The following is a 44581-nucleotide window of genomic DNA, read 5'->3' on the forward strand; positions in this document are numbered from 1 at the left end:
GCGCGATCCTCGCGCGGCGCTATCCGCAGGCCCGTATCGTCATCTCGGGCGGCTCCGGGGCGCTGATCGGCGAAGGCGAGGGAGACGCGGCGAGCGGCGAACGGCTGATGACGGCCCTTGGCGTGAGCGAAGACCGGCTGCTGCTGGAAAACCGCTCGCGCAACACCGACGAGAACGCCCGGTTCACCCGCGACCTCGTCAAGCCGGGGAGCGGTGAAACCTGGCTGCTCGTCACCTCGGCCTTCCACATGCCCCGCGCGATGGCCCTGTTCCGCAAGGCGGGTTTCGACGTCGTGGCCTGGCCGGTGGACTACCGGACGCCCGGACCGCGCGGCCTCGCCTTTGCCCGCCGTTCGCCCACCGATGCTCTGGACGAGACGACACTTGGGCTTCGTGAGTGGATCGGACTCGCCGCCTACTACATGACCGGCCGGATACCTCAGCTGTTCCCGTCGCCCTGATCTCCCGGCAGGGTGATGCGATAGACGCCCTTGAAATTGTCGGGATCGACCGGCTTTCCCTTGCGCAGGATCACAATGTCGCCGCCGCGCGCCATGGTCACGGCAACGTCCCGGATCGGTTTCATCAGCCGCCTCCACTGCTTCTCGTCCGGTCCGGCGAGCGCGCGCGCGGCCTCGGACGGGCAGATCGACTTGCCCCGACCTCGGTCCCCTGCAAGCGAGAGAATGGTGTCGCGCAACTGTTGCCTGGTCGTCGTTGTCATGTCCGCTCCTGGTATGGCGCTGGTCGCGCCGTCGGGCCCAGCGCCTAATGCATCGCGAGACGAATCGCCAGTCCCGCGGCGCAATCAGCGGGCAGGCCGGTCCGCAATTCGATCCCGGTGCCGCCGCGATCCCGCCACACGTGTTACAGATCTGTTAATTTCCGTGATCGAAGTTATGGCATTCGTTTCAACGCCTTAGATCGCTCTTTCCTGGGGCGGAAAACAGGACGGACATCTTTGCGCCTTTTTTGGCCTTGCATCGCGGGCCGCGGAGGCGTATCCGTCCGCTCCACGGATCGCGGATGCCACCTTGCAGGCAGCGATCATAGGGGTAACAGCAAGACAGGATCATCATGGACGAAACCGTTCAGAAAAGCTGCTGGGGCGTCACCGCCTGGGCAGTGGCAGCGTTTGCCGGCGTCATTCTGCTGGCTTGGCTGTTCAGTGGTGCGGAGACCGTTGCCGTCGTCGCGGCAAGCTGAAACTCAGACAAACGGAATTCACGGAAAATGCCGGTGCTGAATGCGCCGGCATTTTTCGTTTCAATGTCGCCAATGGCGCAGCCGATGGCGGTTCCGGCCCTGAAAATACCGGCGCGTCACGGCAGCATCGCGCCAATGCCGGAAAGGCGACACGTTTGAGGGATGCTGATGTTCCTGTCGGTTTTCGACCTGTTCAAGATCAGTCTCGGTCCGTCCAGTTCCCACACGATGGGGCCGATGAACGCTGCGGCCCGTTTCCTGGCGGATGTGCGTGACGGCGCCTGGCCGCGCCCGGCGGGTGTCACGGTCGAGCAACTGTCGGCCAGTCTCCACGGATCACTCGCCTTCACGGCCAAGGGCCATGCGACGGACCGCGCCGTCCTGCTGGGGCTGGACGGGCACATACCCGCGGAGATCGACCCCGACGAAGCCGACCGGGCCGTCGCGCGCATCGAGGCAGAACGCATGGTGCGGCCGGCCGGCCATCCGGCCTATCGCTTCGACCCGGCCCACGATCTCGTGATCGACCGCCAGACGGCGCTGCCCGGCCATGCGAACGGCATGGTGTTCAATGCGCATGACGGCGATGGCCGCGTCCTGCTTCGCCGGGTGTATTATTCGATCGGCGGCGGTTTCGTCGTGACGGAGGACGAACTGAACACCGTCCACAGCGGTCCCGGTCCCGAAGGCGGGCCAGGCACGCCGTTTCCGTTTTCCTCGTCGGCGGAAATGCTGGCCATGGCGCGGGAAAGCGGGCTTTCGATTTCCGCCATGAAACGGGCCAACGAAGAGGCGCGGATGGACCGCGGATCGCTCGACGCCGGTCTCGACCGGGTCTGGAAAGCCATGGATTCCTGCATCGAGCGCGGCCTTTCGGCGACCGGTACGCTGCCGGGCGGGCTGAATGTCCGCCGCCGGGCCGCCGCGATGCATGCGCGGCTGTCGGACGAAAGCCGGTCCAACCGCTACAGCCCGACGGCTTCGAATGACTGGCTTTCCGTCTACGCGATGGCGGTCAACGAGGAAAATGCCGCCGGCGGCAAGGTGGTGACCGCGCCGACCAACGGGGCAGCCGGTGTGGTGCCCGCGGTGCTGAAATACGCCATGCGTTTCCACGAAACCATGGATGCGGCGGCGCGGCGCGAATTCCTGCTGACCGCGGCGGCGATTGGCGGCCTGATCAAGCACAACGCTTCGATCTCGGGCGCCGAGGTGGGATGCCAGGGAGAGGTGGGCTCGGCCTCGGCCATGGCTGCAGCCGGGCTTGCCGCGGTCATGGGCGGTACGCCGGAGCAGGTTGAGAACGCGGCGGAAATCGCGCTTGAACACCATCTCGGCATGACCTGCGACCCGGTGGCCGGCCTCGTGCAGGTGCCCTGTATCGAGCGCAACGCGCTCGGCGCGGTCAAGGCGATGACGGCGGCATCGCTTGCCCTCCACGGTGACGGGCAACACTTCGTCTCGCTCGACGCCTGCATCCGCACCATGGCGGAGACTGGGCGTGACATGGACAGCCGGTACAAGGAAACCGCGCTCGGCGGTCTCGCCGTCAACGTCCCGGAGTGCTGACGCCCACCTGTGGAGAACATGTCAGCGAGTGCTTGAACGCGGGCAGGGGACCGATAGATAGTTGTCGCATGGCCCTGCATCTCATCAAGCTGTCGGTTGGAACGGAAAGCGTCGACGATCTCGACGGCTGGATCCGCCACCGCCTTGCCCAGGCAAAGGCCTCCGGCCTTGGCGAAAAATACTGGCATACGACGCGCATGGTACCCCGCCGGCTCGAGGAGATCCTCGACGGCGGATCGATCTACTGGGTGATCAAGGGCGTCGTCCAGTGCCGCCAGCGCATCCGGGATATCGAGACGTTCCAGTCGGAAGACGGCGTGCAGCGATGCCGGATCGTCCTTGACCCGGTCCTGGTGCGGACGCGGCCGGTACCGAAGCGGCCCTTCCAGGGCTGGCGCTACCTGAAGCCCGCGGATGCTCCCGCCGACCTGTCGGGCAATGACGACGGAACCCTGCCGGCCGAACTGGAAATGGAACTGTCGGAACTCGGCCTGCTCTAGGCGCAGCCGGCCGCGTCCGGCGCCCTGCAAACGGCGTGCATGAAACCATGCCCGTTTACCAAAGCTGCGCCTTTGCCGTCTTTCGCAGCGTCAACCCTTGCATTCGATACCCTTGCAGCGCAATCTTGAGCGGTGGGGTGTATGGGGCTGGGGAGCACGTATGATGTTGATGTCGGGGTCCGGTGAACCACCGGCGAGGCCATCACGGGAAACAGCCCATGTGATCGTCTGCGGGAATGAAAAGGGCGGGTCGGGGAAATCCACGACCGCGGTTCATCTCGCGATTGCGCTCCTGAAAATGGGGCACCGTGTCGCCACGGTCGATCTCGACGGGCGCCAGCTCTCCATGACCCGCTACCTGGAAAACCGCCGGCGGTGGGCGGCGGCCAGCGGCAACCAGCTGGAAATCCCGCAGCATTTCCACGTGCCGCCGGTGCGGCGCAATTCCGTGGGGGAAGCGGAGCGGTCCGAGTTCAAGGCGCTGATGGAAGGCCTGGCGGAGATCGAATACCGTCATGATTTCATCGTCATCGACACGCCCGGGTCCGACACCTATCTCAACCGGCTCGCCCACCGCATCTGCGATACGCTTGTCACGCCGCTCAATGACAGTCTCGTTGACTTCGACGTGCTGGCCCGCGTCGACGCGGTGTCGAACGAGGTCATCGAAATCTCGCAATATGCGGAGTCCGTTCGCGACGCACGGCGGGAACGGCGCAATGCCGACAATGCGATGCTGGACTGGGTGGTCGTTCGCAACCGCATGGCGTTCATCAATTCGCGCAACGAGACCAAGGTCGATGCGTGCCTGCGCAAGCTATCCGCGCAACTCGGCTTCCGGATCTCCGACGGCATTTCGGAGCGGGTCATTTTCCGCGAGTTCTTCCCCGTTGGCCTGACGGCCCTGGATGAACTGGAAGACCGGGTGCTGGGGACGCGGCCGACGCTGTCGCACCTGGCCGCGCGGCAGGAAATCCGCCGTCTCGTGCAGACGCTGCGTCTGCCGATCGGCGAGGACGGGCGGCGGCGGGCTGACGTGCGCCGGCAGTTCATGGAAAAGGCCGACGTTCCGATCGCCTTGCCGGATATCTTCGCCGACTAGGGGAATTCCGCTTTTCGCTTCATATTGCCCCAAGGCGCCATCCTGTTGGCGGAAGGTGATCCCGGACGCGCAAGCTGCCTTGGCAGCCCGCGTCAGCCTGCCTTGTAGGAATAGCGGACGGCGAGGCCGCCACGGGTGTCATGCACCGTGAGCCGGATGGCGACAGCCGGGCGGGACTGGCGCATGGCTCTGGCGCCGTGGCTGACGAGAAGCCCGACAAGATCGCGGGTGCGCAGGCGGCCGGCCTTGCGCTGGCTGGCAATGGCGTCGCGAGCGGTGCTCAGGACGCTTGCCGGACTTGCAACCGTTTCGGGCTTCTCGGGTGGCCGAGACACATGATCATGATGTGCCATTCGTCTTCTCCAGATTACGCGATACACAGCCCCGGAGACACAGGGGCGAAACTTGGCGGACAACCGGCAGGAGGCCGGGTGCCCGCGACTTTGGACGTTACTGCTCGGTGGCGTAGCAGTTGATGTTGCGGCGCTTGAGGGCCGAACAGGCCTTCCAGGCGGCGTCCTTGCCGGAAAACCCGCCGAAGCGCGCGCGGTAATAGAGCGTGCCGCCCTTCTCGAAGGTCGTGGTGAAACCCTCTGCGCTGGCCAGGACCGAACCGGACCGTCCCTTGACGCTCTGGAGGAATTCCACGGCTTCGTCACGCGAGGGCAGGGACGCGACCTGGACAACCCAGCCATCGCGTGCCGGGATGGCGGCGGTGCGAACCGGATCGACCAGCGGGGTCGAGGAGGCGGCGACGACTTTCCTGGTCGAAGCCACCGTGACAGGGTTTCGCGAAGGAACCGGGACGTCGGTCTTGGGCAGGGCCTGCGCCGCGGCAACGCGGATGTTGGCGCTGCGCGACTTCGCGACAAGCTGGCCGCGGTCGCGTGTCGAGGCCTTTGGCAGGTAGGCGGCGATCAGCTTGCGCATCTGGGCATTGCGGCTGGCACCGGTGCGCCCGCCCATCACGACAGCGACGATGGAGCGCTTTCCCTTGCGTACCGAGGTGACGAGGTTGAAGCCCGATGCCCGGGTGTAGCCGGTCTTGATGCCATCGACGCCGCGAACCTTGCCGAGCAGGCGGTTGTGGTTGCGATAACGGCGCTTGCCGTAGGTGAAGACGCGGGTCGAGAAATAATCGTAATACTGCGGAAAGTGCTCGCGCAGGGCGATGCCGAGGCGGGCCATGTCACGCGCGGTGACGACCTGGCGCGGGTTCGGCAGACCGTGCGGATTGCGGAACACCGAGCGGGACATGCCGAGCGACCGCGCCTTGGCGGTCATGATGCGCCCGAAACCTTCCTCCGAACCGCCGAAGTACTCGCCGAGCGCGGACGCGACATCATTGGCCGACTTGGTGACCAGCGCGAGGATCGCCGCCTCGACAGTGATCGTCTGTCCCGCGCGGAGACCGAGCTTCGACGGAGGCCTGCCGGCGGCATAGGCCGACACCGGAATGCGGGTCGACTTGGTGATCTTGCCGCTCTTGAGCGCCTCGAAGACGATGTACAGCGTCATCATCTTGGTCAGCGACGCGGGATAGCGCAGCGAATCGGCATTGGATTCGTAGAGGGTCTTGCCGGTGTTGGCGTCGATGACGATGCCGGCATACTTCGACCGGGCATGGCCGGGGGCGGCGCTGGCCAGAAGGCTGGCAGCGGCCAGGCCGGCTACGAGGGCAAGGGAGGATTTTCGGGCGAGGGAGGAAACGGATGCGAAGAAAGCACGCAAGATTGCACCTGACTGGTTTGTGGGTTCCCTGTCTGAGACGGCCTCGGCCGCCCGAACGACGTGACGCCATTCTGATCCGTCAGCGTTACCAATCCGTTTATGGTAAGCAGTCCGTGAACGGGTTTAGTCGATTTTTCTTTTATGTTGACTTAATCAATAATGGAAATGAATGGCGCCCTGCCTCCTTTGATTGCAGGAGACCGCTTGACATTTTGTGCAATGCACATCATTTTATATGCATCGCAACAACCGCATCCCACATAACGGAAGGCGTGCCCCATGATGAAGAATTTCGAGGACATGAACACCGCGTCGAAGGAAATGATGGACAACGGACTGAAGTCCTTTGCCTCCGTTTCCAAGGCTTTCCAGGCGATCGCCACGGAATCCGCCGAATTCGCCAAGAAGTCCATGGAAATGGGCTCGGGCTATTTCGAGAAGCTGTCCGGCGTTAAGTCGATGGACAAGGCGATCGAGCTGCAGACCGAGTACTCCAAGACCGCCTACGAGGCCTTCGTGGCCCAGGCCACCAAGATGGGCGATCTCTACGCCGACCTTGCGAAGGAAGCCTACAAGCCCTTCGAATCGGCCATGCCGAAGGCCAAGTAAGCGGCATCATCTACGTCCGACACCTGTTCAGACGGCCCCGTCGCGCGGAGCGGCGGGGCCGTTTGCTTTGCTGACGCGAAAATCGCTGGTGATTGTGACCGGCCCGACGCGCAAATGTTCACGGTGGGCCTGCCGGTGGCCCTTGCAAGGTGCCGGGCAGGCCTTACAATCCGGTTCGGGAAAACTACATGACAGTCATGTGGCAAGACAGAAAGAGCCGGGCCCGAAAGGTTATGATGAGGATATCGGAAAGGCACTCGGTCACGATGCAATCGGAAGACGGCGAGGGTGGCGGTCCGGGCAAGGGCACTTCCGTCATCACGCGCACCAAGCCGAAGACGAAGAAACCCAGTCTGTACCGCGTTTTGCTGCTCAACGACGATTACACGCCCATGGAGTTCGTCATCCACGTGCTGGAGCGATTTTTCTTCAAGGATCGCGAAAGCGCCACACGGATCATGCTCCATGTTCACAATCACGGTGTGGGCGAATGTGGCGTCTACACCTACGAGGTGGCGGAGACCAAGGTCAGTCAAGTGATGGACTTCGCCCGCCAGCACCAGCATCCATTGCAATGCGTAATGGAGAAAAAGTGAGGTTTTCATGCCGGCTTTCTCGCAAAGCCTCGAAAGAGCGCTGCACCAGGCACTGACATTTGCCAACGAGCGGCACCATGAATACGCGACGCTGGAACATCTGCTTCTCGCGCTGCTGGAAGATCAGGATGCCGCGGCGGTGATGCGGGCCTGCAATGTCGACCTCGACGAATTGCGGCGCACGATCACCCACTATCTGGATACCGAACTCGACAACCTGGTGACCGGATACGACGAGGATTCCAAGCCGACCGCAGGCTTCCAGCGCGTGATCCAGCGCGCGGTGATCCACGTCCAGTCGTCGGGCCGCGAGGAAGTCTCCGGCGCCAACGTGCTCGTCGCCATCTTCGCGGAGCGCGAGAGCCATGCCGCCTATTTCCTGCAGGAGCAGGAGATGACGCGCTACGACGCGGTCAACTACATCTCGCACGGCATTGCCAAGCGCCCCGGCGCGACACAGAGCCGTCCGCCGCGGGGTGCCGAGGAAGAGCAGAGCAATCCGGCGCCCGGCAACAGCGAAGAGGAAAGCAGCGCCAAGAAGAAGCAGCAGGATGCCCTGAGCGCCTATTGCGTCAACCTCAACGACAAGGCCCGCGCGGGCAAGATCGACCCGCTGATCGGCCGTGCCTCGGAAATCAACCGGACGATCCAGGTGCTGTGCCGGCGTTCCAAGAACAACCCGCTCTACGTCGGTGATCCGGGCGTCGGCAAGACGGCGATCGCCGAGGGCCTGGCCAAGCGGATCGTCGAGAACGAAGTGCCGGAAGTGCTCAAGGATTCGACGATCTTCTCGCTCGACATGGGAACGCTGCTGGCCGGCACGCGCTACCGCGGCGACTTCGAGGAGCGCCTGAAGCAGGTGGTCAAGGAACTGGAGAATTTCCCGGGCGCGATCCTGTTCATCGACGAGATCCATACGGTGATCGGCGCCGGTGCCACTTCCGGCGGGGCGATGGACGCATCGAACCTGCTCAAGCCGGCGCTGTCGTCCGGCGCGATCCGCTGCATCGGCTCGACGACCTACAAGGAATACCGCCAGTTCTTCGAGAAGGACCGGGCGCTGGTCCGCCGGTTCCAGAAGATCGACGTCAACGAGCCGACGCTGGAAGACGCCATCGAGATCATGCGCGGGTTGAAGCCCTATTTCGAGGAGTTCCACAAGGTCAAGTTCACCAATGACGCCATCAAGGCGGCGGTGGAACTGTCGGCGCGCTACATCTCCGACCGGAAGCTGCCGGACAAGGCGATCGACGTGATCGACGAGACCGGTGCCTCGCAGATGCTGCTGCCGGTGTCCAAGCGGCGCAAGCAGATCGGCGTCAAGGAGATCGAGGAAACCATCGCGACGATGGCGCGCATTCCGCCGAAATCGGTGTCCGCGGATGACGAGGCCGTGCTGGCGGGGCTTGAAAGCAAGCTCAAGACCACGGTCTACGGCCAGGACCTGGCAATCGAGGCGCTGGCCTCCTCCATCAAGCTGGCGCGCGCCGGCCTGCGGGAGCCCGACAAGCCGATCGGCTGCTACCTGTTCTCCGGCCCCACGGGCGTCGGCAAGACCGAGGTGGCCAAGCAGCTTGCCTCGTCGCTGGGCGTGGAACTGCTTCGCTTCGACATGTCGGAATACATGGAGCGGCACACGGTCTCGCGTCTCATCGGGGCGCCTCCCGGCTATGTCGGCTTCGACCAGGGCGGCCTGCTGACGGACGGTATCGACCAGCATCCGCATTGCGTGCTGCTGCTCGACGAGATCGAGAAGGCCCATCCGGACCTGTTCAACATCCTGTTGCAGGTGATGGACCACGGCAAGCTGACAGACCACAACGGCAAGAAGATCGATTTCCGCAACGTCATCCTGATCATGACGACCAATGCGGGTGCCTCCGACATGGCCAAGTCCGCCATCGGCTTTGGCTCGTCGAAGCGCGAAGGCGACGACATGGAGGCGATCAACAAGCTGTTCACGCCGGAATTCCGCAACCGTCTCGACGCGATCATCCCGTTCGGCTCGCTGCCGGTGCCGGTGATCCACAAGGTGGTGCAGAAGTTCGTGATGCAGCTCGAAGCCCAGTTGTCGGAGCGCGGCGTCACCTTCGACCTGACGCCGGAAGCCATCGAGTGGCTGGCTGACCGGGGCTACGACGAACGCATGGGGGCGCGGCCGCTCGGCCGGGTCATCCAGGAGCACATCAAGAAGCCGCTGGCGGAAGAGGTGCTGTTCGGCAAGCTCAAGAAGGGCGGCACGGTCCGCGTTTCGGTGGAAGAAAAGGACGAGGGCAAGACTGGCCTGAAGCTGGAATCGATCGCCGACGACGTGCCGGTCCGGCCGAAGAAGGAAGACCCGGAAGGCAAGCCGAAGGCGGCCAGGAAGCCGAAGGCCGCGAAGAAGCCGCGGACCAAGGCGGCCAAGCCCGACAGCGACGACAAGTCCGGGCCGGCCTCCAAGCCCGGCCGCCGCTCGGGCGTGCCTCAGGTGCCGCGCAAGAGCTGATCGCGCCATCGCGCCGAAACGAACGGGCCGCCACCGCGCGGCCCGTTTGCTTTTCCGGGCCCCATCGCGGACGGCGCAGCCGGATGGACAAGCCATTTTGATCCGGCGGGAAAGCTATTCTCCATCGCAAAGTCCGTGCGGCGGTGCTATGCGCGGATCATGACATCCTCCTATTCCCCGGAGACGCTGGAAACCGGCGACCCTTCGCAGCCCGGCCCGCGCTGGTTCCTGCGCGGCGTGCGCACCGCCATCTCGCTGCCGGGCCTGCTGTTGTGCGGCGCGTTCATCGGCTTCGCGGCGATTGCCCGCGACACGGGGCTGACCCTGGTCGAGGCGGTCTTCATGACAGCGATCATCTGGGCGCTGCCGGCGCAGATCGTGCTGCTGGGGGCCATGGCCTCCGGGGCCTCGCTGCCCGCCGCTGCCATCGCCGTCACGCTGACATCGGTCCGGCTGATGCCGATGGTGGTGAGCATCGTCCCGGAGATGCGAGCCAGGGGGACGCGGCCATGGGTGCTCTACCTGCTGTCGCATTTCGTGGCGGTGACATCCTGGGTGCTCGCGATGGACCGTTTCCGCCACGTCCCGCGCGACCGGCGGACGGCCTTCTACGGCGGCATCGGCGCGACGCTCGTGTCGGGCATGCTGCTGGTGCTGGCCGTTGTCTACGGCACGGCCGCCGTGCTGCCGCCGATGCTGGCCGCCGGCCTGGTCTTCCTCACGCCATCCTATTTCCTGTTCTCGCTGTGGAGTTCGGCGCGCGAGCGGGCGAGCCATGCGGCCATGCTGGCCGGGATGGTGCTCGGGCCGCTGCTGCATCCGCTGCTGCCGGGCTTCGATCTCCTGGCCGCCGGGATCATCGCCGGTCTTGGCGCCTTCGGCCTGCACCTGGCGTCGGAACGACGGGGGCAGGGCGGATGACGGTTCTTCATGGCGATGTGGCCTGGTGGTGGCCCTACGTGTTCATCGTGCTGGCGGGCTGGCTGCCGACCGACGTTTGGCGCTGGGCCGGCGTGGCGCTCGGCGGGCGGCTCGACGAAACGTCGCGCTGGATGGTGCTGGTGCGCTGCGTCGCAACCGCGCTCGTGGCCGCGGTCATCGGCAACCTGGTCGTCTATCCGCAAGGGCCGCTCGGCGATCTGCCGGTCGCCCTGCGGATCGGGGCCCTGGCGGCGGGGTTCGCCGCCTATCTCCTGGCCGGCAAGCGGATGATCGCCGGGATCCTGACCGCGGAAGCCGCGCTGTTTGCCGGAGTGCTTCTTTCCGGGGCTTAACGTCCCTCTAACCGCGCCGGGTTATGGTCCGCCTGACAAAGGTGTTGAGGTGGCCATGAAGGCAACAGATATCCAGACCATGATCAAGGTTGGCGTGATCGTGCTGATCGGCGCGGTGGATGCCGTCTGGATCAGCCTGAGCGATTTCACGATCCGCTTCGCCGATCTCGCCATGGCGGGCACTCTCATCGTCGCGCTCTTTGCTCTCAGCCAGTTCTACCGCCATGTCCGGCGGGACGAATCCTTCTACAAGGTGTGCGAGGAAACCGCGCTCCTGATCGCCTTCTCGCTGGTTGCCGCCGTGCTCAGCTACCTGGCGACATCGCTCGACAATCCGCTCATCGACCAGGACCTGCTGGCAATCGACGCCACGCTCGGTTTCGACTGGCTCGGCTATGTCGGCGTGGTGAACGCCCATCCCTGGCTCGGCATGCTTTCGTCGGCGGTCTATGTCACGACGCTGGCCCAGGTGACCGGGGTCGTGGTCTGGATGAGCATGACGGGACGCGTGGCCGACACGCAGCATTTCATGACGGCGGTCATGCTCGGTGCGTTGCTGTGCATCGGCATTTCCGCCATCCTACCCGCCGCTGGCGCCCTGGGCACGCTGCGGCCGTCTGCCGACTTCGTCATGGCCAACGCGCCAACGGTCGACCTTGCCTACAAGCAGACCTTCTTCGACCTGCGCAGCGGGGCCTTGCGCGTGATCGACCTTGCCGACCTGAAGGGGCTGATCGCGTTTCCCTCCTACCACGGTACGCTTTCGGCGCTGGTGGCCTTCGCCTTCCTGTCGCTGCGGCGCTTCGCGCTGCCCGCCATCGTTCTCAACGGCTGCGTGCTGCTGGCGACGCCCATCGACGGCGGGCACCACATGATCGACGTGATCGGCGGTGTCGCGACAGCGGCCTTTGCCTGGTACCTGGCGCGCCGCTACGCCGCGTGGACGGAGCGGCTTTGCCGCAACCGCATGCAGGACAGCGGCACCTTCGCGCAGCCGGCGCGCGCCCAGGCGTGACGCGACAATGACAACAACGCCGGCAGCGGCGGACGGGATGGACAGGGGATCGATCATGGACGGATATCAGGCGGTGGCCCGCGAAGGGCAACGGACATCATCCTTCGCGGTGGAACTCGTCGCCCAGATGTGGCGCGACCGTCTCGGCTATGCCATTGCCCTGACTGCCCTCTACGTCGCCTTTCTCGTCGGTCCGCTGGTCAATGCCAAGCCCGACGTCACGCTGGTTCTCAGTTTCCTCAGCGACATCGGAATCTATGCACTGCTGCTGCTGTCGCTTGCCGCGGGCGTCATGCTGCTGCGGCTCGGGCTGGTCCACCACAGCCAGTCGCCGGCGCGCGACCTGGCCGCCATGGTCGGGCGATTTGCCATCGCCAACGGCCGCGGGCCGGCACTGATCAGTGCGATCTTCGTCCAGATGGGGTTCTCGATCGCCTTCGCGGTGCTGAAGGCGGCCATTGCCCTGCTGCGGCCGTTCACCTTTGACCGCGCCTTCTCCGACATGGACCGGTTTCTCCATTTCGGCGTCCTGCCGCATGACTGGCTGCTGCCGCTATTCGGCAGCCCGACGGCCATCCTTGGTCTCAACGTGGCCTATCACGTCTGGTTCGGGCTGCTGCTTACCAGCTTCTTCGCCACCGGCATGATGACCGGGCGGCTGGCCGTGGTGCGCATGCAATACATGCTGGCCTTCCTGATGCTCTGGTTCTTCGGCGGCTTCGTGATCGCGACGCTGCTGTCGTCTGCCGGGCCCGCCTTTTTCGAGCGGATCGGTGCGGGGGCCGACTATGCCCCGCTGATGGCCCATCTGCAGGCGGTCAACGCGGTGGTGCCGGTCTGGGCACTGCACGGCCACGAGGCGCTGTGGGACGGTTTTGTCGGCCTGCGCGACGGGTTCGCCGGCATCTCGGCCATGCCGTCGATGCATATCGGCACGGCCACGCTGTTCGCACTCGCCGGAAACGCCGTGAACCGGCGGCTTGGTTATGTTCTCTGGGCCTATGCCGGCGTGATCATGGTCGGGTCGGTCGTGCTCGCCTGGCACTATGCCGTGGACGGCTATGCGGCCGCCCTGCTGGCCATCGGCTTGTGGAAGCTGGCCGGCCGGATCGCCCGGCGCATGGCCGACCGGGCGTCCTGAGACCCGGGCCCGGTCACATCCCGGACAGGGCCTGACGGATCTTTTCGGCGTTGGCGGCGAGCACGCCCTGGTCTTCCATGTCGCCGGTATGCGGCTTCAGCCTGACGCCGTCGAAGCGCGGAATCACGTGGACATGCAGGTGGAAAACCACCTGGCCGCCGGCCGGTTCGTTGAACTGCTGGATGGTGACGCCATCGGCGCCGAAGGCCGCGACGACGGCGCGGGCCAGCTTCTGCACCGTCCGGCCGACGGCGGCATAGCTGGCAGGATCGACGTCGAGGATGTTGCGCGCCGGCTGCTTCGGGATCACCAGGCAATGACCGTCGCCGCGCGGCATGATGTCCATGAAGGCGAAAGTCTCGTCGTCCTCGTAGAGCTTGTGCGAGGGGATCTCGCCGCGCAGGATCTTCGCGAAGACGTTGTCATTGTCATAGGCAGCGGACATGGAACCCTCTCGTCATGTGTCTTCCTGCCGACCGTCTTCGGCCATGGCCCGGTGCAAGTCAATGTGCAAGTCGGCCGGCCGGGCGACGGCTGCCGCGTCAGTCGGTTTCGCCGTGACCGGACTTGCGGAACGGGCCGTGCCGGGTGAGCATTTCGCCGAAGCTTTCCACGTCATCGCGCTCGCGCTCGAGGTAGTCGGCGATGGCGTTGCGCAGGCCGGGATGCTCGATCCAGTGGACGGAATGGGTGGTGACGGGGAGATAGCCCCGGGCCAGCTTGTGTTCGCCCTGCGCGCCGGCCTCGACGGTGGAAAGGCCGCGCGCAATGGCGAAATCGATAGCCTGATGGTAGCAGACCTCGAAATGCAGGTAGGGGTGATCCTCGATGCAGCCCCAGTGGCGGCCGTAGAGGGTGTCGGCGCCGATGAAATTGATCGCCCCGGCGATGTAGCGGCCCTCGCGCCTGGCCATGACCAGCAGGATGTCGTCGGCCATGCGTTCGCCGATCAGGGAGAAAAACTGCCGGTTCAGGTAGGGCCGGCCCCACTTGCGGCTCCCGGTATCCATGTAGAAGGCGTGGAAATCGTCCCAGACGCGTTCGGTCAGGTCACGCCCGGTCAGCCAGTCGATTTCAATGCCGTTTTCGAGCGCGGTACGCCGTTCCTTCCTCAGCGCCTTGCGCTTGCGCGAGGCGAGCGTATCGAGAAAATCCTCGTAGCCGGCGTAGCCGGGATTGGCGAAATGGAACTGCTGGTCGATCCGGTGCAGGAAACCGCGCGATTCCATCAGCATCGCCTCGTCTTCCGGCGCGAAGGTGACATGGGCCGACGAGACGCCGAGCTGGCCGGTGAACGCCTTCAACCCGTCCGCCAGGGCCAGCTGGACGGAAGGCCGGATCTCCCCGGGCGGGGCGAGCAGGCGCGGGCCGGTGGCCGGCGTGAAGGGCACCGACACCTGCAGCTTGGGATAATAGCGCCCGCCGGCGCGCTCGAAGGCGTCGGCCCAGCCGTGGTCGAAGACGTACTCACCCTGGCTGTGGGACTTGAGGTAGCAGGGTGCCGCGCCGATGAGGCGCCCGTCCGGGGTTTCGAGGCAAAGATGCTGCGGCAGCCACCCGGCGTCGCGGCCGACGCAGCCGGCCTCTTCCAGGGCGGAGAGAAAGGCATGGGACAGGAACGGGTTGTAGATGCCGTGACCGTCCCGGCCGGTGCCGGCAAGGCCTTGCCACTCGTTCCGGTCGAACGCGCTCATCCCCGCGGTCACGCGCAGGGTCACGTCTTGCTGGGAGGTCGGATCAGCCCCGGTCATGGCTCAAACATATCGCGGTCGGTGCGGGCGGCAAGCGCCTGGACATCAGGTCGCAGTGGCGCTGGCCGGCTGGAAGCCCTCGAAGGTCATCTGGTCGGCGAATTGCTCCGACCTCGCGACCTGCTCGGGAGTGCGGACGGTCCACGAGATGACCGGGCGGTTGAGCGCCCGGCGCATGACGCGGATGAACGGATTGTCGAGCTGGTCCACGTAAAAGGACGTGAAATCAATTTCATATGCGAGCATGCTAAAATGCTGCTCAAGCTGGTCGTGCCGGACCCCCATGGCCGTGAGGCCTGCGGGAATGCCCGGCGCCTCGCTCCGGAACCGGCGGATCAGCCAGTGATCGAACGACATGATGGCAGCGGGGCCGCCATAGCCGGCAAGCCGCGCGGCCACGGCGGAGACGAGGCCATCGTCGTGGCCTTCGACACCTTTCAATTCGATCACCAGGGGCACGCGGCCCGCCACGCGGGCCAGCATGGCATCGAGCGTCGGCACGTGGTCCGACGTGGTGCCGACCGTCATGGCCGTCATGGCGGCGGCGTCGGTTTCATGGACCAGGCCCTCGCGGCCTGCGAGGCGCTTGAGGTCGTGGTCATGGAAGACGACCGGAATGCCGTCGCGGGTCAGGTGGACATCGCATTCGATGGCGAAACCGCCGGCGACAGCCGCGTCGAAAGCGGGTTGCGTGTTTTCCCAGACATCGCGGTTGCCGTCATGAAGGCCGCGGTGGGCAATGGGCCGCGCGGTCAACCAGTCGCGAAACGCATCCATGGATCAGGCGACCTCGATGATGGCTTCGATCTCGACCGGGGCGTTCAGGGGCAGCGCGGCCATGCCGACGGCGGAGCGGGCGTGACGGCCGGAATCACCAAGTGCTGCGACCAGAAGGTCGGACGCGCCGTTGGCCACCAGGTGCTGCTCGGTGAATGCAGGGTCGGAGGCGACGAAAACGCTGATCTTCACGATCCTGGAAATCCGGTCGAGAGAACCGAGCGCCTGACGGGCCTGGGCGAGGATGTTGATCGCGCACCACCTGGCGGCTTCCGCCCCGGTCGCGGTGTCGAGGTCGCGGCCCAGCAGGCCGGTCGCCATCAGCTTGCCCTCCTTCAAGGGCAGTTGCCCGGCCGTGAACAGCAGGGAGCCGGATTGCATGAAGGGCACGTAGTTGGCGGCCGGCGCGGCCGGCGAGGGCAGATCGATGCCCATGGCGGCGAGGCGCTGTTCAGCGGTATCTCCCATGATCGGCTTTTCCTTTTTGTGAAGGACTGGAATAGTAGAAATGTTGCAGAGTCGCGCTGGCGGTCATGAAAACGCCAAAGCGCGGCAGCACACGTCGAAAGTCATGCCACGGCGCCGCGCCGGGGCGCAAGTGCAGGGATCATTCATGCGCGTTTCCTTGATCGCCACCCTCCTTCTCGCCGCCAGCCAGACGCCAGCCCTGAGCACGCCGCAACTGGCGCCGCACAGGGCCGTCTACGATCTCAGCCTGATCGATGCCTCCGACCGGTCCGGCATCTCGGGGGTCAGCGGGCGCATGGTCTACGAGTTCAACGGTTCGCCCTGTGACGGCTACACGGTCAGTTTCCGGTCCGTCACACAGTTCCAGACGTCGGAGAACAACAAGCTCATCGACCAGCAGGTGGCCACCTACGAAAACCCGAGGGAAGACCTGTTCACCTTCGTCACCAAGTCCTTCGTCGACGAGAAGCTCGACAAGGAGGTGAAAGGGACGGCGCATGGCAGCGCGGACGGGGTGGAAGTGGAACTGCAGAAGCCGGACGAGGGAACCGTGCGCCTGTCGCAGGCCCTGTTTCCGGCCGAGCACATGATCGACCTGCTGGAGCGGGCGCGAAAGGGCCAGCACTTCTACGAAACCTCCATCTTCGACGGGACGGAAGGGGCCGACAAGGTGCTGACGACGACGGTCGTGATCGGATCGCGCAAGGAGGCGTCGGGCGACGACGAGGAGCGCAAGGCGGCCGGTTCGCTCGCCGACCAGGCCTACTGGCCGGTCTCGATCGCCTATTACGACGATCCGCAACCCGACACCGATGCCACGCCGATCTACCGTATCGGCTTCAAGCTCTACGACAGCGGAATTTCGCGTGGTTTCGACACCGACTACGGGGATTTCCGGCTCAAGGGGAAGCTGGTCAACCTGGAAATGCTCGACGCGCCCGTCTGCAAGTAGGCCGGGCGCGGCAAGCCTGTATCACAGCGCTCCGGCCGCTTCCGCGCGCGCGAGGATCCTTTCGGCACGCCGCAGGTGCGGCCGGTCGTACATCTTGCCATCGATCCCGACGACGCCAGGCTGTCCCGCCGCCTCGAAAGCGTCGATGACCTTGCGCGATTCCGCGATCGATTCAGCAGATGGCGTGAAGACGCGGTTGATCACGTCGACCTGGGCAGGGTGAATCGCCATCTTGGCCGTGAATCCGTCGCGTTCGGCCTCGATGCATTCGCGCTCGAAGCCCGCCATGTCCGAGAAGGCCGGGAAGACCGTGTCGACGGCGGCCGTGCCTGCGGCATGGGCCGCCAGCAGCGTGACGGCGCGCGCCAGGCGGAACGGATCGGTGTAGACGCCCGATTCGGTCCGGTTGGACCGCGCGCCGATATCCGCCGACAGGTCTTCTGCCCCCCACGTGAGGCCCGCGAGACGCGGCAGGCCGGCGGCATAGGTGTGCGCCTGGAGCACGGCCGCCGCGGTTTCGGTGATGATCGGGAGCAGGGCGGTCGATCGCGGTTCGAGGCCGTGGGCAGTCTCGCGTTCGATCAGCATGGCGTCGAGCGTCATCACGTCCGCCGCGCTGGCGCATTTGGGAAGCATGATGCCGGCGGGCCGGCCGGTCATCACGGCATCGAGATCGTCGGCGGTCATGCCGGTGTCCAGCGCGTTGACGCGGACGAAGAGGCGGTCGCCATGGGTCTTTCCGTTGGCCGAAAGCGTTTCGGCGGTCAGCGACCGGGCTTCCGGCTTGGCCGCCAGGGCGACGGAATCCTCCAGGTCGATCAACAGGATGTCGGCGGCCGACGCGAGGCCCTTCTCCAGCTTGCGCGGGCTGTCGCCCGGAACGAAAAGAAGCGAACGCATGATCTCATTCCTCCGCGGGACGCTTGCGCATCATTGCCTGGCGGACGCAGCGCGCGACAAGGACGTTGTCCTGGTTATAGGCGCGATGCTCAAACTCGACGATCCCGCGATCCGTGCGCGACTTCGATTCGCGGATGCTGCGCACCTCCGTCTCGACGCGAATCGTGTCGCCATGAAAGACCGGGTGGGGAAAGACGGTGTCGGTCATGCCCAGGTTGCCGATCGTCGTGCCGAGCGTGGTGTCGTGCACGGAAATGCCGATCACCAGGCCGAGCGTGAACAGAGAATTGACCAGCGGCTTGCCCCATTCGCTCTTCGCCGCGAAATCGAAATCGATGTGCAGCGGCTGCGGATTGAGCGTCATGACCGAGAAAAGCATGTTGTCGCTTTCCGTGACCGACTTGGTCAACGGATGGCGTATGACCTGTCCGACCTGAAATTCCTCGAGCCACAATCCGGCCATCGGCATCCTCCCTCGCTGATCCGGCCTATTGATAGGACAGCCCGGCGATGGCGGGCAAGTGCCGGAAAATCATGGTGAACGCTTCGTAAACCATTTCTCCGTAGCGTAGCTTATCAAGTGGTCAGTGGTGTTGGTGGCGGTGTCCCATGATTGTTCAGAAATTCCTGAAGTGGATTGATACGGCGAATGTTTCGGAGCGCGTCGCCGCTGCGAGCGCTCTCTCGCGGGCCTACCTTCAGTCCGACATGGATTTCGAACACCGCTGCGCCGCCGAATCGGCGCTCACGCTGCTGCTCGACGATCCGTCGCCGAAGGTCCGCGCGGCCATGGCCGAAACGCTCTCGATGTCGCCGGCGGCGCCGCCCCAGGTGATCGCAACGCTGTCTGCCGACCAGCCGGAAGTGGCCGCCATGGTGCTGGTTCGCTCGCCGCTGCTCAGCGACGTGGACCTGATCGACCGGTGTGCCGACGGATGCGGCAAGGTTCAGCGGCTGATCGCCATGCGCGGCACGCTCTCCACCACGATCTGCGCCGTGCTGGCCGAGATCGGCGAGAACGACGCGGTGATCGAACTGCTGGGCAACGAGGGTGCTGAGATCGCCGCCATCTCGCTGGCGCGAATCGCCGAACGGCTTGGCCATGAGGCGGCGGTGCGCAAGGCACTGCTCGCCCACGCGGGCCTGCCGGCCCAGGTGCGCCACCAGTTGCTGGTGAAGGTGGGCGAGGCCCTGTCGGAATCGCCGCTCGTGCGCGGTCTCATCGGGCAGGCGCGGGCATCGCGCATCGTCAAGGACGCCTGCGTGAAGGCGTCCATCAGCCTGATCGACACGACGCCGGCCCATGAAACACCTGCCCTGGTGGAACACCTTCGGCTCAAGGGCGACCTGACCACGGCCTTCATCGTCCGGGCGGTGGCCCACGGCAAGATCGACTTCTTCGGCGCCATCCTCTGCTCGCTGTCCGGTCTCACCGAAAAACGCATTGCCGGCCTGCTCAGCCACGGCCGCGACAATGCGCTGCGGGCGCTGTTCCGCGATTGCGGGCTGGCCGAACCGTCCCATGCGGTGATCCTGCGGGCGCTCGGTATCTGGCGTGAGGTGGCACTTGGCAAGCGGGTGACCGGCGTGCAGGAAGTGACCTGGCTGATGCTCAAGGAACTGGGCGGGACGCCGGGATCCGGAACGCCGCGGCGCGCGGAGAACGACGACCTGATCGCGCTCCTGAAGTCGATCCATCTCGACCAGTTGCGCCTCAACGCGCGCGGTCACGCTCTGTCCATCGCGGCGGCCTGAGCCGGCGCCCTGCCGGGCAGGGTGTCCAGCGTCCGGTCAGACGTCGAGCATGTCGGCGTCGGCGAAGGCGGCATTTTCCTGGATGAAGCGGAAGCGGGCTTCCGGCTTGGTGCCCATGAGGTCGTCCACGGCGGACTTGATGCCGTCGGCATCCGACAGCATCTCGACGCGCAACAGGGTCCGCTTGCGCGGATCCATGGTGGTTTCCTTGAGCTGGCTTGCCATCATCTCGCCGAGGCCCTTGAAGCGGCCGATCTCGACCTTTGACCGCCCGGAGAACTCCGTCTTCAGCAGTTCGTCCTTGTGCGCGTCGTCGCGCGCATACATGGTCTTGCCGCCCTGGGTGAGCTTGTAGAGCGGCGGGACGGCCATGTAGAGGTGGCCGTTGCGGATCAGGTCCGTCATTTCCTGGTAGAAGAAGGTGATGAGCAGCGAGGCAATGTGCGCTCCGTCGACGTCCGCGTCGGTCATGATGATCACGCGGTCGTAGCGCAGGTCGTCCTCGCGGTACTTCGACCGCGTGCCGCAGCCGAGCGCCTGCACAAGGTCCTGGATGAGCTGCGAGGATGCCAGCTTGTCGCGTCCGGCGCTGGCGACGTTGAGGATCTTGCCGCGCAGCGGAAGGACGGCCTGGGTGGCCCTGTCGCGGGCCTGCTTGGCGGAGCCGCCGGCCGAATCGCCCTCGACGATGAAGAGTTCGGCGCCGGCGGCCGCGTTCTGCGTACAGTCGGCGAGCTTGCCGGGCAGGCGCAGCTTGCGCACCGCCGACTTGCGGCTGACTTCCTTTTCCTGGCGGCGGCGCATGCGCTCGTCGGCACGCTGGATCACCCAGTCGAGCAGGTTGGATGCCTGCTGCGGGCTGGCGGCGAGCCAGTGGTCGAAGGCGTCGCGCACCGCGTTCTCGACGATGCGGTGGGCTTCGGCCGTGGCCAGCTTGTCCTTGGTCTGACCGACGAATTCCGGCTCGCGGATGAACACCGACATCATTCCGGCGGCCGAGATCATCACGTCGTCGTTGCTGATGATGGAGGCGCGCTTGACGCCGGTCAGGTCCGCGTAGGCCTTCAGCCCCTTGGTCAGCGCGGCGCGCAGGCCGGCCTCGTGGGTGCCGCCTTCCGGCGTCGGGACCGTGTTGCAGTAGGAATTGACGAAGCCGTCGCCACCGTACCACGTGACGGCCCATTCGACGGAGCCGTGACCGCTCTGCTTCTCGCTCTTGCCGGCGAAGACCTCGCGGGTGACCTGGTGCTCCTTGCCGAGGCTGGCGACGAGAAAGTCCTTCAGCCCGCCGGGGAAATGGAAGACGGCCTTCGCCTCGACCTCGCCCTTGCCATCGACCAGTTCCGGCGCGCAGGACCAGCGGATCTCGACGCCGCCGAAGAGGTAGGCCTTGGAGCGGGCCATCTTGAACAGGCGCGCCGGATCGAACCGTGCCGCCTTGCCGAAGATGTCCGGGTCGGGATGGAAGCGGACGCGGGTGCCGCGCCGGTTGTGAACCTCGCCCAGTTCTTCCAGCCCGCCTTGCGGATGACCGCGCGAGAACCGCTGGCGGTAGAGCTTGCGGCCGCGGGCAACCTCGACCTCGAGGCTGTCAGACAGGGCATTGACGACCGATACGCCGACGCCGTGCAGGCCGCCGGAGGTTTCGTAGACCTTGGAATCGAACTTTCCGCCGGCGTGCAGCGTGGTCATGATGACCTCGAGCGCCGACTTGTCCTTGAACTTGGGATGCGGGTCGACGGGAATGCCGCGGCCGTTGTCGGTCACGGTCAGGAAGCCGTCGGCATCGAGTTCGACCTCGATGAAGGTGGCGTGGCCGGCCACGGCCTCGTCCATCGAGTTGTCGATCACCTCGGCGAAGAGGTGGTGATAGGCCTTGTCGTCGGTGCCGCCGATGTACATGCCCGGGCGGCGGCGAACCGGCTCCAGCCCCTCGAGGACCTCGATGTCAGACGCGGAATAGTCGTCGCCTGTCTCGGTCGGCTTCGGCGCAGCGCGACGGCGCGGCGGCTCGGCCGGACTGGCAGCCGGCGCCGGACGGGTTTCACCCAGGGTCGAGAAGAGGTCGTTGCTGTCGTCCATCAGTGTCCTGAAGCGGGAAATCGAATCACGAGCCATCATGGCACAACCGGCCAGCGCTTAGCGATGCCGGACCGCCGCTTTCTACAGGCCAGTGCCCGGAGATGAAACCCCGACATGTTGAATCAAATGCTACGGGCCGATTCCGAGTTTTTTTAGGAATGTACGGTAGCTTCGAATTCAATGAATAAGAAAATTCCAGCCGCTGGGGGGCAGGAATGAACAAGAAAATCGTGCCCATGCTGGGCGTTGCAGCCATCTTCGGCTCCCTGTCGATCTTCGCGGCCAACAAGTGGCTCGAGACGGCTGCCGAGGCGCAGGTCGTCCGGGCGGAAACGGCGCCGGCCGCACCGAAGCCGGAGGTCATCTTCGGCTCGATCGTGGTGGCGAAGCAGCCGCTGCGCTACGGCGCGGCGATCACGCCAGGCGACCTTTCTGAAATCCCGTGGCCGAAGGATGCCGTCCCGGACGGCGCCTATCGAACGGTCAAGGACCTGGTCGATGACGGCGCCCGGGTGGTGCTGTCGCCGATCGAGGCCAACGAACCGGTGCTGCTGGCGAAACTGTCCGGCCCGAACGGGCGGGCGACACTGTCGAACACGCTGTCGCCGGGCATGCAGGCCGTGACCATCCCGGCCGACGAGGTGACCGGTGTCGGCGGCTTTCTTTCCATGGGCGACCGGGTCGACGTCGTGCTGACCCGCAATGGCGGGTCGGCCGTCGCCCAGTCCAACGGCGCGGAGGAAACCGGCGCGGCGAAGGGCGTTGAAATGATCACGGAAACGGTGGTCAGCGGTGCCCGGGTGCTGAGCGGGCGGCCGGAGGACGGCGCCAAATCGGTCCAGAAGACCGTCACGCTGGAAGTGACACCGGCCGATGCGCGCCGGATCGCGCTGGCCCGGTCCGTGGGGCAGTTGTCGCTGACGCTGCTGTCGGCCTCGGCGCCGGCCGACGGGACCCGAGACAGCGCGACGCTGTCTTCGCTGACGGGAATGATCTCGACGGTTGCCGGGGAGTCGGTGCCTGCGAGCACGGACAAACCGGCGGTGCTGACCGAGGTGAAGGTGACGCGCGGACTGAAGGGCGAAGTCTACAATGTGCCGTCGAGCAATGGAGCGGACGGCAAGCGCCCGTGAACGGGCACTCCAGGGGAAGCCCGGCTTGAGAAGGGGCAGGGGACAGAACATGACAGAGAACACCATCAAGGCTCCGGGCGGGACCGGGGCAAGCCTGTTCCGCGGCCTTGCCGCCGCCGCCCTGGCGCTCGTCGTCTGTGTCGGTTCAAGCGCGGCCGGCGTGACGGATGCCCGTGCCGCCGGGCAGGGCCAGGTCATCCAGATCAAGGCCGGCTCGACGGCCAAGGTGAAGATCGCCAAAGGAAAGCCGCAGACCATCCGGACCAATGCGGCCTTCTACGAGATCGTGATCGGCGACCCAGAGATCGCCAATGTCAATCCGCTGACGGACACGTCCTTCTATGTCCTGGGCAACACGCTGGGCACGACCGGCATCGCGCTGTTCGACGCCAATCGCAACCTGGTGGGTTCGGTCGATATCGAGGTGACGCTGGACACCGACGGGCTGGCGCGCACGATCCGCGACGTGGCGCCGGGGTCCGACATCAAGGTGGAAACGGCGAACGGCCGCGTGGTGCTGTCAGGCAAGGCCAAGGATGCCGTGCAGGCCGAGAAGGCGCAGAAGGTCGCGAAACGGTTTTCCGGTGACGAGGAAGTCATCAATTCGGTTCAGCTGACCTCGTCGCAGCAGGTCCAGCTCAACGTGCGTTTCGTCGAGATGAACCGCAATGTCGGGCAGGAACTCGGCGCGCAGCTCGGCGTCTCCTACGTCGGGCCGGCCGGGGCCATCACCTTCAACGGAAGAACGGCCAGGACGTCGGGCGATTCGGCAATCGACATCATCGGCAATTTCGCCTCGGGCGGCTTCGGCATCGACATGGCGATCAAGGCGCTGGAAGACCGCGGCCTGGCGCGGCGCCTGGCGGAGCCCAACCTGATCGCCCGGTCCGGCCAGAAGGCGAGCTTCCTGGCCGGTGGCGAGTTCCCGATCCCGGTCGCCAGCGACAACAACACCGTGACGGTCGACTTCAAGAAATACGGCGTCAGCCTGGAATTCACCCCGACGGTGCTGGAAGACGGGCTGATCAGCCTCGACATCGCGCCGGAAGTCTCGTCGGTCGACAATTCGACGACCTATCGCATCGGCAATATCGCCATTCCGGGCTTCGTGGTCCGCCGGGCCAACACGTCGGTCGACCTGAAGAGCGGGCAATCGTTCATGCTGGCCGGCCTGCTGCAGAGCGAGAACGTGTCGACCTCGGACCGGGTACCGGGCCTCGGCAAGCTGCCGGTCCTGGGACAGCTCTTCTCCTCGAAGGCCTACCAGCGCCGCGAGACGGATCTCGTGATCATCGTCACGCCCTATCTCGTCAAGCCGATCGACCCGTCGAAGAAGGTGGCGACACCGATCGACGCGGAGAAGCCGATGAGCACCGCCGACTTCTTTCTCGGCAACGTCGACGGCATGAAGACCTCCCGGATCAACAACGCGAAGATCGCGGATGGCCGCGCACCGGTGGTGCAATCCGGCCATTTCCTCGATCTCGGCACCATGCAGTGAGACGCACCATGAAGACGCTTTGGACAATGGTTCTCGTCGCGGGTCTTGGCGGCATGGCCGGATGCACCCACGAGGCCTACCAGCGCAACGAGGGCGTGACCAGCTTCGCCGGAGACGCGATCGCCGCCAACACGGTGATGCAGATGGTCGATCCCTGGCCGCGAGGCGTGGAAGAGACCGACCTCGAGACGCCGGCGGAGCGCGGTGGCGAAAACCATGCCAAGCCGGCGGAAGTCACGGTGCAGCCAACGACGGGAAGCTGATTGCCCGAGAGGGCGAAAACGGGCGGAAAAAAGCAGGTTTGATCATGGGTGCGAGCAATACGGGCAACAAGCGGGTCGGTCTGGTCACGCAGGACAAGGCCTTCATCCAGATGGTGCAGACGGCCTTTGCCTCCTCCGAGGCGATCCAGCTCGTGGTCATCGAGAAAGGCATTTCCGATCTGCGCGGCGAGATCCAGGACGCCGATTGCGCCGCCGTCATCATCGACATGGACGCCTCGCGGCTGGAGGACGTGGAATCGCTCCAGCGCGTGAAGCGACGCCTCGAGGGGCAGACCGCGGTGGTGGTCGTCACCCAGGAATTCAACGCCGCAGCGGTCCGCGTTCTCGTCCAGCTCCAGGTCGCTGATTTCCTGACCAGGCCGGTTACCACGGCCGATCTCGTGCGCTCCTGCATCCGCGCGCTGCAGGGACCGGGACGCGACGAGCAGGGCGAAGCGCAGATTTCCACCTTCATGCCGGCGGCCGGCGGGGTGGGTTCGACCACGCTGGTCCTGCAGACCGCCTTCCAGCTTCATACCTCGGCGACGCGCGGCGCGGCGACCTGCGTCGTCGACCTCAATTTCCAGCAGGGCTCCTGCGCGGAATATCTCGACCTCGAGCCACGGTTCGACATTTCGGAGATCGAGAACCAGCCGGAGCGCCTCGACCGCCAGCTTCTCGACGTGATGCTGTCCAAGCACGACAGCGGGCTGTGCGTGCTGGCGGCGCCGACCGCCCCGACAGAGATGCGCACCTTCAACACGGATGTCGTGGTGCGGATGCTCGACCTGGTGTCGGCCTATTTCGACAATGTCGTCATCGACCTGCCGCGTACCTGGTTCCCGTGGACCGAGACGGTGCTGCTTGGCTCCAACAATCTCTACCTCGTCAGCGAACTGACCGTTCCCTGCCTGCGTCACACGCAGCGGCTGATCCGCGCGGTCCAGGAGACCTGCGGCAAGGAGGTCAAGCCGAAGGTCATCGTCAACCGGTTCGAGCAGCGGATGTTCGAGAACGGCATCAAGCAGGCCGACGTGGAGGACATTCTCGGCGAGCATTTCGTCGGCGGCATTTCCAACAACTACCGGCTTGTCCGGGAAGCCGTCGACCGGGGCATCCCGCTGCAGGACATCGATCCCGATGCCAACGTGATCCAGGATCTCAAGCGGATCATCCTGCCGGAGGAAGCCGACGTGCTGGCCCGCAAGCCCAAGGGTTTCCTGTCCGGACTTGGCCGCGGATTGAGGAGGAAGGCCGGATGAGCAGCCGTTTTTCCGCGCTGAGGCAACGCGAAGCCGCCAGCCAGTCCGTCACGCCGCGCCCCGCCGATGCATCCGACGGGATCGAATCGCTCCTGAAGACCAAGGCGCCGGCGGCGAAGGCCGAACCCGAAGGCGGCGTGCGGCCGAACGAACGCGTCGTCGATGCGCGCGTGCGCCTGCACCGGATGCTGATCGACGAGATCAACCTTGTCGCGCTGGAAACGCTGCCGAAGGACGAGATGCGCCGGCAGGTGCATGATTTCGTCCAGGAAAAGGCGAAGGCGGAACGCCTGGCGCTCAACGTGGTGGAACTGGAGGCTCTGGTCGACGACATCGTCGACGAGATGGTCGGCCTCGGACCACTGCAGCCGCTGATGAACGATCCGGCCATCGCCGACATCCTGATCAACGGGCACGAGAACTGCTTCGTGGAAAAGGGCGGCAAGCTGCGGAAGGTGCACGTGCCCTTCAAGGACGAGGCGCACCTGTTGCGCATCATCCAGAAGATCGTCTCGGCGGTCGGCCGGCGCGTGGACGAGAGCAATCCGCTGGTCGATGCGCGCATGCTGGACGGGTCGCGCTTCAACGCGGCCATCCGCCCGATCGGAGTCGACGGACCGCTGGTGTCCATCCGCAAGTTCTCCAACAGCAAGCTCAGCCTGCAGAAGCTGATCGAGTTCGGCGCCATCACGCAGCCGATGGCCGAGGTCATGGCGGCGGCCGTTCACGCACGGAAGACCACGATCATCTCCGGCGGCACGGGCACCGGCAAGACGACGATGCTGAACGCGCTGTCGGCCTTCATTCCCGAAGACGAGCGCCTGATCACCATTGAGGACGCGGCCGAACTGCAATTGCAGCAGCCGCACGTGGCGCGCATGGAAACGCGGCCGGCGAACGTGGAGGGTCACGGCGAACTCAAACAGCGCGACCTGGTCAAGAACGCGCTGCGCATGCGGCCTGACCGGGTGATCCTCGGCGAGTGCCGCGGCGAGGAAGCCTTCGACATGCTGCAGGCCATGAACACGGGGCACGAGGGGTCGATGGCCACCATCCACGCCAACACGCCGCGCGACGCGATCTCGCGTCTTGAACAGATGCTCGGCATGACCGGCATGCCGATGACGGTGCAGTCGATCCGGTCGCAGATCGCCAGCGCGCTGGATCTCATCGTCCAGCTGACGCGTCTTTCCGATGGCCAGCGCAAGGTGACGGCGATTTCCGAGGTCACGGGGCTGGAGGGCGACGTCATCCAGATGCAGGACATCTACCGCTTCGTGCGCACCGGCATGGGGCCGAAAAACGAGGTGCTTGGCCATTTCGAGGCGACCGGCATCCGTCCGCGTTTCCTGGAAGACCTGAAGGCGATCGGCATCGAGTTTCCCTCGACCTATTTCGAGCCCGGTCAGCCGCAGGAATAGTCGCGATGATTCCCGCCGTCGACACCGTCTGGGTCATATACGCTGCGGCAGGGCTGTGCGGCGTGCTGGTGGCGGAGGCGATCTACCTGCTCTACGCGGGGCGCGCGGACCGGCGGACGTCGATCAACCGGCGGCTCAAATTGCGCGATGGCGCCAAGCTCAGCCAGAAGGAAGTCCTCGTCCAGCTGCGCAAGGAGCGCGGCGACGTGGGCGGCGCCCATTCGATGCTGTCGCTGGCCTGGCTTCGCCATCTCAGGATGCAGTCCGGCATGACGATGAGCCTCGCCAACCTGGTGCTGTTCTGTGCCCTGGCTGCCGTCGGGGCGGGCGCCGGTGCCGTCTGGCTGGGGCTGTCGATCAAGATTGCGGCTGCCATCTCCTGCTGCCTGGCACCCGTGCTGCCGGTTTTCGTGATGCGGTCGATGCGCAAGCGCCGGCACAAACTCTTCGGCGTGCAATTGCCGGAGGCGCTGGAGCTGATCACGCGCAGCCTCAAGGCGGGGCATCCGGTTCCGGTGGCCATCGGCCTGGTGGCGCGCGAGATGGCCGACCCGATCGGCACCGAGTTCGGCATCGTCGCCGACGAGATCACCTACGGGTCAGACCTCGTCAGCGCCCTGGCGTCGCTTTTCGAGCGGGTCGGGCACGAGGATCTGCCGCTGTTCGTGACGGCGGTGTCGATCCAGAACTCGACGGGCGGCAACCTGCGCGAAATCCTCGACGGGCTGTCGTCGACGATCCGCGAGCGCGGCAAGCTCCGGCGCAAGGTGCGGGCGATCTCGGTGGAGGGCCGCATGTCAGCCTATATCCTGACCGCGCTGCCGGTCCTGCTGATGGCCGCCATCTGGGCGCTCAACCCGGACTACTACGGCAAGGTGATGGGGGAGACCCTGACCTGGTGGCTGCTCGGCGGGGCGACCGGCTGGCTCGGCCTCGGCAATTTCATGATGTTCAAGATGTCGAACTTCAAGTTCTAGGGTCATGGCCATGTTCGCAGACATCCTTTCCAATGGTTCGACCCTGCCGCTGGCCGCGATCCTGCTGTTCGCCGGCGGTCTCGCGATGGCCTGGCCGCTGGTGGCCGGGCCCGGCGGGCGCTCCGACCTGAAGCGGCGCCTGCACGTCGAGGGCACCGAGCGCAAGGAAAAGCCGGAAGCGGCGGTCCAGCGGCCGTCACAGCCCAAGGCGGTGCGCGAAAAGGCATTGAAGAAGGCGCAGGAGTTCTACCTCAAGACCGACCCGGATTCGGTGGCCCGCATCCGCTTCAAGCTGATCCGGGCGGGCTACATGGACCCGCGCGCCACGGGATTCTTCTTCCTGACGCGGATCGTCAGCCTCGTGCTCTTCGGCGTCCTTGGCCTGGTGCTGACCCTTGGCCTCGGGTTTCGCCTGGCCTCCAACGACTGGATGCTGGCCATGCTGCTGGCCGCGTCCGGCTATTTCGTCCCGGGCCTGCTTCTCAATGTCCAGGTCAATGCCCGCAGCGCGGAATACCGCAACGGCTTTCCCGACTTCATGGACCTGATGGTCGTCTGCTCCGATGCCGGCATGAGCATGGAGGCGGCAATCGACCGCGTATCGCGGGAACTGATGAAGACCTACCCGGCGCTGGCGCTGAACCTGCAACTGGTCACGCTGGAACTGCGCGCCGGGCGCAACCTCAACGATGCGCTGCGCTCGCTGGGCGATCGCCTCGGGCTGGACGAGGTCCGGTCCTTCGCGACACTGCTGCAGCAGTCGAAGGAACTGGGCACGTCGCTTTCGGGGGCGCTGCGGGTGTTTTCCGACGAGATGCGGCACAAGCGCATGTCGCGCGCCGAGGAAAAGGCGCATGCGCTTCCGGCCAAGATGTCCGTTCCGGTGACCGGCTGCATCCTGCCGGTGGTGCTGCTCGTCGCCGTCATCCCGGTCATCGTGCAGGTCGCGGCGATGAAGTGACGGGAAACGCGCCGTTTTCAAGGTTTCCCAAGTCTTAACCGGTAAGAGTATTTTGACCGGTTTTCAGCACGGCGATTTAATCAATTCTGTCTAATATATCCCCAGTAACGACCCGGAAACCGGGCAGGGAAGGGCAGGGCAATGCGTCAAGGAATCTTCGCATCACTTCTGGCGGTCACAGTGCTGGCGGGCTGTTCGGCCGAGACAATGACCAAGATGGATACCACGGAAACCTCGGCACTGAGCGTTTCGCGGGATCTCTCGGAAGGCGATCTGAAGCAGGGCAAAGCGCAGTTCATGGAAGCCAACTACGGCCTCGCGGAGAAGCATTTCCGCAAGGCAGTCGAGCTGCGCGCCGACAATTCGGAAGCGTGGCTAGGGCTTGCCGCCGCCTATGACCAACTCGGCCGTTTCGACTTCGCCGACAGGGCCTACGACCAGTTGATCAGGATTGCCGGCCGCCGGCCGCGTATCGTCAACAACATGGGCTATTCGCAATACCTGCGCGGCAACAGGAAGAAGGCGCGCAAGCTGCTGAGCGAAGCGCGCCAGGCCCTGCCGGGAGACCCGGTGGTCGAGGCCAACTGGAAGCTGCTGCAAAAGACCTGAAAGCCGCGACGGCATGTCGGGCGACAAGACAGGGAAGGGGAAGGACATGGGTGAACTGCGACTGGGTGCCCCGGTGGCCGGACTGGCAAGCCGCACGAAAATTACCCCGGAGGACGTGGCGATGCTGCGCGGCGAGGTGTTTCGCGACGGCGTGGTGACGCGCGGCGAAGCCGAGGCGCTGTTTGCCCTCGACACCTCCTGCGAAGACAAGTGCCGCGAGTGGTCGACCTTCTTCGTCGAGGCGCTGACGGATTTCGTCGTGCACCAGGAGGTCCCGTCCGGCTACGTTTCGCAAGACAATGCCGACTGGCTGATCCGTTCGATTTCCATCGACGGCAAGGTGGAGACGGCGACGGAACTGGACCTGCTGATCAAGGTTCTTGAGACGGCGCGCAGCGCGCCGGACCGCCTGGCGGCCTTCGCCCTGAACCAGGTGGCGATCGCCGTGATCGACGGCGTGGGACCGCTTGTGCCGCATGGCGCAACTCTCACGCGCGGCGCGGTTTCGGAAAAAGACGTCGCCCTGCTGCGGCGCATTCTCTACGCCCAGGGCGGCGGCGGCAATCTCGGCATCTCGCGGGCCGAGGCCGAGGTCCTGTTCGATCTCAACGACAAGACTGCCCAGGCCGACAATCACGCCGACTGGGATCACCTGTTCGTCGGCGCCATCGCCAACCACCTGATGTGCGTTTCCGGCTATACGCCGCCGACGCGCGAAGAAGCGCTCAGGGTGCGCGAGTGGCTCGACGGCGATCCGCAGGTGAATGTCGGCGGGTTTCTCGGGCGGATGGTGTCGGGTGGCCTGTCGGCCGTTCTCGAGGCCTACCGGCGCCCGGACGGCATCGAGGCCTGGTATGCCGGCAAGAACGCGCGTGTCGAGGCCGCCAATGCCACGGCGGAGGCGATCGATCAGACGGAAGCGAAGTGGCTGGTCGAGCGGATCGGCCGGGATGGCCAGTTGCATCGCAACGAAGCAGCCCTGCTCTCGTTCCTGAGAGAGGAAAGCCCGGACATCCACCCGGACCTGAAACCGCTGCTCGACCGGGTCGCCTGACCCGGAACCACGACAGGACAAACGCGACGGGCGGTTCCAGCGAGCCGCCCGTCGCGTTTTACCTTGCGTATCAGATCGTCCTGTTGAAGCGGGCGATTTCCGCTTCGAGGCGCTTGATGACGGCACCGGTTTCGTCGTGGAGCCGCTTCATGCGGGCCAGATGGCCGGACACCGTTCGGGCGAAATCTTCTTCCGTGCTGGTCGCCGGGGCATCGCCGATGCCGTGGATCAGCCAGGCCAGCCCGACGTTGAGAACGCCGGCGAGCGTGGTCAGCCGGTTGGCGCGCGGCTCGGAGCGGTCGCTCTCCCACGCCATGACCGTGGCGGTCTTGACGCCGATGCGGCGGGCGAGTTGCTGGGGCGTCATGCCGGCCGCTTCGCGGGCGCGCGACATGCGGCCACCCATGGTGTCCATGTCGGCTTCGCCGGCGTAGATGGTTCCGGCTTCGTCAAACGGCTCCACTGCCGGAAGGGTGTCCCCCGGATCGGACATGATCGTACTCCTTTTGGTTTCCGCTTTAGGTCGTATTCTGAAAGGAATGTGCCGGTGAACGGTGCGGCGCACCGTCCTGATCGCGGCAAGGACTAATACAGCCGCGCCGCATGCCATTCCAGGTGATCGTCCATGAAGGACGAGATGAAGAAGTAGGAGTGATCGTAGCCTTCCTGCATGCGCAAGGTCAAATCGATGCCGGTGTCCCTGACCGCTTCCTCGAACAGCCAGGGGCGCAGGCCGTCCTCCAGGAAACCGTCCGCCGTGCCCTGGTCGACGAGAAAACCGGGGAAGCGGGCGCCATCCTCGACGAGGGCGCAGGCATCGTAGGCGCGCCAGGCGGCCTGGTCGGAACCGAGGTACCTTGAAAAGGCGCCGGCCGACCAGTCGGCGGTCGACGGCTGCACGATCGGGGCGAAGGCCGAGCAGGCCTTGAAGCGATCCGGGTTCTTCAGGGCAATCGTCATGGCGCCATGGCCGCCCATGGAATGGCCAAAGACGGACTGGCGCGCCATGTCGGCGGGGAAATGCCCGGCGACAAGCGCCGGCAGTTCCGCGGTGACATAGGAATACATGTTGTAATGGGTGCTCCACGGCGCCTGCGTCGCGTCGAGGTAGAAGCCGGCGCCGGAACCGAACTGCCAGTTCGTCGCCTCGTTGGGCACGTCGTCTCCGCGCGGGCTGGTGTCGGGGCAGACGACGATCAGGCCGAGCTCGGCGGCCTTGCGGCGGTATTCACCCTTTTCCATGACGTTGGCGTGGGTGCAGGTGAGACCAGACAGGTACCAGACCACGGGGCAGGGCCGCTCGGCGGCCTGCGGCGGCAAGAAGACGGCGAACGTCATCTCGCATTTGCACGTTTCTGATTCGTGGGAATAGACGCCCTGCATTCCGCCGTGGGACTTGTTCTGAGAGAGGATTTTCATGGGAGTTCCTGTCCTGCTGTGCGTTTCAGCCTGCCTTCAGCGCCAGGCGGACCATGCGGTCGAGCGCCTGGAGAAAGGCGGAGCGATCCTTCGCGGTGAAGCCCGGGTTGTAGCCCTTGATCTCGCCGGCTTCGCGCAGGTCCTGTTTCAGGTTGCGCATCGCGACGGCCATGCCGATGGTCTCGGGCGTGAAGGGCCGGCCGGTGGGGCCGAGCACGTGCAGTCCCTTTTCGACCAGGCGCGCGGCCAGCGGCACATCGGCGGTGATTGCCACGTCGTTGGCTTCCGCGTTCCCGACGATCCAGTCGTCGGCGGCGTCGAACGCGCCGGATACCACGACGTTGCGGATCATCGGGTCGCGTGACGGGCGCAGACCGGAATTGGCAACGAAGGTGACCGCGATGCCGTGCCGCTCGGCCACCTTGACGATTTCGGCCTTCACCGGGCAGGCGTCGGCATCGACATAGATCTGCATGGGTCTTCCGGCCGTTCCTGTCTCGTGCGGTGCCAGCGGCTTATCGCGGGTACCATTCCTCGGTGGAGACGAGCTTGCTGCCGCCATAGGTCCAGATGCCGCTCCAGGAGCCATCCGGCTGCTGGATGTAGAAGGCCTGGCCGAAGGTTCGCCCGGACACGTAACCGATCGACAGAGTGGTGTTGTCGGCACTGGCCGGCCCGACCGTGTACTGGCCGCCGGCAATCGTGGCGCCGAGCCCGGTGCCGATATAGCGCGAACCGGCAATGTCCCAGACGACCGAATACGTCTGGCCGGTGCGCCTGACGGTGACCGTGCCATGGTAGGTGCGGCCGTTGTCGGGGTTCATTCCCTCGACGTCATAGGTTCCGGTGGGATCGGCGATGGCAAGTCCGCAGGTCATCATCACGGCCAGGGTTGCCGCAACGGGTGTCTTCATGGTCGCCATCGCCGTTCTCCTCAGTAGACCACGACGGAGCGGATGCTCTCGCCGGCATGCATCAGGTCGAAGCCCTTGTTGATCTCGTCGAGCGTCAGGGTGTGCGTGATCATCGGGTCGATCTGGATTTTCCCTTCCATGTACCAGTCGACGATCTTCGGCACGTCGGTGCGGCCGCGCGCGCCGCCGAAGGCGGTGCCCTTCCAGGTGCGCCCGGTGACGAGCTGGAAAGGACGGGTGGCGATCTCCTGGCCGGCACCGGCGACGCCGATGACAACGCTCTCGCCCCAGCCGCGATGGGCGCATTCCAGCGCCTGGCGCATGACCTTCACGTTGCCGGTGCAGTCGAAGGTATAGTCGGCGCCGCCGATCGTGTCGGCGCCGCGCTTGGTCATGTTGACGATCTCGGCGACGACGTCATCGACCTCGGCCGGGTTGACGAAATGGGTCATGCCGAACTTCTCGCCCCATTCCTTCTTGTCGTTGTTGATGTCGACGCCGATGATCATGTCCGCACCGGCCAGGCGCAGGCCCTGAATGACGTTGAGGCCGATGCCGCCGAGGCCGAAGACGGCCGCGGTCGCGCCGATCTCCACCTTGGCGGTGTTGATGACGGCGCCGATGCCGGTGGTCACGCCGCAGCCGATGTAGCAGATCTTGTCAAAGGGCGCGTCCGGATGAACCTTGGCGACGGCGATCTCCGGCAGGACGGTGAAATTGGAGAAGGTCGAGCAGCCCATGTAGTGGAACAGCTTCTCGCCGCCGATGGAAAAGCGCGACGTGCCGTCGGGCATCAGGCCCTGGCCCTGGGTGGCACGGATGGCAGTGCAGAGATTGGTCTTCTGCGACAGGCAGGACGGGCAGGAACGGCATTCCGGCGTGTAGAGCGGGATGACGTGATCGCCCTTCTTCAGGCTGGTCACGCCGGGCCCGACATCGACCACCACGCCGGCCCCCTCGTGACCGAGGATGGCGGGGAAAATGCCCTCCGGATCGGCGCCCGACAGGGTGAACTCGTCGGTGTGGCAGATGCCGGTCGCCTTGACCTCGATGAGGACCTCGCCGGCGCGCGGGCCTTCCAGGTCGACTTCCATGATTTCAAGCGGCTTGCCTGCGGCGACGGCAACGGCGGCACGGGTCTTCATTCGGGATCCTCCGGAACATGTCTGTGGTCGGCCGGCAGAGTTTCAGGAAACGTGGCGGCTTTCAACCTTGGATCGGTGCCTTTGCGCGATTCGGTGGACCGGCGCGCCCCTCTGCCGCAATTGCGAGCGCCTCTCTATAATCGCGCTGATTCGAAACCCGGGCTGAACTCATGCTGCAGAACCTGTTGGCCGGTACCGTGGTCATCGCGCTGACCGTGGTCATTCATACATTCGGGCTGATCGCGGTCACGCGGGTCATGGCCTGGATGACGAACCGGTTCCGCATGCACGGCCGGCGCTCGCGGGTGATCGCCATGATCACCGTGGTTTTCGGGCTGTTCGCCATCATGACGGTCGAGGTCTGGCTTTGGGCGGCCGCCTATATCGTGACCGGCAGTTTCGACCGCTTCAGCACCGCGCTCTACTTCTCCACCGTGACCTTCTCGACGCTGGGCTACGGCGACGTGCTGCCACATCCGGAATGGCGGCTGTTCACGGCGCTCGAGGGGGTCAACGGCTTCCTGCTGATCGGATGGTCGACCGCCTACCTGGTGGCCGCGGGCACGCGTATCGGTCCGTTCAAGGCCGGCGAGCATTTCTGAGACCCGCGCGACGACCCGGCGCTGATCGCCGGCCGCCGGCGCTTAACAGACGGTTCACCGTCCCCGCAGCGGGAGGTGCCTCGTTCATGTTTCCCTAAGTGCCGCGCGGCGACAGTGGTGCCAGGCTGTCAGACAAGCGGAAAAAGACTTCGTGAATACCGCACTCATCCTTTTTGCCGGGGTCAACCTGGCGATCATCTTCCTTGCCATCGCAGCGCCGCTGGGCGTTCGCCGGTTCACGCTGACCACGACGGTACGGGCGCCGCGGGACAAGCTTTTCCAGGCCCTGCATCCCTTTGGACGTCACGCGGACTGGTCGGGCCAGATCGTGTCCTCGCGTCCTGACCCGGACGGGACAGGCGGAGAGATCTCGCTGTCCTGGCTCGGGCGCGACAACCAGCCGATCCGCCGCCAGGTGCAGGTGGTGGAGACGGTGCCCGGCGCGGCGTTTGCCGAGACCGTGACGGACGACACGTCGCTGGACGCCTCGTTCTGGCGCCACTGGCGCAGCGAGGTGCAGTTGCGCGACGAGCCGGACGGGTCGGTGCGGGTTTCCATGACCCGGACGGACCGGTACCGCGGCGCGGCGTTTCTCGTCTTCCGCTGGTTTGCCGCGAGGCGCGAACTGATCAAGCTGAAGACCTGGGCCGAAACGGGCGTCTACACGCCGGGCGGCCTGTTCGAGCACCCGGCGACGCAACTGGCCATGGCCGCGCTTTCCGTTGTCATCCTCTGGCCGATCTTCGGCCTGACGAAGCTGGGCTTCATGCTGGCGCTGGCGCTGACCGTGGTGATCGCCCTGCACGAACTGGGGCACATGGCTGCCTTCCGCCTGATGGGGCACAAGTCGGCGCGGATGATCTTCATTCCCGTGCTGGGCGGCGTGGCGATCGGCGGGCGGCCCTATGATTCGCGCTTCGAGATCGCCTTCGTCGCGCTGATGGGCGCGGGCTTCTCCGGCTTCCTGGTACCGATCGCGGTCTATGGCCACGAGGTGGCCCTTTCCGCCGGGAACGGCGCGCTTGCCGCCTTCCTCGGCACGGTCGGCGCCTGCGCCGCCTTCTTCAACCTGGCCAATCTCGTGCCGGTGTGGAAATTCGACGGCGGGCAGGTGCTGCGCCAGATCACGCCGGAGACCGGGCCGGCACGGCTGATGGCCTCGATGATCATCCTGCTCTCGGTCATGGTGTTTGCGTGGCTCGGCGGCTTTTCCGGCCGGGCGCTGCTGATCGCCTGTGCGGTCATGACCCTGCTCAGCCTGATCACCGTGAACAGCGGCGTGAAACCCCGCGCGGAGATGAAGCCGATCAGTGCTGCCGAACGGGTGCTCATCACCGGCGGGCTGGCCGCGGCGCTCGTGATCCACGGGTCCGGCATCGTCTGGGCGATGCACGCCTTCTTCTGATCCCGGGTGCCTAGGGGACGATGCGCCGGGCGATCCAGGCGTAGGTGTCGGTGACGACATGAACCGGCTTTTCCGCCAGGCCGGCGATAGTGTCACGCGCCGGCAGGGCGGAGCGAATGACGTCGAGCGCGCGGGCGGTCAGGCGGGGCTGGCCGGACGGATCTTCCGCGGCCGCGGGGGCTTTCGGTTCGACGGGCACGCTGGGGCGGGGCGGATCGACGACACGACCGGCCTCGACCAGGATCATCTCCGGTTGCGCAGGCGTCCTGGCAGCCGCTGGTGCGGGCGCGGCGTGAGCGACCTGCTCTGCCTGGCATGCCGCGACCACCACCGGATAGTCCCGGTTGGTGATGCGGGAGAGCGTGGCTTCGGACGCGCCGTCGCATTCGGCAACGGAGTCGTACCGGCCGGGCGCCGTCTCGATGTAATGGCAATGCGTGGCGCTGTCGTCGCATCCCATGATCGCCATGATGACCAGTGCAGCAGGCATGTCGCCCTCATCCGTTTTCGTCGTGACCGGCCGGACGGATCGCAGGCAAAAGCGGCGCAATCATGGACAGTCAGCGCGACGGTGCCAGTGCCACGCCCTCGCGCCGGGGATCGGCGCCACCCTCCAGTCCGTCTTCCGTGAACGCAACGCCGTGCAGACCGGAATTGAGATCGCGCACGGCGGTCTCGTAACCCAGTGCCTGGAGGTCATTCACAAGCGCTTCCGCCGATGTTCCCTGCTCGATGTCATAGGTGCCGAAACGGTTTGTCAGGTGGGGCAGGGCGACGGCCTGCTGGATGTTCATCTTCCAGTCGAGAAGCGCGACGATGGCATTGGCGACATAGGGAATGATGCGGCTGCCGCCCGGCGAGCCGAGCGCGAAGGCCGGCTTGCCGTCCTTGAGGATGATGGTGGGCGACATGGACGAGCGCGGCCGCTTGCCGGGTTCCACGCGGTTGGCCACCGTCTCGCCATCGGCCGATTCGGGCAGGAAGGAGAAGTCGGTCAGCTGGTTGTTGAGGAGGAAGCCGCCGGCCATCAGGCGGGCGCCGAATCCGTTCTCGACCGACGACGTCATGGACACGACGTTTCCATCGGCATCGACGATGACGAAATGGCTCGTCGAGGGCATGGAAACATCAATGCCGTCACGGCGCAGTTCGGCCTTGTCCCACGGCGGGTTGCCCGGCTTGACCGCATCGCCGGGCAAGGCCGTGTCGCGCCGGAGCTGTTCCGACCGGTCGCGCAGGTAACCGGCGTCGAGGAGGCCCTTCGGCATGGATACGAAGTCGCTGTCGGCCATGAATCGGCCGCGGTCGGCAAAAGCCAGCCGGGTTGCATCGCCGATCAGCCGCCAGGCCTGGGGATCTTCCGGTCCGAGTGCAGCCAGGTCGAAGGGCTGCAGCAGCCCCAGGATCTGACCGATCGTCAGCGCGCCCGAGGAGGGCGGGCCCATGCCGCAGACCTCGAATCCGCGGTATGGGGCGCAGACGGCAGCCCGCTCCACGGCCCGATAGGCCTTCATGTCGTCGATCGTCATCAGGCCCGGATTGGTGGCGTGAAGGCGGATGGCGTCGACGATCCGGTCGGCGATGGCCTCCGCGCAAAAGGCGCGCGCGCCCGCCTGGGCGATGGAGCGCAGGCTTTCGGCATAGTCGTGGTTCTTGAGCACGGCGCCGGCCTTCAGCGGTTCGCCTCCCGAATCGAAGAAATAGGCTCTCGTGGTCGGTTGGCCTTCAAGGCGCTGGCGGTCGGCGGCGATCAGCCCGGCCAGGCGCGGCGAGACGGCAAAGCCGGTCTCCGCCATGGCGATGGCGGCCGCGAAATTGTCCGCCCATGGCCGCTTGCCATGGGCCTTGTGCGCCAGGTCCATCAGGGCGACGACGCCCGGAACGCCGACGGAGCGGCCGCCGACAACGGCATCAAAGAAGTTCATCGGCTTGCCGTCCGGCTGGCGGAACAGGTCGGCCGTCGCGGCAGCCGGCGCGGTCTCGCGTCCGTCGATGGTGGTCAGCTTGCCGGTGGCGGCATCGTAGTAGACAAGGAATGCGCCTCCGCCGATGCCCGACGATTGTGGCTCGACCAGTCCGAGCACGGTCTGGACGGCGATCATGGCGTCGATGGCCGATCCGCCGGCGGCAAGCGCATCCATGCCCGCCCTGGCCGCCAGCGGGTTGGCGGCGACGACCATCGGCGCCTTGCCGCGCACGGGGTCTGCGGGACTGGCGAGGACCGGTGCGGTCGCCGTCTCGGGCTGCACCGTGTCGGCTGCCTGCTGCGCCGACGCCATTGCGGGCAGCAGCAGGGAGACGAGGATGGCCAATACCAGGGTGCGCGGGCCGAGTCCTTGCATGATGGCTTCCTCCGGTTTCTTCCCACCGGACACGGGTAGCCCGGCGTCAGGGCATGGCAACGGGTCCGAATACGTCCTCGAACGCGGCCTTCAGCGCGACGTCGAGATCGTCCATGGTAACCGGAAGCCCGAGATCGACAAGGCTTGTCACGCCGTGCCCGGTGATTCCGCAGGGAACGATGCCGGAGAAGTGGTCGAGATCCGGTTCGACGTTGATGGCGATGCCGTGAAAGCTCACCCACTTGCGCAGGCGGATGCCGATGGCGGCGATCTTGTCCTCCGCCGGGGTGCCATCGGGCAGGGCGGGTTTTTCCGGCCGGACGACCCACACGCCGACGCGGTCCTCGCGACGTTCGCCACGAACGTTGAACCTTGCCAGCGTGGCAATGATCCATTCCTCCAGCGCGGCCACGAAGGCGCGCACGTCCTCGCGCCGGCGCTTCAGGTCAAGCATGACGTAGGCCACGCGCTGGCCGGGGCCATGGTAGGTATATTCACCGCCACGGCCGGCGCGATGGACGGGAAAGCGGTCGGGCGCGAGCAGGTCGGCCGCCTGCGCCGACGTGCCGGCGGTATAGAGCGGCGGGTGTTCCACCAGCCAGACCAGTTCGCCCGCGCTGCCGGCGCGAATCGCGTCTGCGCGGGCTTCCATGGCCGCCAGCGCCGTTTCGTAGTCAGTCAGCCCCGGTTCGATGTGCCATTCCACCGGCGGCGATGCCGTGACAGGCTGGAAGCTGGCGGCGATCTCGGCGCGTTGGCTCATGGGTGGCAGTCCTCGTGCTCTTGCAGGCCTTTATATCGCGTTTCGGACCTCCAGCGGCAAGGCCGGGCAGGAAAGCGGCAACAAAGTCAAAAAGGGCGCGCTTTCGCACTTGTAAGCGGTGGGGCGATTTGCTAAATCGCCGCCTGCCGGTCCTGCCGGCCCATTCGTGACGTGCGGTCGTGGCGGAATTGGTAGACGCGCAGCGTTGAGGTCGCTGTGGGGCAACCCGTGGAAGTTCGAGTCTTCTCGACCGCACCATCACCTGACAAGCCCGGCCCGCAAGGCCGGGTTTTGTGTTTGCGGTCCCGCTTCCTTCTCCGCCTGTCTTTGCAGCCGGCATCGGGCCCGGCTTCTAGCCGGCAAGCGAGAAACGATATCGGGGCGTCGGGATTGCCGGTTTCAGGACGAAACGCTGGCTACGGCCCTTACCAGGCTCCAGGCGATGACGCCGGAAACCAGGATCACGTAGGCAAAGCTGATTTTCGTGAACCAGTGCACAAAACGCGGGTTCCGGTTCAGTGCGAGTACTGGCATCTCGACAGCGATGTGCAGAACCAAAGACACCAGAATCACGATGGATACAGACAGGCTCAGCGTCCAGAAATAGACGCCCTCAAACGTGCCGATGGTCGTCGGCACCGGAAACCGCGCAACAAACTGCATGACCGGGACATGGGTCAGGTAAATGACAAAGGACAGCAGGCCAAGCGCTCGCAGTCCGGAAAGCAGGTTATTGTCGAACGCTCCGCGATTTTCGGCAAAGCGCAGGACGAGGATGACTGCGGCGCAGGCGAAGAGAACAACCAGTCTTGGGGGTTCGAAAGAATCGGAAAGCGGAAGACCGGATGAAATGGTCGTAGCAAATGCGACTGCCATGGCAAGGGCAGCGAAAGCGGCAACGGCGTAGATCGGTGCCATGCGCGCCGGTTTGGGAGAAAACCTTTCGCCAGGAGCAAATATCGCGAACGGGATCGCAATCGCAATGCCAAGAAAGAAGGCATCGAGGTGGTAGAGAACGGTGTAGGCCAGCCATTGCTGACCGTCGAATATGCTTCTCCAGGATGCTGCCAGAAGGACGCCGGCCACGGCAATGGCCAGGCCAACCGCTGCGCCTTTCACATTGTCTTTCCAGCCAAAGGAAAGCAGGCCGGCGATGAAAGGAAGGCTGAGGAGTGGCATCAGGATATAGAACTGGAATTCCGTCGATATCGACCACCAGACGGAATGGGAAATTGGCGCTTTCAGGATCTGCGGATCGAAAACGTAGGAGAGAGTGGCATAGCGGAACAGGACGGCGCCGAGATTTTGGAATGTCACGAGCGATTTGGGTAGCGTGAACACAGTTGACAGCGCGAGACAGACGATGAGGGTCATCGCAAAGACTGGAACGATGCGAATTACCCGTCGAAGCCAGAAATCCGAAACGATACCGGTTTTCCCGCGCCGGAGAGCGGAAGAAATGCTGAATGTCAGAGTGAAGGCGCTGACGACATAGAAAATCTCGACACCGAAATGTCCATTTCCGGCAAGTCTGCTGATGAACGGAAAGGCCGACAGGTCGGGCTGACCTGAATATCCGGTAGCGTGCAGGAGAACCACGAGGCTGGCCCCGATACCACGCAGCATATCGACGGAAAGATAGACTCTTCCGCTACTGACAGGTGGTCCTTTCGTGAACCGGACAGCCAGCCAGACGCATGCAACGACAATCGCGAGAAGGCCGACATGGGTGGCCATGCGCAAGACATCGAAGCCAGCTTGCTCGGCTGCGACCACGACACCATCGATCAGGATCGTTCCGTTGCCGATTGTTTTCGCCGAGAATGTCAGCCGCTCGACGGTAACGGGCGGATCGAACAACACTGTCTCAACGGAGATGCCGGCTCTCTGGTTGCCGTAGACAATGTCTCTCTTTTCTTCTCCTGCCTGCACGGCGAGGGTGTTCGTAGCTTGTCCAGGATAAACGTAGAGGCGGATTTTCACGGTACTAACCGGTATCGCCTGACCAAGCTCCAGTGATGCCTTTGCCCCAACCTTGGATGTAAATGTTGCGCTGCCTTCAGTATAGCGCCCGAACAAGTCCAGCGTTTTCCAAGCTCCGTCCGTCGCGATGAGCTGGTCGGAATAGTATCTCTGTTCGGTTCCAGGGTGCTTGACTACATATGCTGCTACCAAGATGACAAGCAAGGCAAGCAGGATAGTTGATGCAAGCGTTCGGCTGTTCTGTTTGGACGGCACCGACAGCTCTGTCCGATCAGCATTTTCCATCGCCGCCCCATCCTCGCCAATTGACATTGCCCGTTCGATTGCGGTCTAGCTGAATGTCGGGGCGCCATCAATCATTGCTATTCGCGTTTCCGGACACCCAGTTGAACAAGCTTCGATTGGGACAAGCCCGGCCCGCAAGGCCGGGTTTTGTGTTTGCGGTCCCGCTTCCTTCTCCGCCTGTCTTTACAGCCCGCATCGGGCCCGCCATGGTCTCGTCACGCAAACGGGGAGGAGCGGCATGGCAAGACCGGTCATCGGTTTCATCGGCGTCGGGCTCATGGGCCACGGCATGGCGAAAAACATCGTGGAGAAAGGCTACCCGCTCGTGGTGATGGCGCACCGCAACCGGGCGCCTGTCGATGACCTTGTCGGGCGCGGCGCGCAAGAGGCCGCCACGCCGCGCGAACTGGCAGAGCGCTGCGACATCCTCCACATCTGTGTCTCCGGCAGTCCCCAGGTGGAGGCCGTCATGCGGGGCGACGACGGGATCCTCGCCGGCGCCCGTCCGGGCCTGACCGTGATCGATTGTTCGACGTCGAACCCGGTCAGCACGCTGGGCCTGGCGGCGGATTGCGCAGCGGCCGGCATTGCCTTTGCCGATGCGCCGCTCAGCCGCACACCGAAAGAGGCCGAGGCCGGCACGCTGGACACGATGGTGGGTGCCGACGCGGAAACGTTCGCGCGGATTCGGCCGGTGCTCGCGTGCTGGGCCGGGGTGATCATCCATCTCGGGCCGGTCGGTTCCGGCCACAAGATGAAGCTCATCAACAACTTCATCGCCATGGGTTATGCCGCGCTCTATTCGGAGGCGCTGGCGCTGGCGCGGAAGGCCGGCCTTTCTGCCGATCAGGTCGATTCGGTGATCCGTCCGGGGCGTATGGCCAACGGCTTCTACGAAACCTTCATGAAGTGGACGCTGGAGCGCGACGAGAATGCCCATCTCTTCACCATCACCAATGCCCACAAGGACATGCGCTACCTTTCCGACCTGGCGACGTCGGTCGGCGGGGTGAACCCGGTGCAGTCGGCGGTCCGCAACAGCTTCGCCGCCATGGAAGCGGCGGGCGAGGGGAGCCGCTACGTGCCCATGCTGGCCGACTTCATCGCCGGGATGAACGGGCTGGACCGGAACGACGGCAACTGAAGCGGTTCGCCGCTGCCCGGCGATTGATCGTTGTCATGGCGCGCGGTGTGTTCCGGGCGTCTCATTCCCGTTGATCTTTTCCACGGGGAGGGAATGGCAATGAAGTCGACAGGTCGTATCTGCGCGGCACTGGCACTCCTGGCCGGTGCATGCGGAACCGCATCCGCCTACGACGGGCCGGTCTATGAACACCTCGGGGTGTACGGGCTGGCACTGGGAAGCGATCGCGATCTGGCCGTGCGGGCAAACCGCTACGTGCTCACGCCGGACCGGCTGACGGCAAGCCTCTCGGTCGAAAACTACGGGAAGGCGGCTGTGACGAGCCGGCTCTACCTCCAGTTCAAGCCGGTCACGTCCTGGCATTCGGACAATGCCGGTGCCTTCGCGCTTGACGTGCCGGACAACCTGCTCGGCGCGAGCGCGACGCTGGATGGCCGGGATCTTGACGGTACGATGCGGGAAAGCGCGCTCTATCGCGGCATCGATATCTCCGCGGACCTGGCTGCGGCCGGTATCGGGCTGGTGCCGTTCCGTATCGATACGTCGAAGGCGGATCCGGACCGGCTGCGCGCCTTGCGGGAAGGGGGCATTGCCGGCCGTTTCGGTGCCGACTGGCAACTCGACCTGACCTATGCCTGGCCGGTCACGATCGAAGCGGGGAAGACGAGCGAGGTCAGGGCCGTCTTCAAGCCGATCCTGGGCGCGTTCGTGGATACGCTGACGATCTTCGACTACGAGCCGGACAAGCTGCAACTGGGAATCGAGGGGCCGCCGGTCTCGGGGCTGTGCCTGACTCCCGGGCAGGAGCAGCGGATCTTCGCCCTGTTCGGTGCGATCGGGGGTGACGGCCCTGAATGGCCATACCGGATCCGTGACTACTCGGTGACGCTTGTTGCGCCCGCACAGGGCTTTGCCGGTCTTTATGATTTCTCGTTCCGCATCGAGCCGTCGCGCCCGGGCGACATCGTTTCGGTTTGCGGCGGCGATTTCCGCGAGCAGACGGACGGCGCGATGGTGTGGGAAACCGACCGTGCGGACGAAACGGTGCTCACGATTCACTTCATCGAGGTGGAGGATGCCTATCGCCGTTATCTGCCGAAACCGGAAAAATGAGGGTCGAAACGGCGGCAGGCCGCAAGGCCGCAACGTCACCTGAGTGTGCAGTGCAAAAAAATCGAAAAAACCGAAAAAAGGCCGTTGACAGGAAAGCCGGGCGGGCCCTATAAGCCCCCCACAACGAGGGCGGCGGCGCCGCTGGCGACAGAGCGCTGCGCCCTTGAGTTTCCGAGATAGCCGCTTCGAGCGACTGATTGGACGGCCCGGCTGGGCGGCTCTTTTGAGGGGCTTGGCTGGTTGAAAGCTGTTTTTGCGGCTTTGTTCTTTGACAACCGAATATGGAAGAAAGAGAAACGTGGGCGGCAGGTCCTTGATTTGCCAAGCAGTTTCCTGAAAGGGAGATTGCGGTTCAAGAGACATGGCGGA

46 protein-coding genes and 1 tRNA gene (1 of these 47 only partly in view) are annotated in these 44581 nt (G+C 65.0%); 28 read left to right on the forward strand and 19 right to left on the reverse strand.

What is annotated here, in order from left to right; translation table 11 throughout:
* Window positions 1-461, forward strand: partial view of a YdcF family protein gene (locus CSC94_RS21255; protein ID WP_099308391.1) — the 3' portion only. Its footprint begins 334 nt before the window's first position; the window shows 461 of its 795 coding nt (coding positions 335-795); the start codon falls outside the window, past its left edge; the stop codon is at window positions 459-461.
* On the opposite strand, the gene CSC94_RS21260 is transcribed toward CSC94_RS21255, so the two are convergent.
* A complete protein-coding gene (locus tag CSC94_RS21260) occupies window positions 440-724 on the reverse strand; it encodes a DUF3253 domain-containing protein (RefSeq protein WP_099308392.1) in 285 nt (94 codons plus the stop codon). The genes CSC94_RS21255 and CSC94_RS21260 overlap by 22 nt on opposite strands.
* Before the next feature lie 353 nt (window positions 725-1077).
* On the opposite strand from CSC94_RS21260, the gene CSC94_RS25190 reads away from it, so the two are divergent.
* The 4 genes from CSC94_RS25190 to CSC94_RS21275 all read left to right on the forward strand — a co-directional run bounded on the left by CSC94_RS25190 (window position 1078) and on the right by CSC94_RS21275 (window position 4377).
* Window positions 1078-1206: a hypothetical protein gene (locus CSC94_RS25190; RefSeq protein ID WP_280950003.1), complete on the forward strand. Its 129-nt coding sequence runs from the start codon at window positions 1078-1080 to the stop codon at window positions 1204-1206.
* A 168-nt stretch (window positions 1207-1374) separates the two neighbouring features.
* A complete protein-coding gene (locus CSC94_RS21265; protein ID WP_099308429.1) occupies window positions 1375-2775 on the forward strand; it encodes an L-serine ammonia-lyase in 1401 nt (466 codons plus the stop codon).
* Between the two features lie 68 nt (window positions 2776-2843).
* Window positions 2844-3275: a DUF1489 family protein gene (locus tag CSC94_RS21270; RefSeq protein ID WP_099308393.1), complete on the forward strand. Its 432-nt coding sequence runs from the start codon at window positions 2844-2846 to the stop codon at window positions 3273-3275.
* Between the two features lie 169 nt (window positions 3276-3444).
* Window positions 3445-4377: a division plane positioning ATPase MipZ gene (locus CSC94_RS21275; RefSeq protein ID WP_099308430.1), complete on the forward strand. Its 933-nt coding sequence runs from the start codon at window positions 3445-3447 to the stop codon at window positions 4375-4377.
* A 92-nt stretch (window positions 4378-4469) separates the two neighbouring features.
* Here CSC94_RS21275 and CSC94_RS21280 read toward each other — a convergent pair whose 3' ends face one another.
* Entirely contained in the window at window positions 4470-4730 is a 261-nt protein-coding gene (locus tag CSC94_RS21280; protein ID WP_099308394.1) for a hypothetical protein, read from the reverse strand.
* 97 nt (window positions 4731-4827) lie between these two features.
* Window positions 4828-6111, reverse strand: coding sequence for a D-alanyl-D-alanine carboxypeptidase (locus tag CSC94_RS21285; protein WP_099308395.1), 1284 nt, complete (start codon window positions 6109-6111; stop codon window positions 4828-4830).
* Between the two features lie 276 nt (window positions 6112-6387).
* On the opposite strand from CSC94_RS21285, the gene CSC94_RS21290 reads away from it, so the two are divergent.
* The 7 genes from CSC94_RS21290 (at window position 6388) to CSC94_RS21320 (ending at window position 13231) form a co-directional block, all read left to right on the forward strand.
* Window positions 6388-6717 (forward strand): phasin family protein, encoded by a 330-nt coding sequence (locus tag CSC94_RS21290; protein ID WP_099308396.1) that lies wholly within the window; start codon window positions 6388-6390, stop codon window positions 6715-6717.
* 266 nt (window positions 6718-6983) lie between these two features.
* Window positions 6984-7313 carry an ATP-dependent Clp protease adapter ClpS gene (clpS, locus tag CSC94_RS21295; RefSeq protein ID WP_114647870.1) on the forward strand — a complete coding sequence of 110 codons (330 nt, stop codon included), beginning with the start codon at window positions 6984-6986 and terminating at the stop codon, window positions 7311-7313.
* Between the two features lie 7 nt (window positions 7314-7320).
* Window positions 7321-9801, forward strand: a complete 2481-nt coding sequence (clpA, locus tag CSC94_RS21300) for an ATP-dependent Clp protease ATP-binding subunit ClpA (protein WP_099308397.1) — start codon at window positions 7321-7323, stop codon at window positions 9799-9801.
* Between the two features lie 159 nt (window positions 9802-9960).
* Window positions 9961-10722: an AzlC family ABC transporter permease gene (locus tag CSC94_RS21305; RefSeq protein ID WP_099308432.1), complete on the forward strand. Its 762-nt coding sequence runs from the start codon at window positions 9961-9963 to the stop codon at window positions 10720-10722.
* On the forward strand, window positions 10719-11075 hold the full coding sequence (locus tag CSC94_RS21310) for an AzlD domain-containing protein (protein WP_099308398.1): 357 nt from the start codon (window positions 10719-10721) through the stop codon (window positions 11073-11075). The genes CSC94_RS21305 and CSC94_RS21310 overlap by 4 nt, the downstream gene beginning before the upstream one ends.
* Before the next feature lie 55 nt (window positions 11076-11130).
* Window positions 11131-12090: a phosphatase PAP2 family protein gene (locus CSC94_RS21315; protein WP_099308399.1), complete on the forward strand. Its 960-nt coding sequence runs from the start codon at window positions 11131-11133 to the stop codon at window positions 12088-12090.
* 55 nt (window positions 12091-12145) lie between these two features.
* Window positions 12146-13231: a phosphatase PAP2 family protein gene (locus CSC94_RS21320; RefSeq protein ID WP_165784545.1), complete on the forward strand. Its 1086-nt coding sequence runs from the start codon at window positions 12146-12148 to the stop codon at window positions 13229-13231.
* Between the two features lie 13 nt (window positions 13232-13244).
* On the opposite strand, the gene CSC94_RS21325 is transcribed toward CSC94_RS21320, so the two are convergent.
* The 4 genes from CSC94_RS21325 to CSC94_RS21340 all read right to left on the reverse strand — a co-directional run bounded on the left by CSC94_RS21325 (window position 13245) and on the right by CSC94_RS21340 (window position 16227).
* Window positions 13245-13676: an HIT family protein gene (locus CSC94_RS21325; RefSeq protein ID WP_099308401.1), complete on the reverse strand. Its 432-nt coding sequence runs from the start codon at window positions 13674-13676 to the stop codon at window positions 13245-13247.
* 97 nt (window positions 13677-13773) lie between these two features.
* Window positions 13774-14925 carry a GNAT family N-acetyltransferase gene (locus CSC94_RS21330; RefSeq protein ID WP_205853385.1) on the reverse strand — a complete coding sequence of 384 codons (1152 nt, stop codon included), beginning with the start codon at window positions 14923-14925 and terminating at the stop codon, window positions 13774-13776.
* Window positions 14926-15027: 102 nt separating this feature from the next.
* Window positions 15028-15759, reverse strand: coding sequence for a glycerophosphodiester phosphodiesterase (locus CSC94_RS21335; RefSeq protein WP_099308403.1), 732 nt, complete (start codon window positions 15757-15759; stop codon window positions 15028-15030).
* Window positions 15760-15762: 3 nt separating this feature from the next.
* Window positions 15763-16227, reverse strand: coding sequence for a RidA family protein (locus tag CSC94_RS21340; protein WP_099308404.1), 465 nt, complete (start codon window positions 16225-16227; stop codon window positions 15763-15765).
* A 103-nt stretch (window positions 16228-16330) separates the two neighbouring features.
* Between CSC94_RS21340 and CSC94_RS21345 the strand changes: the two genes are divergently transcribed.
* Window positions 16331-17179: a cell envelope integrity EipB family protein gene (locus CSC94_RS21345; RefSeq protein WP_425356539.1), complete on the forward strand. Its 849-nt coding sequence runs from the start codon at window positions 16331-16333 to the stop codon at window positions 17177-17179.
* Window positions 17180-17200: 21 nt separating this feature from the next.
* Here CSC94_RS21345 and CSC94_RS21350 read toward each other — a convergent pair whose 3' ends face one another.
* Together CSC94_RS21350 and CSC94_RS21355 are read right to left on the reverse strand one after the other, a co-directional pair.
* Window positions 17201-18079: an HpcH/HpaI aldolase/citrate lyase family protein gene (locus CSC94_RS21350; RefSeq protein ID WP_099308405.1), complete on the reverse strand. Its 879-nt coding sequence runs from the start codon at window positions 18077-18079 to the stop codon at window positions 17201-17203.
* 4 nt (window positions 18080-18083) lie between these two features.
* On the reverse strand, window positions 18084-18542 hold the full coding sequence (locus CSC94_RS21355; protein ID WP_099308406.1) for a MaoC family dehydratase: 459 nt from the start codon (window positions 18540-18542) through the stop codon (window positions 18084-18086).
* 146 nt (window positions 18543-18688) lie between these two features.
* Between CSC94_RS21355 and CSC94_RS21360 the strand changes: the two genes are divergently transcribed.
* The gene (locus CSC94_RS21360) at window positions 18689-19834 is read left to right on the forward strand and encodes a DUF2336 domain-containing protein (protein ID WP_099308407.1); all 1146 of its coding nucleotides are present in this window, start codon (window positions 18689-18691) and stop codon (window positions 19832-19834) included.
* 36 nt (window positions 19835-19870) lie between these two features.
* Here the strand turns inward: CSC94_RS21360 and parE are convergent, their stop codons facing one another.
* Entirely contained in the window at window positions 19871-21916 is a 2046-nt protein-coding gene (parE, locus tag CSC94_RS21365; protein WP_099308408.1) for a DNA topoisomerase IV subunit B, read from the reverse strand.
* 215 nt (window positions 21917-22131) lie between these two features.
* Here parE and cpaB point away from each other — a divergent pair, with 215 nt between their 5' ends.
* From cpaB to CSC94_RS21410, 9 genes are all read left to right on the forward strand, one after another.
* The gene (cpaB, locus tag CSC94_RS21370) at window positions 22132-23049 is read left to right on the forward strand and encodes a Flp pilus assembly protein CpaB (RefSeq protein ID WP_245408453.1); all 918 of its coding nucleotides are present in this window, start codon (window positions 22132-22134) and stop codon (window positions 23047-23049) included.
* A gap of 49 nt (window positions 23050-23098) precedes the next feature.
* Entirely contained in the window at window positions 23099-24550 is a 1452-nt protein-coding gene (locus tag CSC94_RS21375) for a type II and III secretion system protein family protein (RefSeq protein ID WP_099308409.1), read from the forward strand.
* Between the two features lie 53 nt (window positions 24551-24603).
* Window positions 24604-24813, forward strand: coding sequence for a hypothetical protein (locus CSC94_RS21380; RefSeq protein ID WP_425356540.1), 210 nt, complete (start codon window positions 24604-24606; stop codon window positions 24811-24813).
* A 44-nt stretch (window positions 24814-24857) separates the two neighbouring features.
* Window positions 24858-26075 carry a CpaE/TadZ family protein gene (locus CSC94_RS21385; protein ID WP_099308435.1) on the forward strand — a complete coding sequence of 406 codons (1218 nt, stop codon included), beginning with the start codon at window positions 24858-24860 and terminating at the stop codon, window positions 26073-26075.
* Window positions 26072-27496 carry a TadA family conjugal transfer-associated ATPase gene (locus tag CSC94_RS21390; protein WP_099308411.1) on the forward strand — a complete coding sequence of 475 codons (1425 nt, stop codon included), beginning with the start codon at window positions 26072-26074 and terminating at the stop codon, window positions 27494-27496. The genes CSC94_RS21385 and CSC94_RS21390 overlap by 4 nt, the downstream gene beginning before the upstream one ends.
* A 5-nt stretch (window positions 27497-27501) precedes the next feature.
* Window positions 27502-28473, forward strand: coding sequence for a type II secretion system F family protein (locus CSC94_RS21395; RefSeq protein WP_099308412.1), 972 nt, complete (start codon window positions 27502-27504; stop codon window positions 28471-28473).
* A gap of 10 nt (window positions 28474-28483) precedes the next feature.
* Window positions 28484-29434, forward strand: coding sequence for a type II secretion system F family protein (locus CSC94_RS21400; RefSeq protein ID WP_342585969.1), 951 nt, complete (start codon window positions 28484-28486; stop codon window positions 29432-29434).
* Between the two features lie 207 nt (window positions 29435-29641).
* Complete coding sequence (locus CSC94_RS21405) at window positions 29642-30043, forward strand: tetratricopeptide repeat protein (RefSeq protein WP_425356541.1); 402 nt, start codon at window positions 29642-29644, stop codon at window positions 30041-30043.
* A 46-nt stretch (window positions 30044-30089) separates the two neighbouring features.
* The gene (locus CSC94_RS21410; RefSeq protein WP_099308436.1) at window positions 30090-31097 is read left to right on the forward strand and encodes a hypothetical protein; all 1008 of its coding nucleotides are present in this window, start codon (window positions 30090-30092) and stop codon (window positions 31095-31097) included.
* A gap of 70 nt (window positions 31098-31167) precedes the next feature.
* On the opposite strand, the gene CSC94_RS21415 is transcribed toward CSC94_RS21410, so the two are convergent.
* The 5 genes from CSC94_RS21415 to CSC94_RS21435 form a co-directional block, all read right to left on the reverse strand.
* On the reverse strand, window positions 31168-31590 hold the full coding sequence (locus tag CSC94_RS21415; RefSeq protein WP_099308415.1) for a helix-turn-helix domain-containing protein: 423 nt from the start codon (window positions 31588-31590) through the stop codon (window positions 31168-31170).
* Between the two features lie 92 nt (window positions 31591-31682).
* Window positions 31683-32516 carry an S-formylglutathione hydrolase gene (gene fghA / locus CSC94_RS21420; protein WP_099308416.1) on the reverse strand — a complete coding sequence of 278 codons (834 nt, stop codon included), beginning with the start codon at window positions 32514-32516 and terminating at the stop codon, window positions 31683-31685.
* Between the two features lie 25 nt (window positions 32517-32541).
* Complete coding sequence (locus tag CSC94_RS21425; RefSeq protein ID WP_099308417.1) at window positions 32542-32991, reverse strand: YaiI/YqxD family protein; 450 nt, start codon at window positions 32989-32991, stop codon at window positions 32542-32544.
* A 40-nt stretch (window positions 32992-33031) separates the two neighbouring features.
* Window positions 33032-33439 (reverse strand): hypothetical protein, encoded by a 408-nt coding sequence (locus tag CSC94_RS21430; RefSeq protein ID WP_245408454.1) that lies wholly within the window; start codon window positions 33437-33439, stop codon window positions 33032-33034.
* A gap of 11 nt (window positions 33440-33450) precedes the next feature.
* On the reverse strand, window positions 33451-34575 hold the full coding sequence (locus CSC94_RS21435; protein WP_099308418.1) for an S-(hydroxymethyl)glutathione dehydrogenase/class III alcohol dehydrogenase: 1125 nt from the start codon (window positions 34573-34575) through the stop codon (window positions 33451-33453).
* A gap of 170 nt (window positions 34576-34745) precedes the next feature.
* On the opposite strand from CSC94_RS21435, the gene CSC94_RS21440 reads away from it, so the two are divergent.
* Window positions 34746-35177, forward strand: coding sequence for a potassium channel family protein (locus CSC94_RS21440; protein WP_099308419.1), 432 nt, complete (start codon window positions 34746-34748; stop codon window positions 35175-35177).
* Between the two features lie 151 nt (window positions 35178-35328).
* Window positions 35329-36582: a site-2 protease family protein gene (locus CSC94_RS21445; protein WP_099308420.1), complete on the forward strand. Its 1254-nt coding sequence runs from the start codon at window positions 35329-35331 to the stop codon at window positions 36580-36582.
* A 10-nt stretch (window positions 36583-36592) separates the two neighbouring features.
* On the opposite strand, the gene CSC94_RS21450 is transcribed toward CSC94_RS21445, so the two are convergent.
* The 3 genes from CSC94_RS21450 to lipB all read right to left on the reverse strand — a co-directional run bounded on the left by CSC94_RS21450 (window position 36593) and on the right by lipB (window position 39687).
* Window positions 36593-37072 carry a hypothetical protein gene (locus CSC94_RS21450; protein ID WP_099308421.1) on the reverse strand — a complete coding sequence of 160 codons (480 nt, stop codon included), beginning with the start codon at window positions 37070-37072 and terminating at the stop codon, window positions 36593-36595.
* A gap of 70 nt (window positions 37073-37142) precedes the next feature.
* Window positions 37143-38924 carry a gamma-glutamyltransferase gene (gene ggt / locus CSC94_RS21455; RefSeq protein ID WP_099308422.1) on the reverse strand — a complete coding sequence of 594 codons (1782 nt, stop codon included), beginning with the start codon at window positions 38922-38924 and terminating at the stop codon, window positions 37143-37145.
* A gap of 46 nt (window positions 38925-38970) precedes the next feature.
* A complete protein-coding gene (gene lipB / locus CSC94_RS21460) occupies window positions 38971-39687 on the reverse strand; it encodes a lipoyl(octanoyl) transferase LipB (RefSeq protein WP_099308423.1) in 717 nt (238 codons plus the stop codon).
* 173 nt (window positions 39688-39860) lie between these two features.
* Here lipB and CSC94_RS21465 point away from each other — a divergent pair.
* Window positions 39861-39945: transfer RNA gene (locus CSC94_RS21465), tRNA-Leu, on the forward strand.
* Window positions 39946-40086: 141 nt separating this feature from the next.
* On the opposite strand, the gene CSC94_RS21470 is transcribed toward CSC94_RS21465, so the two are convergent.
* Window positions 40087-41955 (reverse strand): acyltransferase family protein, encoded by a 1869-nt coding sequence (locus CSC94_RS21470; protein ID WP_165784546.1) that lies wholly within the window; start codon window positions 41953-41955, stop codon window positions 40087-40089.
* Window positions 41956-42193: 238 nt separating this feature from the next.
* On the opposite strand from CSC94_RS21470, the gene CSC94_RS21475 reads away from it, so the two are divergent.
* Window positions 42194-43099, forward strand: coding sequence for an NAD(P)-dependent oxidoreductase (locus CSC94_RS21475; protein ID WP_099308425.1), 906 nt, complete (start codon window positions 42194-42196; stop codon window positions 43097-43099).
* Window positions 43100-43198: 99 nt separating this feature from the next.
* The gene (locus CSC94_RS21480; RefSeq protein ID WP_165784547.1) at window positions 43199-44212 is read left to right on the forward strand and encodes a DUF4424 family protein; all 1014 of its coding nucleotides are present in this window, start codon (window positions 43199-43201) and stop codon (window positions 44210-44212) included.
* Window positions 44213-44581 lie beyond the last annotated feature (369 nt).

It is taken from the genome of Zhengella mangrovi, from assembly GCF_002727065.1.
In the GTDB taxonomy this organism is placed as follows: Bacteria; Pseudomonadota; Alphaproteobacteria; order Rhizobiales; family Rhizobiaceae; genus Zhengella; species Zhengella mangrovi.

What these genes read in the sequence shown, in the direction of transcription:
- CSC94_RS21310 (WP_099308398.1), top strand. Translation starts at nt 10,719, where the DNA reads ATGACGGTTCTTCATGGCGATGTGGCCTGGTGGTGGCCCTACGTGTTC.
- CSC94_RS21475 (WP_099308425.1), top strand. Translation starts at nt 42,194, where the DNA reads ATGGCAAGACCGGTCATCGGTTTCATCGGCGTCGGGCTCATGGGCCAC.
- CSC94_RS21415 (WP_099308415.1), bottom strand. Translation starts at nt 31,590, where the DNA reads ATGTCCGATCCGGGGGACACCCTTCCGGCAGTGGAGCCGTTTGACGAA.
- ggt (WP_099308422.1), bottom strand. Translation starts at nt 38,924, where the DNA reads ATGCAAGGACTCGGCCCGCGCACCCTGGTATTGGCCATCCTCGTCTCC.
- fghA (WP_099308416.1), bottom strand. Translation starts at nt 32,516, where the DNA reads ATGAAAATCCTCTCTCAGAACAAGTCCCACGGCGGAATGCAGGGCGTC.
- CSC94_RS21260 (WP_099308392.1), bottom strand. Translation starts at nt 724, where the DNA reads ATGACAACGACGACCAGGCAACAGTTGCGCGACACCATTCTCTCGCTT.
- CSC94_RS21400 (WP_342585969.1), top strand. Translation starts at nt 28,484, where the DNA reads ATGTTCGCAGACATCCTTTCCAATGGTTCGACCCTGCCGCTGGCCGCG.
- CSC94_RS21270 (WP_099308393.1), top strand. Translation starts at nt 2,844, where the DNA reads ATGGCCCTGCATCTCATCAAGCTGTCGGTTGGAACGGAAAGCGTCGAC.
- CSC94_RS21470 (WP_165784546.1), bottom strand. Translation starts at nt 41,955, where the DNA reads ATGGAAAATGCTGATCGGACAGAGCTGTCGGTGCCGTCCAAACAGAAC.
- CSC94_RS21360 (WP_099308407.1), top strand. Translation starts at nt 18,689, where the DNA reads ATGATTGTTCAGAAATTCCTGAAGTGGATTGATACGGCGAATGTTTCG.
- CSC94_RS21410 (WP_099308436.1), top strand. Translation starts at nt 30,090, where the DNA reads ATGGGTGAACTGCGACTGGGTGCCCCGGTGGCCGGACTGGCAAGCCGC.
- parE (WP_099308408.1), bottom strand. Translation starts at nt 21,916, where the DNA reads ATGGACGACAGCAACGACCTCTTCTCGACCCTGGGTGAAACCCGTCCG.
- CSC94_RS21375 (WP_099308409.1), top strand. Translation starts at nt 23,099, where the DNA reads ATGACAGAGAACACCATCAAGGCTCCGGGCGGGACCGGGGCAAGCCTG.
- CSC94_RS21350 (WP_099308405.1), bottom strand. Translation starts at nt 18,079, where the DNA reads ATGCGTTCGCTTCTTTTCGTTCCGGGCGACAGCCCGCGCAAGCTGGAG.
- CSC94_RS21405 (WP_425356541.1), top strand. Translation starts at nt 29,642, where the DNA reads ATGACCAAGATGGATACCACGGAAACCTCGGCACTGAGCGTTTCGCGG.
- cpaB (WP_245408453.1), top strand. Translation starts at nt 22,132, where the DNA reads ATGAACAAGAAAATCGTGCCCATGCTGGGCGTTGCAGCCATCTTCGGC.
- CSC94_RS21265 (WP_099308429.1), top strand. Translation starts at nt 1,375, where the DNA reads ATGTTCCTGTCGGTTTTCGACCTGTTCAAGATCAGTCTCGGTCCGTCC.
- CSC94_RS21340 (WP_099308404.1), bottom strand. Translation starts at nt 16,227, where the DNA reads ATGGGAGATACCGCTGAACAGCGCCTCGCCGCCATGGGCATCGATCTG.
- CSC94_RS21435 (WP_099308418.1), bottom strand. Translation starts at nt 34,575, where the DNA reads ATGAAGACCCGTGCCGCCGTTGCCGTCGCCGCAGGCAAGCCGCTTGAA.
- CSC94_RS21345 (WP_425356539.1), top strand. Translation starts at nt 16,331, where the DNA reads ATGCCACGGCGCCGCGCCGGGGCGCAAGTGCAGGGATCATTCATGCGC.
- CSC94_RS21390 (WP_099308411.1), top strand. Translation starts at nt 26,072, where the DNA reads ATGAGCAGCCGTTTTTCCGCGCTGAGGCAACGCGAAGCCGCCAGCCAG.
- CSC94_RS21335 (WP_099308403.1), bottom strand. Translation starts at nt 15,759, where the DNA reads ATGGATGCGTTTCGCGACTGGTTGACCGCGCGGCCCATTGCCCACCGC.
- lipB (WP_099308423.1), bottom strand. Translation starts at nt 39,687, where the DNA reads ATGAGCCAACGCGCCGAGATCGCCGCCAGCTTCCAGCCTGTCACGGCA.
- CSC94_RS21480 (WP_165784547.1), top strand. Translation starts at nt 43,199, where the DNA reads ATGAAGTCGACAGGTCGTATCTGCGCGGCACTGGCACTCCTGGCCGGT.
- CSC94_RS21430 (WP_245408454.1), bottom strand. Translation starts at nt 33,439, where the DNA reads ATGGCGACCATGAAGACACCCGTTGCGGCAACCCTGGCCGTGATGATG.
- CSC94_RS21440 (WP_099308419.1), top strand. Translation starts at nt 34,746, where the DNA reads ATGCTGCAGAACCTGTTGGCCGGTACCGTGGTCATCGCGCTGACCGTG.
- CSC94_RS21280 (WP_099308394.1), bottom strand. Translation starts at nt 4,730, where the DNA reads ATGGCACATCATGATCATGTGTCTCGGCCACCCGAGAAGCCCGAAACG.
- CSC94_RS21290 (WP_099308396.1), top strand. Translation starts at nt 6,388, where the DNA reads ATGATGAAGAATTTCGAGGACATGAACACCGCGTCGAAGGAAATGATG.
- CSC94_RS21385 (WP_099308435.1), top strand. Translation starts at nt 24,858, where the DNA reads ATGGGTGCGAGCAATACGGGCAACAAGCGGGTCGGTCTGGTCACGCAG.
- CSC94_RS25190 (WP_280950003.1), top strand. Translation starts at nt 1,078, where the DNA reads ATGGACGAAACCGTTCAGAAAAGCTGCTGGGGCGTCACCGCCTGGGCA.
- CSC94_RS21425 (WP_099308417.1), bottom strand. Translation starts at nt 32,991, where the DNA reads ATGCAGATCTATGTCGATGCCGACGCCTGCCCGGTGAAGGCCGAAATC.
- CSC94_RS21450 (WP_099308421.1), bottom strand. Translation starts at nt 37,072, where the DNA reads ATGCCTGCTGCACTGGTCATCATGGCGATCATGGGATGCGACGACAGC.
- clpS (WP_114647870.1), top strand. Translation starts at nt 6,984, where the DNA reads ATGCAATCGGAAGACGGCGAGGGTGGCGGTCCGGGCAAGGGCACTTCC.
- CSC94_RS21325 (WP_099308401.1), bottom strand. Translation starts at nt 13,676, where the DNA reads ATGTCCGCTGCCTATGACAATGACAACGTCTTCGCGAAGATCCTGCGC.
- clpA (WP_099308397.1), top strand. Translation starts at nt 7,321, where the DNA reads ATGCCGGCTTTCTCGCAAAGCCTCGAAAGAGCGCTGCACCAGGCACTG.
- CSC94_RS21320 (WP_165784545.1), top strand. Translation starts at nt 12,146, where the DNA reads ATGGACGGATATCAGGCGGTGGCCCGCGAAGGGCAACGGACATCATCC.
- CSC94_RS21275 (WP_099308430.1), top strand. Translation starts at nt 3,445, where the DNA reads ATGTCGGGGTCCGGTGAACCACCGGCGAGGCCATCACGGGAAACAGCC.
- CSC94_RS21395 (WP_099308412.1), top strand. Translation starts at nt 27,502, where the DNA reads ATGATTCCCGCCGTCGACACCGTCTGGGTCATATACGCTGCGGCAGGG.
- CSC94_RS21355 (WP_099308406.1), bottom strand. Translation starts at nt 18,542, where the DNA reads ATGGCCGGATTGTGGCTCGAGGAATTTCAGGTCGGACAGGTCATACGC.
- CSC94_RS21305 (WP_099308432.1), top strand. Translation starts at nt 9,961, where the DNA reads ATGACATCCTCCTATTCCCCGGAGACGCTGGAAACCGGCGACCCTTCG.
- CSC94_RS21330 (WP_205853385.1), bottom strand. Translation starts at nt 14,925, where the DNA reads ATGAGCGCGTTCGACCGGAACGAGTGGCAAGGCCTTGCCGGCACCGGC.
- CSC94_RS21315 (WP_099308399.1), top strand. Translation starts at nt 11,131, where the DNA reads ATGAAGGCAACAGATATCCAGACCATGATCAAGGTTGGCGTGATCGTG.
- CSC94_RS21380 (WP_425356540.1), top strand. Translation starts at nt 24,604, where the DNA reads ATGGCCGGATGCACCCACGAGGCCTACCAGCGCAACGAGGGCGTGACC.